The organism is Nocardia flavorosea NBRC 108225, assembly GCF_001613385.1.
Lineage (GTDB): Bacteria > Actinomycetota > Actinomycetes > Mycobacteriales > Mycobacteriaceae > Nocardia > Nocardia flavorosea.
This window is the reverse complement of the sequence record NZ_BDCG01000013.1, coordinates 111,487-167,725: the sequence shown is the minus strand read 5'-3', so window position 1 is coordinate 167,725 and position 56,239 is coordinate 111,487. Positions and strand designations below refer to the sequence as shown.

At 67.7% G+C, this 56,239-nt stretch carries 54 protein-coding genes and 1 tRNA gene (2 of these 55 running past the window's edge); 34 read left to right on the top strand and 21 right to left on the bottom strand.

The features are described 5' to 3' along the window. Positions 1-257 carry the 5' portion of an NAD-dependent epimerase/dehydratase family protein gene (locus tag NFL01S_RS16575; RefSeq protein WP_062976244.1) on the bottom strand. The gene continues 760 nt to the left of window position 1, outside the view, so 257 of the gene's 1,017 nt are visible here — the first part of the coding sequence; it begins with the start codon at positions 255-257; the stop codon falls past the left edge of the window. Between the two features lie 355 nt (positions 258-612). Between NFL01S_RS16575 and NFL01S_RS16570 the strand changes: the two genes are divergently transcribed. After that, complete coding sequence (locus tag NFL01S_RS16570) at positions 613-2,343, top strand: BCCT family transporter (protein WP_084492743.1); 1,731 nt, start codon at positions 613-615, stop codon at positions 2,341-2,343. 51 nt (positions 2,344-2,394) lie between these two features. On the opposite strand, the gene NFL01S_RS16565 is transcribed toward NFL01S_RS16570, so the two are convergent. Together NFL01S_RS16565 and NFL01S_RS16560 are read right to left on the bottom strand one after the other, a co-directional pair. Then, positions 2,395-2,634 (bottom strand): DUF6374 family protein, encoded by a 240-nt coding sequence (locus NFL01S_RS16565; protein ID WP_062976242.1) that lies wholly within the window; start codon positions 2,632-2,634, stop codon positions 2,395-2,397. Positions 2,635-2,750: 116 nt separating this feature from the next. Then, the gene (locus NFL01S_RS16560; protein ID WP_033244913.1) at positions 2,751-3,029 is read right to left on the bottom strand and encodes a hypothetical protein; all 279 of its coding nucleotides are present in this window, start codon (positions 3,027-3,029) and stop codon (positions 2,751-2,753) included. A gap of 221 nt (positions 3,030-3,250) precedes the next feature. Between NFL01S_RS16560 and NFL01S_RS16555 the strand changes: the two genes are divergently transcribed. Continuing rightward, a complete protein-coding gene (locus tag NFL01S_RS16555; RefSeq protein WP_062976240.1) occupies positions 3,251-3,544 on the top strand; it encodes a hypothetical protein in 294 nt (97 codons plus the stop codon). 97 nt (positions 3,545-3,641) lie between these two features. Then, entirely contained in the window at positions 3,642-5,090 is a 1,449-nt protein-coding gene (locus NFL01S_RS16550) for a DUF1254 domain-containing protein (RefSeq protein WP_245670725.1), read from the top strand. 16 nt (positions 5,091-5,106) lie between these two features. Here NFL01S_RS16550 and NFL01S_RS16545 read toward each other — a convergent pair whose 3' ends face one another. Further along, positions 5,107-7,203 (bottom strand): serine/threonine-protein kinase, encoded by a 2,097-nt coding sequence (locus NFL01S_RS16545; RefSeq protein ID WP_062976238.1) that lies wholly within the window; start codon positions 7,201-7,203, stop codon positions 5,107-5,109. Positions 7,204-7,393: 190 nt separating this feature from the next. Between NFL01S_RS16545 and NFL01S_RS16540 the strand changes: the two genes are divergently transcribed. Next, entirely contained in the window at positions 7,394-7,900 is a 507-nt protein-coding gene (locus tag NFL01S_RS16540) for an SgcJ/EcaC family oxidoreductase (protein WP_062976236.1), read from the top strand. A 25-nt stretch (positions 7,901-7,925) separates the two neighbouring features. Here the strand turns inward: NFL01S_RS16540 and NFL01S_RS16535 are convergent, their stop codons facing one another. Continuing rightward, positions 7,926-10,241 (bottom strand): TerD family protein, encoded by a 2,316-nt coding sequence (locus tag NFL01S_RS16535; protein ID WP_062976234.1) that lies wholly within the window; start codon positions 10,239-10,241, stop codon positions 7,926-7,928. A gap of 88 nt (positions 10,242-10,329) precedes the next feature. Between NFL01S_RS16535 and NFL01S_RS16530 the strand changes: the two genes are divergently transcribed. Continuing rightward, positions 10,330-10,830 carry a hypothetical protein gene (locus tag NFL01S_RS16530; protein ID WP_062976231.1) on the top strand — a complete coding sequence of 167 codons (501 nt, stop codon included), beginning with the start codon at positions 10,330-10,332 and terminating at the stop codon, positions 10,828-10,830. A gap of 15 nt (positions 10,831-10,845) precedes the next feature. On the opposite strand, the gene NFL01S_RS16525 is transcribed toward NFL01S_RS16530, so the two are convergent. Both NFL01S_RS16525 and pabB read right to left on the bottom strand, forming a co-directional pair. Continuing rightward, positions 10,846-11,229 carry a hypothetical protein gene (locus tag NFL01S_RS16525; protein WP_062976229.1) on the bottom strand — a complete coding sequence of 128 codons (384 nt, stop codon included), beginning with the start codon at positions 11,227-11,229 and terminating at the stop codon, positions 10,846-10,848. A gap of 66 nt (positions 11,230-11,295) precedes the next feature. Beyond that, positions 11,296-12,831 carry an aminodeoxychorismate synthase component I gene (gene pabB / locus NFL01S_RS16520; protein WP_062976227.1) on the bottom strand — a complete coding sequence of 512 codons (1,536 nt, stop codon included), beginning with the start codon at positions 12,829-12,831 and terminating at the stop codon, positions 11,296-11,298. Between the two features lie 78 nt (positions 12,832-12,909). Here pabB and NFL01S_RS16515 point away from each other — a divergent pair, with 78 nt between their 5' ends. The 4 genes from NFL01S_RS16515 to NFL01S_RS16500 all read left to right on the top strand — a co-directional run bounded on the left by NFL01S_RS16515 (position 12,910) and on the right by NFL01S_RS16500 (position 17,295). After that, the gene (locus tag NFL01S_RS16515) at positions 12,910-13,974 is read left to right on the top strand and encodes a phosphotransferase family protein (protein ID WP_084492741.1); all 1,065 of its coding nucleotides are present in this window, start codon (positions 12,910-12,912) and stop codon (positions 13,972-13,974) included. Between the two features lie 290 nt (positions 13,975-14,264). Next, positions 14,265-15,395, top strand: a complete 1,131-nt coding sequence (locus NFL01S_RS16510) for an NDMA-dependent alcohol dehydrogenase (RefSeq protein ID WP_062976225.1) — start codon at positions 14,265-14,267, stop codon at positions 15,393-15,395. A 440-nt stretch (positions 15,396-15,835) separates the two neighbouring features. After that, on the top strand, positions 15,836-16,666 hold the full coding sequence (locus NFL01S_RS16505; protein ID WP_062976223.1) for a serine hydrolase domain-containing protein: 831 nt from the start codon (positions 15,836-15,838) through the stop codon (positions 16,664-16,666). Between the two features lie 95 nt (positions 16,667-16,761). Then, on the top strand, positions 16,762-17,295 hold the full coding sequence (locus NFL01S_RS16500) for a DUF3145 domain-containing protein (protein ID WP_062976631.1): 534 nt from the start codon (positions 16,762-16,764) through the stop codon (positions 17,293-17,295). 118 nt (positions 17,296-17,413) lie between these two features. Here NFL01S_RS16500 and NFL01S_RS16495 read toward each other — a convergent pair whose 3' ends face one another. Continuing rightward, positions 17,414-17,878 carry an Rv1443c family protein gene (locus NFL01S_RS16495; protein ID WP_062976630.1) on the bottom strand — a complete coding sequence of 155 codons (465 nt, stop codon included), beginning with the start codon at positions 17,876-17,878 and terminating at the stop codon, positions 17,414-17,416. Positions 17,879-17,976: 98 nt separating this feature from the next. Here NFL01S_RS16495 and NFL01S_RS16490 point away from each other — a divergent pair, with 98 nt between their 5' ends. The 4 genes from NFL01S_RS16490 to NFL01S_RS16475 all read left to right on the top strand — a co-directional run bounded on the left by NFL01S_RS16490 (position 17,977) and on the right by NFL01S_RS16475 (position 22,151). Beyond that, positions 17,977-18,594 (top strand): TetR/AcrR family transcriptional regulator, encoded by a 618-nt coding sequence (locus NFL01S_RS16490; protein WP_062976221.1) that lies wholly within the window; start codon positions 17,977-17,979, stop codon positions 18,592-18,594. 335 nt (positions 18,595-18,929) lie between these two features. Next, positions 18,930-20,171 carry an MFS transporter gene (locus NFL01S_RS16485; protein WP_210744735.1) on the top strand — a complete coding sequence of 414 codons (1,242 nt, stop codon included), beginning with the start codon at positions 18,930-18,932 and terminating at the stop codon, positions 20,169-20,171. A gap of 174 nt (positions 20,172-20,345) precedes the next feature. Then, positions 20,346-20,825 (top strand): hypothetical protein, encoded by a 480-nt coding sequence (locus NFL01S_RS16480; RefSeq protein WP_157116594.1) that lies wholly within the window; start codon positions 20,346-20,348, stop codon positions 20,823-20,825. A 222-nt stretch (positions 20,826-21,047) separates the two neighbouring features. Then, a complete protein-coding gene (locus NFL01S_RS16475; RefSeq protein WP_062976217.1) occupies positions 21,048-22,151 on the top strand; it encodes a GGDEF domain-containing protein in 1,104 nt (367 codons plus the stop codon). A gap of 602 nt (positions 22,152-22,753) precedes the next feature. Here NFL01S_RS16475 and NFL01S_RS16465 read toward each other — a convergent pair. Then, complete coding sequence (locus tag NFL01S_RS16465; protein ID WP_062976213.1) at positions 22,754-23,746, bottom strand: zinc-binding dehydrogenase; 993 nt, start codon at positions 23,744-23,746, stop codon at positions 22,754-22,756. Between the two features lie 79 nt (positions 23,747-23,825). Between NFL01S_RS16465 and NFL01S_RS37645 the strand changes: the two genes are divergently transcribed. After that, the gene (locus NFL01S_RS37645) at positions 23,826-24,389 is read left to right on the top strand and encodes a transposase (RefSeq protein ID WP_084492808.1); all 564 of its coding nucleotides are present in this window, start codon (positions 23,826-23,828) and stop codon (positions 24,387-24,389) included. Here the strand turns inward: NFL01S_RS37645 and NFL01S_RS16460 are convergent. The 4 genes from NFL01S_RS16460 to NFL01S_RS16445 all read right to left on the bottom strand — a co-directional run bounded on the left by NFL01S_RS16460 (position 24,346) and on the right by NFL01S_RS16445 (position 26,088). Further along, positions 24,346-24,420 (bottom strand) — tRNA-Val (locus NFL01S_RS16460). The two genes, NFL01S_RS37645 and NFL01S_RS16460, sit on opposite strands and share 44 nt — an antisense overlap. 31 nt (positions 24,421-24,451) lie before the next feature. Next, positions 24,452-24,916: a peroxiredoxin gene (locus NFL01S_RS16455; RefSeq protein WP_062976211.1), complete on the bottom strand. Its 465-nt coding sequence runs from the start codon at positions 24,914-24,916 to the stop codon at positions 24,452-24,454. A gap of 64 nt (positions 24,917-24,980) precedes the next feature. Beyond that, positions 24,981-25,403 carry a DUF3052 domain-containing protein gene (locus NFL01S_RS16450; RefSeq protein ID WP_062976209.1) on the bottom strand — a complete coding sequence of 141 codons (423 nt, stop codon included), beginning with the start codon at positions 25,401-25,403 and terminating at the stop codon, positions 24,981-24,983. Positions 25,404-25,533: 130 nt separating this feature from the next. After that, positions 25,534-26,088 (bottom strand): Rv2240c family protein, encoded by a 555-nt coding sequence (locus NFL01S_RS16445; protein ID WP_062976207.1) that lies wholly within the window; start codon positions 26,086-26,088, stop codon positions 25,534-25,536. 211 nt (positions 26,089-26,299) lie between these two features. Here NFL01S_RS16445 and aceE point away from each other — a divergent pair, with 211 nt between their 5' ends. From aceE to NFL01S_RS36970, 7 genes are all read left to right on the top strand, one after another. After that, positions 26,300-29,143 (top strand): pyruvate dehydrogenase (acetyl-transferring), homodimeric type, encoded by a 2,844-nt coding sequence (aceE, locus tag NFL01S_RS16440; protein ID WP_443093700.1) that lies wholly within the window; start codon positions 26,300-26,302, stop codon positions 29,141-29,143. 10 nt (positions 29,144-29,153) lie between these two features. After that, positions 29,154-30,488 carry a PucR family transcriptional regulator gene (locus NFL01S_RS16435; RefSeq protein ID WP_245670746.1) on the top strand — a complete coding sequence of 445 codons (1,335 nt, stop codon included), beginning with the start codon at positions 29,154-29,156 and terminating at the stop codon, positions 30,486-30,488. 128 nt (positions 30,489-30,616) lie between these two features. Further along, complete coding sequence (locus NFL01S_RS16430; protein WP_062976203.1) at positions 30,617-31,531, top strand: ACP S-malonyltransferase; 915 nt, start codon at positions 30,617-30,619, stop codon at positions 31,529-31,531. Positions 31,532-31,666: 135 nt separating this feature from the next. Continuing rightward, positions 31,667-31,975 (top strand): meromycolate extension acyl carrier protein AcpM, encoded by a 309-nt coding sequence (gene acpM / locus NFL01S_RS16425; RefSeq protein WP_062976624.1) that lies wholly within the window; start codon positions 31,667-31,669, stop codon positions 31,973-31,975. 10 nt (positions 31,976-31,985) lie between these two features. Beyond that, positions 31,986-33,236, top strand: a complete 1,251-nt coding sequence (locus tag NFL01S_RS16420; RefSeq protein ID WP_062976201.1) for a KasA/KasB family beta-ketoacyl-ACP synthase — start codon at positions 31,986-31,988, stop codon at positions 33,234-33,236. 129 nt (positions 33,237-33,365) lie between these two features. After that, complete coding sequence (locus tag NFL01S_RS16415) at positions 33,366-34,799, top strand: acyl-CoA carboxylase subunit beta (protein ID WP_062976199.1); 1,434 nt, start codon at positions 33,366-33,368, stop codon at positions 34,797-34,799. Between the two features lie 424 nt (positions 34,800-35,223). After that, positions 35,224-37,215: an Eco57I restriction-modification methylase domain-containing protein gene (locus NFL01S_RS36970; RefSeq protein WP_245670724.1), complete on the top strand. Its 1,992-nt coding sequence runs from the start codon at positions 35,224-35,226 to the stop codon at positions 37,213-37,215. A 6-nt stretch (positions 37,216-37,221) separates the two neighbouring features. On the opposite strand, the gene NFL01S_RS16405 is transcribed toward NFL01S_RS36970, so the two are convergent. From NFL01S_RS16405 to sigJ, 4 genes are all read right to left on the bottom strand, one after another. Continuing rightward, on the bottom strand, positions 37,222-37,845 hold the full coding sequence (locus NFL01S_RS16405; protein ID WP_062976197.1) for a TetR/AcrR family transcriptional regulator: 624 nt from the start codon (positions 37,843-37,845) through the stop codon (positions 37,222-37,224). Positions 37,846-37,910: 65 nt separating this feature from the next. Then, entirely contained in the window at positions 37,911-38,096 is a 186-nt protein-coding gene (locus NFL01S_RS16400; RefSeq protein ID WP_062976195.1) for a hypothetical protein, read from the bottom strand. A 172-nt stretch (positions 38,097-38,268) separates the two neighbouring features. Further along, the gene (locus tag NFL01S_RS16395; protein WP_062976193.1) at positions 38,269-38,784 is read right to left on the bottom strand and encodes a gamma carbonic anhydrase family protein; all 516 of its coding nucleotides are present in this window, start codon (positions 38,782-38,784) and stop codon (positions 38,269-38,271) included. 162 nt (positions 38,785-38,946) lie between these two features. Then, entirely contained in the window at positions 38,947-39,897 is a 951-nt protein-coding gene (gene sigJ / locus NFL01S_RS16390) for an RNA polymerase sigma factor SigJ (RefSeq protein ID WP_062976191.1), read from the bottom strand. A 461-nt stretch (positions 39,898-40,358) separates the two neighbouring features. Between sigJ and NFL01S_RS16385 the strand changes: the two genes are divergently transcribed. After that, positions 40,359-41,291: a cobalamin biosynthesis protein gene (locus NFL01S_RS16385; protein WP_062976189.1), complete on the top strand. Its 933-nt coding sequence runs from the start codon at positions 40,359-40,361 to the stop codon at positions 41,289-41,291. Between the two features lie 214 nt (positions 41,292-41,505). Further along, positions 41,506-41,724 carry a LuxR C-terminal-related transcriptional regulator gene (locus NFL01S_RS37640; RefSeq protein ID WP_084492739.1) on the top strand — a complete coding sequence of 73 codons (219 nt, stop codon included), beginning with the start codon at positions 41,506-41,508 and terminating at the stop codon, positions 41,722-41,724. Here NFL01S_RS37640 and NFL01S_RS16380 read toward each other — a convergent pair. Together NFL01S_RS16380 and NFL01S_RS16375 are read right to left on the bottom strand one after the other, a co-directional pair. Next, a complete protein-coding gene (locus NFL01S_RS16380; protein ID WP_062976187.1) occupies positions 41,703-42,551 on the bottom strand; it encodes an SURF1 family cytochrome oxidase biogenesis protein in 849 nt (282 codons plus the stop codon). The two genes, NFL01S_RS37640 and NFL01S_RS16380, sit on opposite strands and share 22 nt — an antisense overlap. Next, positions 42,551-43,054, bottom strand: a complete 504-nt coding sequence (locus NFL01S_RS16375; RefSeq protein WP_062976185.1) for a low molecular weight protein-tyrosine-phosphatase — start codon at positions 43,052-43,054, stop codon at positions 42,551-42,553. Before NFL01S_RS16375 ends, NFL01S_RS16380 begins: the two co-directional genes overlap by 1 nt. A gap of 43 nt (positions 43,055-43,097) precedes the next feature. Here NFL01S_RS16375 and cobC point away from each other — a divergent pair, with 43 nt between their 5' ends. Next, a complete protein-coding gene (gene cobC / locus NFL01S_RS16370) occupies positions 43,098-44,141 on the top strand; it encodes an Rv2231c family histidinol phosphate aminotransferase CobC (RefSeq protein WP_062976183.1) in 1,044 nt (347 codons plus the stop codon). A gap of 143 nt (positions 44,142-44,284) precedes the next feature. Here the strand turns inward: cobC and NFL01S_RS16365 are convergent, their stop codons facing one another. Both NFL01S_RS16365 and NFL01S_RS16360 read right to left on the bottom strand, forming a co-directional pair. Further along, positions 44,285-45,637 (bottom strand): FAD-binding oxidoreductase, encoded by a 1,353-nt coding sequence (locus tag NFL01S_RS16365; RefSeq protein ID WP_062976181.1) that lies wholly within the window; start codon positions 45,635-45,637, stop codon positions 44,285-44,287. Continuing rightward, entirely contained in the window at positions 45,637-47,259 is a 1,623-nt protein-coding gene (locus NFL01S_RS16360; RefSeq protein WP_062976179.1) for a thiamine pyrophosphate-binding protein, read from the bottom strand. Before NFL01S_RS16360 ends, NFL01S_RS16365 begins: the two co-directional genes overlap by 1 nt. A gap of 161 nt (positions 47,260-47,420) precedes the next feature. Between NFL01S_RS16360 and NFL01S_RS16355 the strand changes: the two genes are divergently transcribed. The 10 genes in view from NFL01S_RS16355 to NFL01S_RS16310 are tightly spaced (at most 12 nt apart) and all read left to right on the top strand, a layout consistent with a single transcriptional unit that may run on beyond the window. Continuing rightward, entirely contained in the window at positions 47,421-48,506 is a 1,086-nt protein-coding gene (locus tag NFL01S_RS16355) for an ABC transporter substrate-binding protein (RefSeq protein ID WP_168433901.1), read from the top strand. Beyond that, positions 48,503-49,309, top strand: coding sequence for an IclR family transcriptional regulator (locus NFL01S_RS16350; RefSeq protein WP_062976175.1), 807 nt, complete (start codon positions 48,503-48,505; stop codon positions 49,307-49,309). The genes NFL01S_RS16355 and NFL01S_RS16350 overlap by 4 nt, the downstream gene beginning before the upstream one ends. Beyond that, entirely contained in the window at positions 49,306-50,130 is an 825-nt protein-coding gene (locus tag NFL01S_RS16345; RefSeq protein WP_084492736.1) for an ABC transporter ATP-binding protein, read from the top strand. The genes NFL01S_RS16350 and NFL01S_RS16345 overlap by 4 nt, the downstream gene beginning before the upstream one ends. Then, positions 50,127-50,978 (top strand): ABC transporter permease, encoded by an 852-nt coding sequence (locus NFL01S_RS16340; protein WP_062976173.1) that lies wholly within the window; start codon positions 50,127-50,129, stop codon positions 50,976-50,978. Before NFL01S_RS16345 ends, NFL01S_RS16340 begins: the two co-directional genes overlap by 4 nt. Then, on the top strand, positions 50,975-51,910 hold the full coding sequence (locus tag NFL01S_RS16335) for a CoA transferase (protein WP_062976171.1): 936 nt from the start codon (positions 50,975-50,977) through the stop codon (positions 51,908-51,910). The genes NFL01S_RS16340 and NFL01S_RS16335 overlap by 4 nt, the downstream gene beginning before the upstream one ends. Further along, positions 51,907-53,115 (top strand): CaiB/BaiF CoA transferase family protein, encoded by a 1,209-nt coding sequence (locus NFL01S_RS16330; protein ID WP_062976168.1) that lies wholly within the window; start codon positions 51,907-51,909, stop codon positions 53,113-53,115. The genes NFL01S_RS16335 and NFL01S_RS16330 overlap by 4 nt, the downstream gene beginning before the upstream one ends. Then, entirely contained in the window at positions 53,112-53,852 is a 741-nt protein-coding gene (locus NFL01S_RS16325; protein WP_062976167.1) for an enoyl-CoA hydratase/isomerase family protein, read from the top strand. Before NFL01S_RS16330 ends, NFL01S_RS16325 begins: the two co-directional genes overlap by 4 nt. Before the next feature lie 12 nt (positions 53,853-53,864). Beyond that, positions 53,865-55,040 carry a CaiB/BaiF CoA transferase family protein gene (locus tag NFL01S_RS16320; protein ID WP_062976164.1) on the top strand — a complete coding sequence of 392 codons (1,176 nt, stop codon included), beginning with the start codon at positions 53,865-53,867 and terminating at the stop codon, positions 55,038-55,040. After that, a complete protein-coding gene (locus tag NFL01S_RS16315) occupies positions 55,028-55,798 on the top strand; it encodes an enoyl-CoA hydratase/isomerase family protein (protein ID WP_062976162.1) in 771 nt (256 codons plus the stop codon). The genes NFL01S_RS16320 and NFL01S_RS16315 overlap by 13 nt, the downstream gene beginning before the upstream one ends. Further along, positions 55,795-56,239: the 5' portion of a cysteine dioxygenase family protein gene (locus NFL01S_RS16310; RefSeq protein WP_062976160.1), read on the top strand. Its footprint extends 152 nt past the window's final position; the window shows 445 of its 597 coding nt (coding positions 1-445); it begins with the start codon at positions 55,795-55,797; its stop codon lies beyond the right edge, outside the window. Before NFL01S_RS16315 ends, NFL01S_RS16310 begins: the two co-directional genes overlap by 4 nt.

Here is a 56,239-nt window from a genome sequence, read left to right as displayed (position 1 = left end):
CCGGGATCGCGTAACCAGGCGCGGGTGTCCACCGCGCAGTGGTAGACCACATCGCAGCCGTACATCGCGGTCCGGAGCGCATCGTCGTCGAACAGATCGCCGTAGTGGATATCGAGGGGGAGGCCGGAGATCGGCCGGAGGTCGCTGGTGGGCCGGACCAGAATGCGGACGGGGGCGCCGGTGGCGGCCAGCCGGCGGGTCACCTCCGACCCGAGGAACCCGCTCGCGCCGATGACCAGTTTCACGGGATCCGTCATCCTGGCCGGCCTCCTCTGCCCTCATGTGTATCCACCGCTGTGTTCAGAGTCTCGCAAGGCCGCTGGTTCGCCGTACACAGAACCGGAGAACGGAACGGAAAGTTATTCGGACACTTGTCCGTACAGCGCGCGGTAGGTTCGCTTGTCGTCTGCTCGGCGCGGTCCGGTGGACGGCACGAATCGGTCCCAGGACGTGTTCGGTGCGTCGTCCGTGCGCCGGGGCGGTACGGTTTTTCCCGGTACATCCGTTCGGCGGCGCGGTCGCGGACGTGGGCGGGGACCGAAAAACGGCTGGTCCCCGTCGTGCGTGCGGCTGCAATGCGGAGCGCACAGTGCGATTTGAAAGGACTGGTCCATGGTGATCGACACCGGTAAGGACCCCGCGGCGCCCGAGGGCGGTTTGCCGGGATCCCCGGAAGGCAGACCCGCTTTGCGGCGGCGCGGGGTGGACTGGCTAATCTTCGGCATCACGTCCGTCGGCGCGATGGCCTTCGTACTGTGGGGGATCATCGACCAGGACAGCCTCGCGCGGGTGGCCTCCAATGCGCAGTCCTGGGTGATCACCAACACGGGGTGGCTCTTCGTTCTCGTTGCCACCTCGTTCGTCGTCTACGTGATCTGGCTCGCCCTCAGCCGGTACGGCAAGATCCCGCTCGGCGCCGACGACGAAACACCCGAATTCCGGACGGTTTCCTGGATCGCGATGATGTTCAGCGCCGGTATGGGAATCGGCCTGATGTTCTGGGGCGTCGCCGAACCGCTGACCCATTTCACCTCCCCGCCGCCGGGCACCGCCGAGCCGGGAAGCCCCCAGGCGAGCGAGGTCGCCTTGGCGACAACCCTGTTCCACTGGACCCTGCACCCGTGGGCGATCTATGCGGTCGCCGGGCTCGCCATCGCCTACGCCACCTTCCGCCGTGGCCGCTCGCAGTTGATCTCCGCGGTGTTCCGGCCGTTGCTCGGCCGGCACTCGGACGGCCTGGGCGGTAAGGCCATCGACATGATGGCGATTTTCGCGACCCTGTTCGGTTCGGCCGCCTCGCTCGGGCTCGGTGCCCTGCAGATCGGCGCGGGACTCGAATTCAACGGCTATGTCGACGCCCTTTCCAAATTGGGTCTGGTACTGGTGATCACCGGGCTCACCGCGGCCTTCATCCTGTCCGCGGTCTCCGGTATCGCGCGCGGTATCCAGTGGCTGTCGAATATCAACATGGTGCTGGCGTTGGTGCTGGCGTTGTTCGTCTTCATCGCCGGACCCACCCTGTTCATGCTGAACTTCCTGCCCACCGCCATCGGCGACTACATCGCCGATCTGCCGACCATGGCCTCGCGGACCGGTATCGCCGGTGGTGAGGAGATGGAGGCATGGCTGTCGAGCTGGACCATCTTCTACTGGGCGTGGTGGGTCTCCTGGACCCCCTTCGTCGGAATGTTCATCGCGCGGATCAGCCGTGGCCGCACCATCCGTCAGTTCGTGGCCGGGGTGCTGCTGGTGCCCAGCCTGGTGAGCCTGGTGTGGTTCGCCGTCTTCGGCGGCGCCGCGATCCGGCAGCAGACCGATACCGGCAACCTGGACGAGGCGGACGGTAGTGTGAACCCCGATTTCGCCCTCTTCCATCTGCTCGACGAGTATCCGATCACGGCGATCACCACGGTGCTGGTGATGATTCTGGTGGGCATCTTCTTCGTCTCCGGTGCGGACGCGGCGTCGATCGTGATGGGCACACTGTCCGAACGCGGCAGTATCGAACCCTCCCGGCTGACGGTCATCTTCTGGGGTACGGCCACCGGCGCGGTTGCTGCGATCATGCTGGTGATCGCCGATTCGGACGATTTAGGTGGCGCGCTGACCGGGTTGCAAGCGATCACGACCGTGGTCGCCCTGCCGTTCATGCTCGTGATGGTGATGATGTGTATCTCGCTGTATCGCGATGTGCGTACCGATCCGATCATCGTGCGGGCGAACCTGGGTGTGGAACTCGTGGAGGGCGCGGTCGCGCAGGGTGTGGTCAAGCACGAAGGCGAATTCGAGCTGGTCACGACGCCGATCGAAACGGCCGACGACGAACAGGCCACCCGCGACTAGCGCTGCGGGCTGCCCGACGAACCCCGGTCCGCGTTCGCCGCGGGCCGGGGTTCAGCGTCGATGCCCGCGGAAGTCGAGGCAGGCTCGCCCGGTGGGGAGCGGGTGCGGCAGTCGTGGCGAGCTGTTCTGGGTGGCCTCGATGTAGATGCTGAGGCCGGCGCTGACCTTGCCGGCCAAGGCCTCGAGCTGATCGGGCGAAAGGGTCTCGCCGAAGGCGGCCGCGGCGAGGAGTCGTTCCCGTACCTGTTCGAGGTTGAGCCGGGCGAACGGGATGGGGGCGAGTTCGGGCATGCCGGCTACCGTACCCGAGTTCGAACATACTTTCGATAGCCGGTTGTGTGGCGTTGCCGGAACGGCGCCGGGTTACCCCGCGGTCGGGTGCCGCCGCGGGGTGCCGCTGGAACTGCTCAGCCGATGACGGCGTTCATGATGGTGCCCGCGCTGGTGGCGACCACCCCGCCGATCATGGCTCCGGCCACCATCTTCGGTGATTCCATCGAACCGCCCGACCACTTCTCCCAGGCGAATTTGCCGCCCGCGTAGATGATCGCGGTGATGCCGGCGAGCAAGACGAACCAGGTCAGGTACTGGACCATCTGCGTGATCTTGTCGGCCAGCGGGGGTGCTTCGGGCGTGGGGTTTCCGATTTGCGCCAGTAGCGTATCGGTGACGGCGGCCAATATCATCTCGCAGCTCACTCTGTGTTCGGGGTGGGCGGGAACGCACACGCATCGTAACCGCTCGCCGGGGGTGATCGCAGTAATCCCGGTTCCCGGTAAGGATTCGGGGGTACCAGCGGTTATAGCGTGAAAGGCGCTGAGCGGCAAGAAGTTGCGCCGAGCCCGGCATCGTCTGGATGATGGAGGCGGGGCCGCAGTGCCCCGAACTCTAGGCGAGGGAGCAGACGGTGAGCATCATCGCGGCGTCGGCAGTCGACGCGATATCGGTATACGCACAGGTCAGCGACCCCACTCCGGAGGCTCCACCGCTGGCGGACAAGATCATGCAGTTCGTGCAGTACGCGACTTGGCTGGCCATCCTGTCCGGCACGGTGAGTATCGTCTTCGCCGGCGGTAGATTCGCCTGGGAGAAATGGTCCGGCGGGTCGCTGCAATCTCCGAAGATGGTGGCCGGAGCCATGATCGGCGGGGTGGTCGCCACCAGCGCCGGTACCATCATGAATACGGTGCTCGCCATCTGAGAACCGGCCGCGCCGACCGTGGCGGCAACCGTTCGGCAATTCCTGGGCGTATCCTGCGTAGCAGTCCATCCGACAGCGATGAGCAGGGAGAATGCCCATGGGCGACGGCCCGGCAGCGGTACCCGGTAACTCGCGGCGCCCGCCGGCGACCGATCGGTTCCGATTGTCCAGGCGTTCGCTGCTGGGTCTGGTCGCGGTCACCGGACTGGCGGCGTGCGGCGGCGAGAACGACGACACCGCGATCGAGCCGTCGGGAACGCCCGCCGAGCGGCGTGAAGTGGCCACCGATGCCTATGTTTTCGGTTTTCCGCTGGTGCTGATCGATACGATCCGCCGCCGGGCCCTGGAATATACGTCGGTCAACCGGTTCCAGCACACCTCCTCACTTCCCGCGTCGAGCCAGCGCACCGTCGTCCGGATCGACCTGGACAACCTGTACTCGGTGGCCTGGCTGGACCTGCGCGAGGAACCGGTGCTGTTCGAAGTACCGCAGATCGAGGACCGCTACTGGGTGATGCAGGTCCTCGACGCCTGGTCCAACACCGCCTTCACTCCGACCAGCGTGCAACCCCATGCCGAACCCGGTGCCGCCGCACCGTTCGTCTACGCCGTCACCGGACCCGGCTGGTCGGGAACACTTCCGCCCGGCGCGGTCCAGCTGCCTGTGCCCACCGCGGATGCCTGGCTGTACGGACGGATCGAGGTACGCGGCCCGGACGATGTTGCCGCCGTCCGCGATATCCAGTCCCGATTGCGGCTCGCCCCGCTGAGCGCCTGGACCACACCCGCAGCCGCCGAAGCCGATTCGATTCCGGAAAACCAGGACTGGTCGGAATCGGCCGGGCTGGACAGGCTCGACGAGATGCCGGTCCGCGATTTCTTCGACCGCATGTGTGAGCTCATGGAGAAGAATCCGCCCGCCGCCGAGGACGAACGCGCGATGGCGCGCTTCGCCACCATCGGGATCCGGCCCGGTGGTTCGCCGGAAGGTGTGAGCACGGGGGAACTCTCCGCCGGGGTCGACGCCGCCAAACGCAAGATCGCCGCGTATGTGGACCCGGGCAGCATCCTCCGCAACGGCTGGGTGCTGGACCTGAACGTCGGCCGCTACGGCACCAACTACCTGCTGCGGGCCGCGACGGCCCGCAGGGGCGTCGGTGCGAACCTCGCTGCGGTGGTGGTGTACCCGGCGATGTTCGACCAGGCCGACGACGACGGCACTCCGATCGAGTTCAGCCTGCGGTTCGAGCCCGGCGAGGCACCGCCGGTGGCAGCATTCTGGTCGCTCACCGCCTACGGTAGCGACGGTTTCCTGGTGCCGAACGAGGCGGATCTGCATACGGTGGGTCATCCGGTACCACCGGACTTCGCGCCCGATGGTTCCCTCGAATTCACCGTGCAGGCCGCCGATCCGGGCCCGGCAGTGCCGCGATCGAACTGGCTGCCGATCCCGGAGCATGGCCAATTCTCCCTGGTCATGCGGCTGTACGAACCGGAACGGCGGGTGCTGAACGGCGAGTGGTTCCCACCCCCGCTGATGCCCTGACACACCGGTCACGGGTTCAGCCGCGTAGAACCTCGGCCAGGGCCGGATCGAGCACATCGGCGAGTGCGCGCCACGGGACGGTGATACTGACCAGCCCCTTGTCCGGCGGGGCCACACTGTCTTCCTCGAAATGGATGGCCATACCTTGACCGGTGGCCACCCAATGGTGGAAGTTCTTGGTCCGCGGCTGGATTTCCCGGCGGTCGAAATCCGGGCCCGCCGGCGTCCCGGGCAGGCGCCGTTCCGCCTCGCCGGACAACCGGGCCAGCCCGGCATCCAGGTCCGGAAAAAGGTCACGCAGCGTGATCGGTTCGGCGTCGCCCGCGTTGATCGTGATGGTGGCGAGCAGTTTCTTCGGTTCGGCGGACGCGGAATCGCTCTTGCGGACCGTCGTCAGCAGAGCGCTCAGCACCTTCGGCCCGATATGCAGTTCGTCAGGCGGCCCGCTGGTCAGCTCGGACGATGCGGGGGCGTTGTCGATCTGATCCTGCAGCGCGGCGCGTACCGAATTGTTGAACCGATCCACCACGGCTGCCGTACCGCCACTCACCTGCGGTATCCGGACATTCCAGCTGACCTCGCCGTTATCGCCCCGAACCTGGGCCGACGTCTCGGTGTAGCCGCTTCCGGCAGGCGCGGTGCTCGTGGCGGAGACCGGCGTGGACGTGCCGGGCGCGGAGGACACGGGAGTACCGGCGGCGCTGCCGGGCGCCGTGGCGTCCGCCGTGCCCGGTACCTCCGATCCGGCGTTATCGGTGGCGAACACCGCGGTGGTTGCCAGCGCTGCGGCGAGCAGTGCGGCGACGGCGCCGACGATAACGGGTCGCTTTCGTACCCGTCGTCGACCGGTGTCTGCGGCCGCGGCCGGGACCGAGCCCGCGGAGGTGAGCGACCGCGTGGCCGCAGACAGACCCGGTGGCGGCGGGTCGTGGCGTGATCGCGAGGCGGGGCCACCGGAATGCCCTGGGCGCGCGCCCGGGTGCGCGGGTGGGCCGGTGGCGGAGCGCGGTGGGTGTGGATCCGAATGCGGCAGGCCTGGATATGAGGGCAGGCGGTCGGGGTTCGGGCCGCGCGGTGGGTAGCCGGACTGCCCGAGAGGCGTGCCGGCTGCGGAAGAGCCGGGGGGCCCGGCCGGTGGCGTGGCGGAGTCGAGGTGCGGAGGTTGCGGGTCGGGAGCGGAGACCCTGGTCTCGGTTGTCGCAACGGCCGGTGTCGAAGCGGCCGGCAGGACAACCGGTTCCGGGCTGCCCGCACCGCAGTCCTCGGCCGGATACGGTGATTCGAGTGCGCGCAACGCCTCTCGGCTGAAGGCGCGACACGAGTCGTAGCGGTCCGCGGGGTTCTTCGCCAGCGCCCGGTACAGCACCGCGTCGATGGCCGGCGACAGACCGGGCGCGCGCCGGGAGGCCGCCGGGGGTGGCGTGTTCAGGTGGGCGTTGACGATTGCGGCGGTACTGCCCACAGGGAACGGTTTCTCGCCGGTGAGCAGCACGAAAAGGGCGCAGCCCAAGGCATACACATCGGCACGGTGATCGACCGGGCCGGCGCTGAACTGTTCGGGTGCCGCGTAGGACACGGTGGCGATCACATCGCCGGTGCGGGTCAGGTCCGTACCTTCGCGGGCGAGTCGGGCGATTCCGAAATCGGTGAGCAGCGCCCGTTCTCCGAATTCGCGGTCCGGATCAGCGGTGACCAGGATATTCGCCGGTTTCACATCCCGGTGCAGCATCCCGTTGCGGTGGGCGTGGTCCAATCCGCGGGCGGCGTCGTCGATGATATGCGCCGCCCGGCGCGGCCCGAGCTGCGGCGAACCGGCCAGCGCGGCGGCATCGGTGCCCGGAACGTATTCCATGGCGATCCAGGGCTGACCGCCGGTGACACCGCGATCGTGGACGGTGACGATATTCGGATGCCGCAACCGGGCCGCGAGTTCGGCCTCCCGATCGAACCGGCCACGGAACCCGGCGTCGGCCAGATGGTCGGCCGGTAGCAGTTTCAGCACATCCTGCCGGGGCAGCCTGGGATGTTCGGCGAGATAGACGATACCCATCCCACCGGCACCGATCCGGCGCACGATCCGGTAGCCGGCGAATCTCGCCCCGGGTTGCAGCATTGCCCGAGACTATCGCGGATCCTGTGGGCGCCGCGGGCCGGAGGGAGCAGTCCGGTGCGCGCATATCACACCGCTGGACGGGGCAGCTCCGGGCGAATCTCCTGGTCGATTCCGGGTATTCCCCGATACCGCAGCGCGGACCCTCGGCGCAGCATCGGACTATCGGATCCGACGAATGGGGATGTGGACGATGACCGAGCAAGATATGGATACCAGGACCGAGGCGGAACAGCAGGTCCGGGAAGTGCTGAGCCGAGCCACAATGGCGTGGGCCGATAACGATGCGGTGGCCTATGCCGCGGAATTCGCCGCCGACAGCGACTATGTGGCTTTCGACGGCACCCACCTGCACGGGCGCGAGGCGAATCGCGCGCTACACGCCGGACTGTTCGAGGGGCCGCTGTACGGCACCCGCATAGAGGGGGAGATCGAATCGGTCCGCTTCCTCACCGAGGAGGTGGCCGTTGCGCATATGACCGGATCGGTGGTGTTCGCCTGGCAGGCCGGGATTCCGCGGGGCCGGTTGTCACGCAACACCTGGGTGCTGCACCGCGACGGCGGCGAATGGAAGATCGCAGCCTTCCACAACACCCGGGTCCGTCCCGCGCCCGCCGACAGCAGCCCGTTCGTCCGCTTGTTCGCCCGCTACGTCCGCCGGCGTACCGACCGTGTCCGGGCGCTGACCGGCCAGAGCTGAGACCTCGTGCGACCCGGTGCGACGCTCAGATATTCGCACCTTTCGCCCGATTGCAGCCGCGGCACAGGATCTGGAGATTCGAGGCGCTGGTGGCGCCGCCGCGGCTGAGCGGGATGATGTGGTCGAATTCGAGGTAGTGGCTTTCCCCGCATTCCACGCACTTTCCGCCGTCGCGCTGCCACACCTCGGCCTTGACCTCCTGCGGGATACTGCGCGAATCACGCTGCCCCGGGGCCAGTACGAGCCGTTTGGCGATGCGCAGCGCGCCTTCCAGAGCGGCCGCGAGGTACTCCGGATCGGCCACCGCGAAACTCGCCCCGCCCCGGGCCGAGGTGGCCGCGACGACGACCGTATCGAGTTCGGCCGCCACCGACACGATCCGCGACCACGGGATCTCCACACCGGTTCCGGGCCCGACGAACCGTAGTTTCTTGGTGCTGACGATCAACCGGCCGTCGGTGTGCTTCGGCCCGCGGGCCAGTTCCCGGATATGGGTCGCGCCGATATCCAGGTAGACCAGTTCCTCGGCGTCCAGGTGCAGGTCCGGGGTGCGGACGGTGGGCAGATCACCTTCGCGTAGCCGGGACAGCGCCCGGCCGCGGCCCATACGTGCACGTAGATCGTCGATCAGCCGGCCTGCCAGAGACAGTTCGGTGATGGCGTGCTCGACATCGTCGTATTCGTCGGCCGAGATCTGGCCGTCGGCGAAGGCGAACGCGACCCGCCGTTCCACATACTGGAGTGCCGCCGGTTCCAGTGCGTCCCGGGCGGCGGATTCGTCGATCCGCTGATAGCGCAGCGACGCCCACAGCGCGTCCCATTCCGCGCCGCGGGGCCCCGAGGCGGCCAGTACCCGTGTGGCCCGGGTATGCCAGTGGATCAGGAACTCCTCGGTCTCCGCCGCGCACGTGGCACACGGGTGGTGCCCGCCGAAGACCCGGCGGCGGCGCCGGGCGCCGCAGCGCGTGCAGTCGTGCGGATGGGGCCGGGCCGCCGGCCGGGTGTCGGCGGTCCACTGCTCGCCGTCCCACCAGCGCAGCACGGTCGGCTCGGTGGGGTCGCGATACCAGTCGGCGCGCCCCGAACCGGGCGGCGGCTCGACGGGGATGGGTTCCGCCACGGTGAGCCGGCGCAGGGTGACGGTTCCCGGTGTCCGGCGCGCGGACTGCGCGGCCTCGAAGCGGTCCCACGGTGCGGTGGCCGCGGTGCCGGAACCTGTCCGCTCGTCGAGCCGATAATGCGCATTACCCGGATGAGCCTCCGCGACCGAGCGGGGCCCGGCACTGTGCGTTCCGGGGCCTTCCCGGTCCGCTGTGACCGATCCAGCGCCGCGGGCCGTGGCGCTCGGCCGATCCCGCCGGGCGTCTCCGGTGGCCGGCGCGGCGCAGCGCGGAGGTTCCACGGTGCGTGGTGCCGGAGGGATCTCCGTCGTGTCCGGTCCGTCGTTCCGTGCGCCGGCCCGTGGCCGGTGGTCACTCCGAGGTGGTGGCGTGTTGTCGAGTGCCGAGCGGGCTGCGGAAGGCGCCGGGTGCTCCCGGGTCGCGGCCGGTCGGTGTCCTTGTCCGGCGGCGCCGGAGGCCGATCGCTGAGTGCTCGGCGCTTCGCGTGCGGACTCCTCGGACGCGCTGGGCCGGCCGGACAGTATGCGGTCGCCGTGGCGCGGTGTGTCGTCCGGGGAGCTGTGCGCCCTGGTGAGCACCGCAGTGCCCGAATCTCCGGTCGGGTCGTTCGCACGCTCGGTACCGGGCGTGCGGCCGGTGGACCTGCCTGCCGGTGCCGTCCCGGCGGGCCGGCCACTCCGGGACGCGGGCAGTGCGCTGTTCGGGTCCGGTACGGAAGGGTCGTCGACCTGGATACCGAATTCGGTCACCAGGCCTTCCATTCCCGTGGCCCAGCCCTGGCCGACCGCGCGGAACCGCCACCCTCCGTCGCGGCGGTAGAACTCCCCGAACATCATGGCCGTCACCGCTTCCGAAGCGGTGACGGCGAATTCGGCGACCGGCCCGTCCACCGCGTACACCGTGACACGCAGATCCTCGATCTGAGTGAATTCGGTGTCCTCCAGCGACCCCGACACCACGATGCGATCCACATCGGCCTCGGTACGCGGCAGCGACACACTGAGCCGGGCGGTCCCGGGGGCGGGGTCCTGGTCGAGCGTGACCGCCTGGGACATGTGCCGGGGCGCGTTGTAGAAGACCAGGTCTTTGTCGTCGCGGACCGTTCCGTCGCTGTTCAGCAGCAGGGCGTGGGCGTCCACCATATGCTCGGACCGCCAGGAAATCACCACGGCCAGAAGAGATGTCGGTATCGGCGTATTGGCGCCCTTGCTGAGTTCCATCGTCGTCGCACTATGCCATGTGGTGCCGACACGCCCGCAGGCGCGCAGGTCATGGCATTGTCCGGGGTGGATGCGGCAGAGTTGTCGCATGGCCGATCCGGGACAGCCGGGGAGCGGGAAGGCGGCGAACCGGCCGGGAGCGCGCCGGGTGCCCTCACCCGCCGATGTGCTGGCCGCCGCGCAGTCGGCGGTCGATGCGGCCCAGTCCGCGGCCGGGCAGGCCCTGGAGGCCGCGCAGCTCACCGCCGGTCAGGCGTTCGATACGGCGGTGCGGTTACCGCCGGCCTCGGCGCAACTGGCTGCGCAACTCCCCGATCTGCTGGACAACTTGTCCAGCGCCATAGACCGTCTCAATGCCACGGTCGACCGGCTCGACCGCACGCTCGCCCTCGCCGACCCCGCCTTCGCGGCCTACGACCGGCTGCTGCCACGGCTCGAGGCGTTGATCGCGCTGGGCGAGGATCTGTTCGGCGCACTGTCACGGTTGCCCGGGGCCGGCCGTATCGGCCGGATGGCCGGTCTCGGCGCGCCTCCGGAACCCGAGCCAGAACCCGAAACGCCGCGGAAGCGGCCGCGACGGAAATCCTGATCGGCGGCCGGTACGTCAGCGGCGGTCGAGAGCCCGGCCGTTGTAGGGGGTGTCGAATGTGGTGCGATCGTGTACCGGCCGGACCAGCACATCATCGTCTTCGAAGGTGATCTGTGCGTTGCGTTCGGCGCTGAGCAGGGTCAGCACCAGCCGATCCGCGACCCGCTGTGCGGCCTCTCCGTCCGGATAGCGGCCCAGCACCCGGGAGCTCGGCCCGACGGTGCCGTTGCCCCGGTCATAGTCCCAGTTCCCGCTACCGGTGGCCACCGCGAGCCGGGCGATGACTTCCGTCGCGCCCGGACTGTCGTTCGGTGCGCGCACCGTTTCGACACCGATTTCGATGATCTGATCGGCCCGAAGCCAGTCCCCACCATGCGTTTTCACCCAGAGCTGTGCCATCGCTCCATTGTTGCGCTGTTCGCGCGATCGAGCCGGGTGTTCTTCCGGACCCGGCCGCGGGATTCCTCAGATACTCGCCGGGAGGTCGCGCGACGGCCGGTGCCGCCCGGTTTCGACCGCGGATACGGCCCGGTACACCGCCCGGGCTTTGAGCAGCATCTCGTCGTATTCGTCGGCGGCGACCGAGTCCAGGACGATCGCTCCGCCCGCACCGATCTGCCAGCTGCCGCCGTGGCGGACGGCAGTGCGGATAACGATATTCAGATCGGCGGTCCCGCCCAGCCCCAGGAACCCGATGGTGCCCGAATAGATCCCGCGTGCACGGGTTTCCAGACCGTCGATGATCTCCATGGTGCGGATCTTCGGCGCGCCGGTCATCGAACCTCCGGGGAAACACGCGCGCAGGCAATCGATGACATGAAGATCGGCGCGCAGTTTTCCGCGTACCGTCGAAACCAGTTGGTGCAGAGTCGAATAGGTTTCGGTGACCAGCAGGTCCCGCACCCTGACGCTGCCGATCTCGCAGACCCGGCCCAGGTCGTTGCGCAGTAGATCGACGATCATCACGTTCTCCGCGCGGGTTTTCGGATCCTCGGTGAGGGCGTGACGCAGCCTTTCGTCCACGGCCGGGTCGGGATCGCGGCGGGCGGTGCCCTTGATCGGTTTCGTCTCGACCGTGCGGGTGCGGTCGACCTTGAGGAAACGCTCGGGGGAGGAGCATGCGATTTCCAGATCGTCGAATCGCAGGTAGGCAGAATACGGTGCGGGGTTGGCGCGGCGCAGGAGCCGATAGGTGTCGAGACCGCCGGCCGTGGCGGGCAGGTCGAGCTGGTCGGTCAGGGTGACCTCGTATGATTCCCCGGCCCGCAGCGCGGCCTGGCAGGCGGCGATATCCCGCAGGTACTGCCCGCGGCCGCGGACGAGGAGATCTTCGGCCGCGGATCCGGCAGTATCGGAGTCGGCTACGGAGTCTATGGGGTGGGCACCGTGGTCGCCGATCCCGGCAACGGCGGGCTCGAGGGGTTCGGGATTGGTCCATGTGGGCAACTGCTCCAGCGCCGCGGCCGTACTGCCCAGCCAGCTCTCGGAAGCTTGCCGTGCCGCGTGTCCAAGGCCCGTGAGTGCCACCAGATGAGTCCGGCCGGCGAGATGATCGACGACAACCAGCCGGTCCGCGAAGATCCACTGGGCATCGGGAGAGGGGGCGCGGTGTACGGCCGTGCCGCCGCAATCGGCTTTGACCTCGTAGCCCAGGTAACCGACGTAGCCCCCGGCAAAATCGAACGGCAGGTGCGCGGGCAGCGGCAAGAACCGGCGGCGCAGCGTAGCGGCCAGGTAGTCCAGGACGGTGCCCGGTTCGCGCCGGACCCGGCCGCCGGGCCCGGTGACGGTGACGAACCCGCTGCCGACCCGGTACCGCACCACTTCGGCCAGTGGTCCAGTGGCGTCGCCGAGGAACGAGAACCGGTCCAGGCCTGGTTCCACGTGTTCGCTGTCCAGCCAGAAAGCGGTGGCCGAGCCGCCGTAGAGGCGCAGGAACGCCGCCTCGGTGTCGACGGCGCGTTCGAGCACCCGGTGCTGGACGGTCACGGGATCGGGCATGGTGGTCCGAATCTACGCCGGGCGGGTGTCCCGAACTGTTGTCGGTTGCCTGCAGTTGTGCGGGCGAGGTGGGGCACAATGTCGGACATGTCTGTTGCGCAGCCGGTAGGCGTGGATCGGGAACACGTCGACTTCACCGTGGTCGGGAACTGGATGGATGAGCGCGGGCTCACCGGTGGAGAGTTCCGGGAGGTGAAGGCCCTGGGTGGGGGCACCCAGAACATCATGCTGCGGTTCACCCGCGGTGATCGCGACTATGTGCTGCGCCGCGGGCCGGCCCATCTGCGCCCCAAGAGCAACGAGGTCATCCGGCGGGAGGCGCGACTGCTCGGCGCGCTTTCCGGTACCGATGTGCGGGCGCCCCGGGTGATCGCGGCCGAACTCGACGAATCGGTCCTGGGCGCGGTGTTCTATCTGATGGAGCCGATCGAGGGATACAACCCGCAGACCGAACTACCGGCCGAATTCGCCGGCGACCCGGCCGCCCGGCACGCGATGGGGCTGTCCGCTGTGGAGGCCATCGCCCGCCTGGGCGCGCTCGATTACCAGGCGCTCGGGTTGTCCGACTACGGCAAACCGGACGGCTTCCTGGAACGGCAGGTCGGCCGGTGGATGCACGAACTCGACTCGTACTCGGCCAACGAGGGTTACCCCGGCCCGCAGATCCCCGGCCTGAACGACGTGGCCGACTGGCTCGAGCGCCACCGTCCCACCACCTGGACGCCGGGCATCCTGCACGGCGACTGCCATCTCGCCAATATCATGTTCTCCTACGAACGCCCCGAGGTGGCGGCGCTGGTGGACTGGGAGATGTCGACCATCGGTGATCCGCTGCTGGATCTCGGCTGGCAGATCGCCACCCGGCCGGAACCGGGTACGTCCGGCGCCGCGCTCATCGGCAAACTGGGGGAGGCTGGTGGACTGCCGTCGAGCGCGGAGATGATCGCGCACTACGGCACATTCTCCGACCGGGACCTGAGCGCGGTCACCTGGTACACCGTGCTGGCCTGTTTCAAACTCGGCATCGTGCTGGAGGGCACCTACGCGCGCGCCTTCGCCGGTAAGGCACCCAAGAAGGTCGGTGATTTCCTGCACGCGAACACCCTGGAGCTGTTCGCGCGGGCGCGCAGCCTCCTGGAGTAGGAACAAGTTTCACTCTCAGGCATGGATGGCGGCTCCCGGTTGTGTCCGGGGGTCGCCGTCGTGTTTCCGGCCGCGGTGCTGTGCGGACCGTCGGCTCTGGCGTATCGACGGTGGAAGCGGACGATTCGGGTGTAGTCTCCGCCGCGTATGCCGCCTCGGCGGGGGTCATGTGGTCGATCGACCAATTGTTCGCGGAAATTCTTTGCCAACCCACTAGAACGTGTTCCAGTTCGTATCGTAGTGTGGAGACTGTCACATGAAAGCCCGCGCATGCGAGAGGTCGGACACGAATGAAGACGAAGGGCGCGATCCTGTGGGGGATCGACGAGCCGTGGTCCGTCGAGGAAATCGAACTCGGCGACCCCCGTGGCGGCGAGGTGCAGATCCGGATGGAAACCGCCGGTATGTGCCATTCGGACCACCATATGGTCACCGGTGCCACCCCGATGCCGTCGTTCCCGGCGATGGGCGGCCACGAAGGCGCGGGCGTCATCACCAAACTGGGCCCCAACACGCCACCCGATCTCGCCGTCGGCGATCACGTGGTGCTGTCGTTCATCCCGGCCTGTGGACGCTGCCCGGCCTGCGTATCCGGGAACATGGCCCTGTGCGATCTGGGTATGGGTCTGCTCTCCGGGCAGTCGGTCAGCGACGGTAGCTACCGCATCCAGGCCCGCGGCAAGGACGTCATCCCGATGTGCCTGCTCGGGACCTTCTCCCCGTACATGACGGTGCACCACACCTCGGTGGTCAAGATCGACCCCGAGATCCCGTTCGAGGTCGCCTGCCTCGTCGGCTGCGGTGTGCCCACCGGTTTCGGATCCTCCACCCACGTCGCCAACGTCATGCCGGGGGAGACCGCGGCCATCGTCGGTGTCGGCGGTGTCGGGATGAGCGCGCTGCAGGGCGCGGTGCTGTCCGGGGCCCGCAAGGTCGTCGCCATCGACCCGAACCCGTGGAAACGGGAACAGGCCATCAAGTTCGGCGCCACCCACGCCTACGCCAGCATGACCGAGGCCATCGCACCGCTGATGGAGGTCACCGAAGGCCGGATGGCGGACAAGGTCATCCTCACCATGGGTGAGATGGAAGGCTCCTACATCGAAGAGGGCCTGATCCTCACCGCGAAGGCCGGCACCCTGGTGGTCACCTCCATGGGCCGCATGGATGCCTTCGACGTGAAGATGAACAACTTCCTGCTCTGCATGCTGCAGAAGACGGTCAAGGGCTGCATCTTCGGCGGCGGCAACGCCCGCCAGGATGTTCCGAAGCTGCTCTCGCTGTACAAGTCGGGTCAGCTGAACCTGGACGATATGGTCACCCGCAGCTACGCGCTGGAGGATATCAACCAGGGCTACAAGGACATGCTGGACGGCAAGAACATTCGCGGCATCATCAAGTACACCGACGCCGATCGCTGATCCGGTGCCGGGGTAACCGGACGGATCCTCCGCGGATATCGCGTTTTCCGGGACTGCCGGGCCGGTCGAGTACCCGCCCGGCAGTCCCGGATTCGGGTCCGGGCGGCCTATGGATGCTTAGTATGCGATCGTGCCCGGCCGTGCCGGTGCCCATCGGCGCGACCGGCGTCGACTCCGCGTTCGGCCGCCGGGCAGTTGGCCGCGAACTTCTCGCGGTGAGGCCTCGTCGCCCGCCCGGCGATCGTCGCCTGGCCTGTTCCACATGGTCGTGTTCGGTCGGGGAACCGCAGTGGCGCCTGCACGAGCCTGCCGGTATCCGCCTACGAAGTCCTGGACGTGCTCCGGGCCTCGCCCTGCACCGCGTGGTGCGCGGGGTGTCCATCTCGACGAGGGCTCGGGTGAGTTCGATGTCGGCGGCACGGTCTCGTAACCTCGGTGATGTGCGCACACTCGAGCAGATCAAGCAATGGCCGGTCCGGCATGCGGCGGCCGGTGTGGTCACCCGGGATGGCCAGTGGTCGGCCGGTGACGCCGACCGGGTCTTCCGCCTCGCCTCGGTCACCAAACCCCTGGCGGCGTATGCGGCGCTCATCGCGGTGGAGGAAGGGGCGATCGAACTCGACCAGCCTGCCGGGCCGCCCGGTTCGACCGTCCGCCATCTGCTGGCACACACCTCCGGCGTCGCCTTCGATACCACCGATATCCTCGCCCGGCCCGGCGCCAAGCGGATCTACTCCAGTGCCGGTTTCGAATTGCTGGCCGATTTCGTCGCCGAGCACACCGGTATCCCGTTCCCGCAGTATCTGCGCGAGGCCGTGTTCGAGCCGCTGGGCATGCAGGCCTCCGAATTGACGGGTTCGGCCGGGCACGGGGCACATTCCACGCTGGCCGACCTCCTGCGGTTCGCCGCCGAACTCCTCGAGCCGCGGTTGATTTCGGCGCAGACCCATGCCGCCGCGATCACCGTCCAGTTTCCCGGTAGCAACGGGGTGCTGCCCGGATTCGGTTCGCAGCGACCCAACGATTGGGGGCTGGGTTTCGAAATCCGCGACGGTAAATCACCGCATTGGACCGGTACCGCGAACTCGCCACGGACATACGGTCATTTCGGGCAGTCGGGTACGTTCCTCTGGGTCGATCCGCAGCTCGACCTCGCCTGTGTGGCGTTGAGCGACGAGAATTTCGGGGATTGGTCGCGTGAAGTATGGCCTCCGTTCAGTGATTCGGTGATCGATGCGGCCACACTCGCCCGCAACACAGCTGCGCAGTAACACATGTAACACCGGGCACTCGAGTACACTCGGGCAACGCCTTTTCGACGGACCGTTGGGGAAGACGAGCATCGTCGAAACCGGAGGTGTACGTGGTGCGCGCATCGACCCGATACGCGGAGGCAACGGCGGGTGTGGTCTACATCCACTCGTCGCCCACCGCGCTGTGCCCACATATCGAATGGGCGCTCGCGGCCGCACTCGGTAGCCCTGCGGGACTGCGCTGGACCGCGCAGCCGGCGGCGCCGGGGCAACTCCGCGCCACCACCGAATGGATCGGCCCGGCCGGTACCGCCGCCCGGATCGCGCAGTCCCTGCGTTCGTGGCCGGTGCTGCGCTTCGAGGTCACCGAGGATCCCAGCGAGGGAGTCGACGGCGAACGCTACAGCTTCGTCCCGAACCTGGGCCTGTGGCACGGCGCAACCAGCGCCAACGGGGATGTGATGGTGAGTGAGATGCGTTTGCGGGTGATGCTCCAGGCCGCCCGCGAACTCGGCCGGCATTCGGCCTACGACCTTTCCGCCGAGATCGACCGCGCGCTGGGCACCGCCTGGGACGAGGATCTGGAGGTCTATCGCACCGGTAGTGAAGGGGCCGAGATCACCTGGTTGCGTCGCGACGTCGGCTGAGTACCGCGCCCTGTGCCCTCGCTTGCGCACGAGGCGTCCCGTTGCGCGAACCTGCAGCGAGACGTTCCCATGGTGCCCTCGCCGGCCCGCGGGCGCCCGTCCGCCGGCAGTGACGTCATCAGTGTTCGCCGCGCACCCAGCCGCCGGCCGCGAGCACATGCGTCAGTTCGCGCCAGCGGCGCTGTCGGTGGCGGAATATCAGCTCGGCGAAGAGCCGGACGCCGATACCGCGCCAGCCGTCCTCGACCTCGATTTCGTCGGTGTAGCGGCACCTGTTCGCATCGATCGGAGTGAAGGTGAGGCGATGATTCCAGACACGGACAGGCCCGCCGCTCTCGTTGGTGTAGATCTCGGTCGGGCCGAGGTGTATCAGCGTCAGCCGATGGGTCCAGCTCGGTAGTACGCCGAACCACCACAGTCGCGCCGAACCCGAGACGCCCGGCGCGATCGGGTCCGGGAAATCGAGATCCGGGGTACGGAGCAGGGGTGCGACAACGTATTCGAACAGTTCCGGACGTTGTGCCAGCAGGCAGGCGTCCCGTGCGGGGATGGGCAGTTCGGTCGAGAGCCGGACCATGCTCATCTGTTCATCATTGCGAATGCCCGCTGCCCGGGCAATGCCCGGCCGGATCCGGGCCATAGTTATAGACAGTTCGTTACAAAATTGGTTAGGGTGCGGGTATGGCAAGACCACGGAGCTTCGACCGCGAACAGGTCATCGAGGCCGCCACGCGTCAGTTCCGGCAGTCCGGGCTGCACGCCACCAGCGCGGAAGACCTCTGTCGCGCAACGGGTCTCGGGCGAAGCAGTCTCTACAATGCGTTCGGCAGTAAGGATGAACTGTTCGCACAGTGTCTCGATGCCTATCTGGACCGGACGCTGGCGCATGCCGAGGAGGTCATCGGCGATACCGGGCGGGGGATGGTCGACCGGATCGAGACGCTGCTCCGCAGGGTTGCGGCCGAGGAGGCCGAACGTGCCGGCTCGGGTGTGCCGCGGGGCTGCCTGGCGGTGAACACGGTGACCGAACTCGCCGATGACCCGGCCTATGCGGCGTGTGTCGAACGTATCGGCCGCGATACCACTGCCCGTCTGGAGCTGCTCGCTGCCGTGTTGCGGGCAGGTCAGGCGGCGGGGGAGGTGACGACGAGTATCTCCGCCGAGGGGCTCGCCGCCTTCGTGAACTCGGCGGTCGCCGGTTTGCGGGTGGCTTCACAGGGCAGGGTCGCGGCGGTGTGGTCGGACGAGATCATCGCGGCGACGCTGCGGAGCCTGCGGCCGCAGCAGTCGGACGGCTGAACCGATATGGGTGGACAGGTCCCGTGGTGTCCGTTTGTTTTTGGACACTTTGTTACAGAATGCTCGTCCACGGCGACGCCGCTGCAATGGTGAGCTACCGACCGGAGGGATAACGGTCGCGTCACGGGCTCCACCCCGTGGTGTTCGAATGTGTGTATCGATCTCCCGGCGGCCCTTGTGGCCGGGGTTGTGATCGGCCATTTCCGCTCTTGCATGCTCTGCGGCCGGTGGTGGCGGACGAGATCGGCGGTGTGGCCTCGTCACGGCGAGATCTCCGCGCCTGCAGCGGTTCCAATTATAGAACGTTCATTTCAAAACTAGCCAGGAGAGTTCTGTTGACACCGACCCGGTCCGGTAGCCGCGCACCCGCGATACCTGCCGCTGTGTACGTCCTCGCTGCAGGCGTATTCGCCATGGTCACGAGCGAGTTCGCCGTCGCCGGCCTGATGCCGCAGCTGGCCGAGAGCCTGGATACCGATATCGCACAGATCGGTTATCTGGTCACGATATTCGCCCTCGCCATGGCCTTCGGCGGGCCACTGCTCATCCTGGCCCTCCTGCGCCTACCGCCGAAAACCGCGATCATGGTGGTCTTCGCGATTTTCTTCGCCGGTAACCTGCTCGCCGCGCTGGCTTCCTCGTACGCCGTCATGGTGGTGGCCCGGATCGTGACCGGGATTGCCGCGCAAGCGTTCTTCGGACTGGCGGTGTCGGTGTGCATGGGTATCGTCGACGCGAGCGGCCGCGGCCGCGCGGTGAGTGTCGCCATGAGTGGCCTGATGCTCGGCACCCTCCTCGGTCTGCCGCTGGCCACCTTCATCGGCGGCCGGCTCGGCTGGCAGGCCGCCTTCTGGGCAGTCGGCGTCCTCACCGTCGTGGCGGCGGCGCTCACCCTGGCCCTGGTCCGCAACCCGGGGGATCCGGAGGACTCCAGGGCCGAAAACGGAACCTTCACAGAGCAGCTGCGCGCATTCCGTAGTCCCCGACTCCTGCTCGCACTGGTCACCAGCACCTTGATCATCGGCGCGACATTCTCCGTCTTCAGTTTCCTCGCGCCGATCCTCACCCGCGTCAGCGGCTTCACCGAAGGTTCGGTACCGCTGCTCCTGCTCGCCTATGGCGCAGCAACCCTGGTGGGCAATTTTGTCGTCGGCAGGCTCGCCGATCGTCACACCGTGCCCACACTCCTCGCCGGCACGCTGCTCAATATCGTTTTCCTCCTCGGCTTCGCACTCGGCACCGGCTCCCAGCCGCTCGCGATACTGTTCATGCTCGGTATCGGCCTCGTCGGTGTGACGATGAACCCGGCCATGGCCGTGCGTGTCCAACGCGCCGGCGGCACCGGAGTCCTCGTGAACACCGTGCACACCTCGTTCATCACTTTCGGCGTAGTAGTCGGTTCCGCACTCGGTTCCCGCCTCCTCGCGGAATACGGCCTGCGGGCCCCGATCGTTCTCGGTGCGGTTCTCGCCGTCCTGGCGGTCGCCGCGATCCTTCCGGCCGCACGCGATCCACGCCTGCGCAGCGGAAGCACGACCGGTCCCCAGCACGCCACCCAGGAGGAGCAGCCCGTGTAAGTCGGCTGACGCTCATCGCCGCGGAATCGCCGGGCCGGTGCTCGGGTCGGGTGCAGAAATCGGCACCAGGTCGGTGGTGCACGATCCCGAGCGCGGGTCGGTGGCCCGCGGCGCACCGCTCCGCAACTGAGAAACGCTGTGCTGGGTGGTATCTCGTGCACGGAATGGGCAGCGGTGAGATACGAGGCCTCCCTCGAGGGCATCCGGGCGTGGCCGGTGCGCCGGCTCCGGGCAAAGGAGCGCGGCGGAGGGGATCTACCGCCGCACCGGCATCCGAATGGCAAACGATGGGGGACGGTCGCCTATCCGGCGGGAGCTTGCCCGGCGCGTGGAGAGCCGCCCGATCCGGCACGGGAACTCGCCGGCGGGCTCACCCAGCGCCCGTCCGACGTGCCGCTGCAGCGTTTAGCCACCGATCTCGAGCCCTATCCCGTGGCGGACGGGTGGTTCAATCCGATCGCCGGCGCGCTCCCGGCGGGGCAAACGAACGAGTGGCGCCGGATGCACCGTGGTCTGGACCGGGTCACCCGGCTCACCGTGCTGACCGATCTCGCCGAGCTACAGCGATGGCTTCCGCTGGTCCGGCGGTTCTCCTACGTACTGCCACCGCCCGGCGGATGGCCGGGCCGGAGACGGGTTACTTCTTCTACCTGATCCGGCGGGCGCGGGGCAGTAAAGCTGTCGAAAACATATCCGCTGTTCACCGGGGCTGTGTCATGAACTCGGAGGGACGGTCGTGGGGTGCAACACATACTCGCCGTTCGGTTATGAATGTGTTCGGTCTAGACTGCTCCGCACGAGCCGGTGAGATACCCCGGAACTCGCATTCGGTACGAGCGGTGGTGGGCTGACGCGGCCGGGACCAAAGGTGAGTCGATGAACAACGTCAAGACGTTGCGGGCCTGGTGGAACGACCCGGTCGACTACCGCTGGCTGGTGGCCACCCTGAATGCCCGGTCGGCTCTGCTGCCGTTGAAGATACTGATCGGTGTCGCGGGCGCGCTGATAGCCATGATGGGCGCCGTGATCACGGGGACGCCGGTGGGGCCGCCCGGCAGTCCGGGGATTTTTTCGGCGTTCGGGGTGCTGTCCGGGATCTTGTGGGCGTTGCGCTGGTGGCTGCTGCCCTGGCCGAGTAAGAACGAGTCCCTGGCGCTGATGGCCTTCGCCGACGTGTTGTTCATCGTGGAGTTCCTCCAGGTGCCGGACCGCCTGTTCGGGGCGATGGGCACGGCGCTGCTCGTGGTCAGCGGCAGTTATCTGGGCGGTTTCCACAGTGCGCGTGTCCTCGCGGCTCATTCGGTATGGGCTTTCCTTGCGGTGATCATGTTCTCGGTGCGCATAGTCACCGGTGGCGGGGATATTCGCCTGGCCGTCGCGGTCGCGCTGCTGCTGTTCGTCTCGGTGGTCAGTGCGGTACCCGCATTGCAGATTCTCTACTGGCTGCTGCGTAACGAATCGCTGTCGGACCCGCTCACCGAACTGCTCAACCGGCGCGGCCTGGAGATCCGGCTACCGCGGCTCGTGGAGCGGTACCCCGCGATCTGCGTCATGACCTTAGACCTCGACCGGTTCAAGACCATCAACGACACGTGGGGGCATCGCGTCGGCGATACCGTCCTGGTGCGGACCGCCGGGCGGCTGGCCGACGCCGCAGGGGGGCAGGCGGTGGTGGCGCGCACGGGCGGGGAGGAGTTCGTGGTCGCCGCTCCGATCCCCGCCGCCGATGCACACGCCGAAGCCGAACGCCTGCGCCTCGCTGTCGCCGAGCCGCCGGCGACAGCGGTGGAGGTCACCGCGAGCGTCGGTGTCGCTGTCTTCGATGCCCTGGTGTGCCCCCAGTGTCCGCGCCCGACCCCGGATCGGCTGCTGCACTTCGCTGACGCCGCCATGTATCGGGCGAAACAGTCCGGCGGGAATCTGGTGGTAGTCGATGAGCTCACCCCACCGCAGGATCACCGCCATCCAGTATCCGGCTGACGGGGAGCCGCGGTATTCGTTGGACGCCGGTGCATCACTGTGCAACCGGGACCGAGCTCTATTACGGAATGTTCCAGACGAACGAGCCGGCCGGAGGAAATCGCCGGCCACGACGGCACTGGCCGCGATGAACACGGTGGTGATCAGATCGCGTCGCGGTCACCGAACCGGTGCCCGCGCCTGCTTCCAGAACCTCGAGAGGCCGGCCGGACTGTGGCTGCACAGGTTCGGCCGGCCGCAGGGCAAGAGCTTGTCCGCTCGGTGCCACGGCGCCGATTGTGCGCGGATCACGCGCGGCTTCCCGCAGAAACACATCAGGGCGCCCGCCTTCGCCGCCGCCCAGGCGACCCGTTCACCGAGTAGCGCGCGCCCGCCGGGCGGTGCATCGGCCGATCCACCGCGCAGCGCGGACCGGGCGAGCCATCGACTACTTCGAATCGGTGAGCCGTGACCGCACTCGGCTTCCTGGTCGCGATCGGGTTGCCGCTGGGCGTCCTGCTCTGGACGGTGTTGTATCCGCCGCGCTGATCGGCTGTATCGGCGGCTCGGGTCACATCGGTGGTTTCGCTACCTCTTCCGACCCGAGGACCCGACCCGTCAGGCTACCGGTCCAGAGGATGCACAGCGATGGCGATCTTGCCGCGAGGACGCCTGCGACCATCGCTGGTAGTGCCACCTTCCAGCAGTGTGTGCGCCTGCGCGACATCGGCCAGCGGCAACACAGCGCCGATCACCGGTCGGAGCTTGCCCTGGTCGACCAGTCGGCCGAGGGCTTCGAGCTTCGCCCGGCCGGGACTGACGAAGACGAAGTGGTAGGCCGCGTTCACGCCCCACGCGGCGAGCAGGTTCTGGGGTTCGGAGATGTCCACGATGGACACCACACGGCCTCGGTCGGCGAGGACCTCCGGACTGCGGGAGAGGGTGTCCCCGCCCACGGTGTCCAGGACGACGTCCACCCCGCCCATCTCCCGGACCTGCGGCACGTAGTCACCGGTCGAGAAGTCGATCGCGGTGTCGGCACCGAGTTCGGTGACGAACTCGTGATCCCGGACCCGCGCGGTGGTGACCACCTCGGCTCCCAGCGCCCTGGCGAGCTGGATGGCGGCCGAACCGACCCCGCCGGCTCCACCGTGCACCAAAACCCGCTCCCCGACCCGCAGCCCCGCACGCTCGACCAGGGCCTCCCACACGGTCACGCCCACGAGCGCGAGACCGGCGGCCTCGATATGCGACAGCCCCGCGGGCTTGCGGGCGACCAGCGCCTGGTCGACCACATGGAACTCGGCATAGGTCCCCTGCCCGGCGAACACCGGCGCCAGATACCAGACCTCGTCACCCGCCTGGAACTCGTCCGCCCCAGGGCCGGTCTCGACCACCACGCCGGACACGTCGTTACCGATCACCGCAGGCAACGCGACCTCGTCACGGTAGTCACCACGCCGAGTCTGCAGATCGAGAGGGTTCACCGACGTGGCCATCACCCGCACCAGTACCTGGCCGGGCCCCGGGACAGGCCGCGGCAGCTCCCGGGACACGAACGCCTCGTCCGCACCACCGAAGTGGACGAGCTCCATCACTCGCATTGAGGTAGACATTCGACAACCCTAAACTGAGGTTCCCCACTTCCGTGGAGGGCTCTGAGCATGGTCCGACAGGACCAGGAAGGAGCCCCGCGTGGCAGCACCGAAGCAATACCCGGACGAGTTGAAGGCTCGAGCGGTCCGGTTGTGTCCGGACTCGGGCCCGAATCCCACGATCCGCAAGCTCGCCCAGCAGTTGGGCGTGCATCATGAGGCGCTGCGGAACTGGATCCGCCGAGCCGATGCCGACAGCGACCGGAACCAGCAGACGCCGATCTGGCCGAGGAGAACAAGCGGCTGCGTGAACAGGTCGCCGAGTTGGAGCGGGTCAACGACGTTCTGCGTTCGGCGAGTGCGTTTTTCGCCTCGGCGCTCGCCCAGACCCGGAGGTGATCGCGGGAGTTCGTCAAGGACAGCCGGCACCCGGTCGAGCTCGTATTGCGGGTGCTCGGGATTGCCTCGTCGCCCTTTTACTCGTCGAACTCTCGTAGCCCCGTGCTTATGGCGCGTCTCTTCCGACGCGCGAGCAATCGTCTGGCCCCATGAATGCCCCACGAACTCGGCGCGGGGTAGCCATGTAGGGGGTCGGTCTGCTCTCTTACCTGGCATTTTTCTGGTGGGCGCAGACGGGTTCGAACCGCCGACCGCTGGTGTGTAAAACCAGAGCTCTACCGCTGAGCTATACGCCCGGATCCCCCGGAGCGGATCCGGGGGAACGGTCTATGAATCTAGCGCGGCGAGCGCTTTCTCCCAAGCCGCCTGGTCACGGGGCTCTCCGGGACCGTTCATCTCCGAAAATCGGATGATTCCCTCGCGGTCCACGACGAAGGTGCCGCGGTTGGCGAAGCCGGTGGTGTCGTTGAAGACGCCGTAGTCCTGTGCGATCTTTCCGTGCGGCCAGAAGTCCGACAGCAGCGGGAAGGTGTAGCCCTGTTCGGCGGCCCAGATCTTGTGGGTCGGCGGGGGGCCCACCGAGATCGCGATGATCTCGGCGTTGTCGTTCTGGAAGCGCGGCAGTTCGTCGCGGACCTTGCACAGCTCGCCCTGGCAGATGCCGGTGAAAGCGAGCGGGTAGAACACGATCAGGACGTTCTTCTTGCCGCGGTAATCCGACAGCGAGACTTCCTGATTGTTCTGGTCCTTGAGGGTGAACTCCGGCGCCTGGGTGCCTACCTCGAGGGGCATGGGTATCCTCCGAATCTCCCGCCGCGCACCCGTGTTCCGGGCGCGCGGCACAGCTGTGGGCGGCTCAGCGCTGTTTGGTCGGTGCCTTGGGCTGCACCAGCCGGCTGGCCGACCATTCACCGAGTTTTATCGCCGAGGTCTGGGTGAGCCCCGCCGTCGGTGCGGATTCGGCGATCTCACTGGGATCGACGTGCCCGTCGTTACCGGTTTTCGGGGTCAGCACCCAGATGAAGCCGTCGTCGGCCAGTGGGCCGATCGCCTCCATCAGCTCGTCGACCAGGTCGCCGTCGCCGTCCCGCCACCACAGCAGGACGACATCGATGACCTCGTCGGAATCCTCGTCCAGCAGTTCACTGCCGGAGGTCTCCTCGACGTCGGCCCGGAGGTCGTCGTTGGTGTCCTCGTCCCAGCCCAGCTCCTGGACAACCATTCCGTGGGTGATGCCAAGCTTCTGAGCGAAATTCTGATCGTCCGCCGCGGCGACCACGGTGGCGTCCTCCTCAACTCCCGACTACAAGATATCTGCAAGCGAACATGGTTATCGGCCCTAACGCAAGCCGATCGGGTAGATCGAATTTCTGATGTCGTGACAAAAGCCTGGTGACGGGCCTTCGAGATCATCCGGGGCAGGCATCGCGTACCGCGTTGCGCGCGTCGTTCACGCGCTTGCTCGCATCGTTGAGCGGTCCGACGGGGGAGGTGTAGGTCATCTCCCGGGTCGCTTGTGACAGGGCGCGGGCCGCGTTGACGTAGTCGGTGAATTTCGCCTTCAGCTCGTCGGGCAGATTCGCGCCGGCGGCGTTCACTCCACCCTCGACCTGATTCGCGGCGTCGTCGAGCGCGGTGACCGCGGCGTCACGTTTGGCGTCGTAGTCGGGCGCGTTGCTGTCGTGCGCGTCGACGAACTCGTTGTACTTGGTGACACCGATGCCGGTGGTGCCCGGGAACAGACCGCAGTTGTCGGCGATCGCCTTGTCGCGGGCGGCCGCGATCTGCGACGACGTAGCCGCCGCGGACGAGGAGGAGGCGAAACTGCGGTAGGCGGTGGCTTCGGCGGCGTTGGGTGTCGCGACGCCTTCGATCTGGTTCGCGCAACCCGCCAGGGTCGCGCCGGTGACCAGTGCCGCCGCTGCGCAAACAAGCCCGAATCGGCGCGGGTCCAGCCCTTGCATCGTCCTCCGACTCCTCGGTTACCACTGCGTAGCCCTGCCTGTCGAACGGTACTGGATGGGCGGCTGACATGATGATGTGGGACGCGCCACGCAAGGACGCGGGCGCGCCCGGAACTAGTCGTCACGGGTGACCTGCACACCAGCGGGCCACCCGGGGTCACCGCAGCCATCAGCTCGACCACCCCCTGTACGAGGAGCAGTTTTGACCGATCTGATCCACTCTGGCGTCCCGGCGGAATCCGCTGAGCCGGGTTCCGCGCCCACCCCCGGCACTGCTAACGGTGTACCGCCCGGTGGCCGAGTCCGTGTGATTCGTGAAGGAGTGGCCTCTTACCTACCGGATATAGATCCGGAGGAGACCAGCGAATGGCTCGAATCATTCGATGAGATGCTCGACCGCGAAGGTCCCGGCCGCGCCCGCTACCTGATGCTCCGGATGCTCGAACGTGCCGGTGAGCGCCGGGTATCGATTCCTTCGCTGACGTCCACCGATTACGTCAACACCATTCCGACCGAGAACGAGCCCTGGTTCCCCGGCGACGAGGAGACCGAGCGGCGCTTTCGGGCCTGGATCCGCTGGAACGCGGCCATCATGGTGCACCGGGCTCAGCGACCGGGTATCGGCGTCGGCGGGCATATCTCGACCTATGCGTCGTCGGCGGCGCTGTACGAAGTCGGGTTCAACCATTTCTTCCGCGGTAAGGACCATCCCGGCGGCGGCGATTCGATCTTCATCCAGGGTCATGCCTCGCCCGGTATCTATGCCCGCGCTTTCCTCGAGGGCCGGCTCAGCACCGATCAGCTCGACGGTTTCCGCCAGGAGTACAGCCACGGCGGTCTCGGTAAGGGCCTGCCGTCGTATCCGCATCCGCGGTTGCTGAGCGATTTCTGGGAATTCCCGACGGTGTCGATGGGCCTGGGCCCGATGAACGCCATCTACCAGGCCCGGTTCAACCACTACCTGCACGATCGCGGGATCTCCGACACCTCGGATCAGCACGTGTGGGCGTTCCTGGGCGACGGCGAGATGGACGAACCCGAATCGCGCGGTCTCGCCCATGTGGCGGCCATGGAGGGCCTGGACAATCTGACCTTCGTGGTGAACTGCAACCTGCAGCGCCTCGACGGACCGGTCCGCGGTAACGGCAAGATCATCCAGGAGCTGGAATCGTTCTTCCGCGGCGCCGGCTGGAATGTGATCAAGGTGATCTGGGGCCGCGAATGGGATGCGCTGCTGGGCGCGGACCGCGACGGCGCGCTGGTGAATCTGATGAACACCACACCCGACGGCGACTACCAGACCTACAAGGCCAACGACGGCGCCTACGTCCGCGACCATTTCTTCGGCCGTGACCCGCGCACCAAGGCCCTGGTGCAGGATCTGTCGGATCAGGAGATCTGGAACCTCAAGCGCGGCGGTCACGACTACCGCAAGGTGTACGCGGCGTACGCGGCGGCGCTGGCGCACAAGGGCCAGCCCACGGTGATCCTGGCGAAGACGATCAAGGGCTACACCCTCGGTAAGCATTTCGAGGGCCGTAACGCCACGCACCAGATGAAGAAGCTGACGCTGCAGGATCTGAAGGATTTTCGCGATCTGCAGCGCATCCCGATCAGCGATGCCGAGCTGGAGAAGGATCCGTACCTGCCCCCGTACTACCATCCGGGCGCGGAGACCAAGGAGATCCAGTACATGCTGGATCGCCGTAAGGCGCTCGGTGGTTATCTGCCGGAGCGGCGGACGAACGTGGCCCCGCTGAAACTGCCGGGCGACGAGGCGTACAAATCGGTGCGCAAGGGGTCCGGGAAGCAGAATGTGGCCACCACCATGGCCCTGGTGCGGCTGATGAAGGAACTGCTGCGCGATAAGGAGATCGGCAAGCGGATCGTGCCGATCATCCCGGACGAGGCCCGCACCTTCGGGATGGACTCGTGGTTCCCCTCGCTGAAGATCTACAACCGCAACGGCCAGCTCTACACCTCGGTCGACGCGGAACTGATGCTCGCCTACAAGGAGAGCACCGTCGGGCAGATCCTGCACGAGGGCATCAACGAGGCCGGGTCCACCGCATCGTTCACCGCGGTCGGCACGTCGTATGCCACCCACGGCGAGCCGATGATCCCGCTCTACATCTTCTATTCGATGTTCGGGTTCCAGCGCACCGGCGACGGGCTGTGGGCCGCGGCCGATCAGCTGGCCCGCGGGTTCGTGCTCGGCGCGACCGCGGGGCGGACCACGCTCACCGGTGAGGGCCTGCAGCACAACGACGGGCATTCGCTGCTGCTGGCGGCCACCAATCCCGCCGTGGTGTCCTACGATCCGGCGTTCTCCTTCGAGATCGCCCATATCGTGCGCGACGGCCTGCGCCGGATGTACGGCGGCACTCCGGGTGTGGACGGGTTCGGCGGGGAGAACATCTTCTACTACCTCACCCTGTACAACGAGCCCTACCAGCAGCCGGCCGAGCCCGAGGACCTGGACGTCGACGGTCTGCTCAAGGGCATCTACCTGTACCGCAAGGGCGGTGCGGGAGATGTGCGCGCGCAGATCCTGGTCTCCGGTGTCACCGTGCCCGACGGTCTGCGGGCCCAGCAGCTACTGGCCGACCACTGGGGTGTGGCCGCCGACGTCTGGTCGGTCACCTCGTACGGTCAGCTGCGCCGCGAGGCCCTCGAACTGGAGATCGAGGCGCTGCACCATCCGGGTGAGGATCCGGGGCAGCCCTATGTCGCCCGTGCGCTGGCCGGGGCCGAGGGCCCGTTCGTTGCGGCCTCGGACTGGGTGCGTGCGGTACCGGACCAGATCCGCAAATGGGTGCCGGGCGATTTCACCACCCTCGGTACCGACGGGTTCGGGTTCTCCGATACCCGCCCGGCCGCGCGCCGGGTGTTCAACGTGGACGCCGAATCCATCACCGTCGCCGCGTTGGCGGGACTGGCCCGGATGGGCAAACTCGACTCGGCCAAGGCCGCCGAGGCCGCGGCCCGGTATCGGATCGACGATGTATCCGCCGCGGAGAAGTTCACCGCCGGCGGGGCAGGAGATGCGGAGTGACGACAACTCGATGATCGAACGCAGACCACCGCGACCCCGCCGGGTCACCGAAGGATCCGCTGCGAACGAGGTGTACCTGCCGACCGGCGCGCTGTCGCCGAACCGGCAGACCCGCGACCCCTTACCGGACACGCTGCTGCGACGCGTCAAGCAGTTCTCCGGCCGGCTGTCCACCGAAGCCGTGGGGTCGATGCAGGACCGGTTGCCGTTCTTCGCCGATCTGGACGCCGCGCAGCGCGCGGGTGTGCAGATGCTGGTGCAGACCGCGGTGGTCAACTTCCTGGAATGGCTCCAGGACCCGGACAGCGATATCCGGTTCAGTCTGGACGCCTTCCAGGTGATCCCGCAGGATCTGGCGCGGCGGCTGACGCTGCGCCAGACCGTGGACATGGTGCGGGTGGCCATGGAGTTCTTCGAACAGTGGCTGCCCGCGCTGGCACGTAACGATCGCCAGCTGGTGGCGCTCACCGAGGCGGTACTGCGATACGGGCGTGAGCTCGGATTCGCGGCCGCCTCGGTGTACGCCAGTGCCGCCGAATCCCGGGGCGCCTGGGACACCCGGCTGGAGGCACTGGTGGTCGACGCGGTGGTGCGTGGGGACACCGGCCCGGACATGCTTTCCCGGGCCGCCACGTTGAACTGGGACGCCACTGCGCCGGCCACAGTGCTGGTGGGCACCCCGCCGCTGGATCAGGGCATCTCGGTAGTCGGGGCGGTGCACACCATCGCGGCCCGGCACGGCCGGGCTGCGCTCGCGGTGGTGCAGGGGTCGCGGCTGGTGATGGTGGTGAGCGGCCATCTCGGTGACGCTCCGCACTCCTCGCCGTTCATGGACGATCTGCTCACCGAGGCGTTCTCCGACGGTCCCGTGGTGATCGGGCCGACCACCCGCACCCTGGGCGCGGCGCACAGCAGCGCGCTCGAGGCGCTGGCCGGGATGGAGGCCGTCATCGGATGGCGGGACGCGCCGCGACCCGTGCACGCGATGGAACTGTTGCCCGAACGGGCGCTGCTCGGTGATCGAGCTGCGCTCGACGCACTTGTCGAGTACCTTGTGCTTCCGTTGGCAAGGGCGGGTTCCGCGCTCGCGGACACTCTCGATGCCTACCTGGAATGCGGCGGCGCGGTCGAGATGTGTGCTCGGCAACTGTACGTTCATCCAAATACTGTGCGTTATCGGCTGAAGCGGATCAGCGAGGTCACCGGCCGCGATCCGCTCAACCCGCGGGACTTCTACGTGCTGCGAATTGCCGCCACGGTGGGTCGGCTGACACGAACACGTAACGATTCGTCAACACCAGCCTCAGAGGAATCTTTTGTCCCGATGGACAAAGATGGGCTGTAACGGTTGGGAACTGTCCTCCGATCCGGGCACCCCACGCGGGCTTTTGTGGGGACCATACAAAAGCTGTCCGCAAGCTCTATTCACGTCGACATCTCGCGAAGGCACCTTCACAGTGTTTTCTTAGGTACGTGATCGCGTTGTTCGCCCCTGGACAGGGCTCTCAGACACCCGGCATGCTCGCGCCTTGGCTCAACCTGCCGGGCGCGCATGACCGCCTCGCACTGTGGTCGAAGGAATCGGGTCTGGATCTGGTCCGGCTCGGAACCGAGGCGACCGCCGAAGAGATCACCGACACCGCGGTGACCCAGCCGCTCGTGGTCGCGGCCGCGCTGCTCGCCTACGCCGAGATCGGCGAGGGCCGGGTACCGGCCGGCACCATCGTGGCCGGCCATTCGGTGGGTGAACTCGCGGCCGCCGCCGTCGCCGGAGTGATCTCCGCCGACCAAGCGGTTACGCTGGCGGCTATCCGCGGTGCCGAAATGGCGAAGGCGTGCGCGCTGGAGCCCACCGGTATGTCCGCGGTGCTCGGCGGCGACGAGGCCGCCGTGCTGGCCCGGCTCGAGGAATTGGAGCTGGTGCCCGCCAACCGCAATGCCACCGGCCAGATCGTCGCGGCCGGCCGGCTCGACGCCCTCGCCGAACTGGCGGCGAATCCGCCGGAGAAGGCGCGAGTGCGGGCACTGCCGGTGGCGGGTGCGTTCCACACCGAGTTCATGGCTCCGGCCCAGCAGGCGGTAGCGGCGGCGATCGCGGAGATCACCCCGCACGAACCCACCCGGACACTGTTGTCCAACGCAGACGGTAAGCCGGTCGAATCCGGCGCCGACGCAGTGGCTAAGCTCGCCGCGCAGGTCACCCGGCCCGTCCGGTGGGACCTGTGCACCGAAACCGTCCGGCAGGCCGGCGTTTCGGCGGTGGCGGAGCTGCCACCGGCGGGAACCCTCGTCGGCATTGCCAAACGGGAGCTCAAGGGCACCCCCAACCTGGCGCTGAAGACGCCCGAGGACATCCCCGCGCTGGCCGGGCTCGCGAGCTCCGGCTAGCGTGCCTGCGGCCGAGTTTCCACCGATTCCCGGCGGGAACCCGGCACCGGGCGGCGTAACCGTTCGCCGTCCCGGCCCGAAGAACCAAGTAAGCCCTACAGAGAAAACCGAGAGAGGAGCCACGAAGTGGCTGATCTGGAGAATGCACCCCTCACCCAGGAACAGATCGTCGAGGAACTCGGCAAGATCATCGAAGAGGTGACCGGTATCGAGCCCTCCGAGGTGACCCTCGAGAAGTCCTTCGTCGACGACCTGGACATCGATTCGCTGTCCATGGTCGAGATCGCGGTGCAGATGGAGGACAAGTACGGCGTCAAGATCCCCGACGAGGATCTCGCCAGCCTGAAGACCGTCGGCGATTCCGTCGCCTACGTCCAGAAGCTCGAGGCCGAGAACTCCGAGATGGCCGCCGAGCTCAAGGCCAAGCTCGGCAACGCCGAGTAGGGCCGACACCGTGACCACTCCTTCCACCTTGAACGGGAACTTCCCCAACGTCGTCGTCACCAGCCTGGCGGCGTCCACGTCCATCGCGGGAGATGTCGATGCGACGTGGAAGGGACTCCTCAACGGCGAGAGCGGAATCGATGTTCTCGAGGACTCCTTCGTCGAGGAATACGACCTCCCGGTTCGTATCGGCGGCCACCTGAAGGTGTCGCCGGATACCCTGCTGAGCCGGGTCGAGATCCGGCGGATGGCCTACGTCGAGCGGCTCGCCACCGTGCTGGGCCGTGAGGTCTGGCGCAACGCGGGCAGCCCGGAGGTCGATCCGGACCGGCTGGGTGTGGCCATCGGCACTGGACTAGGTGGCGGTGACGCGCTCATCGATTCGGTCGACAAACTGAAGAACGGCGGCTATCGCAAGATCTCGCCGCTCGCTGTTCAGATGGTCATGCCGAACGGGCCGTCCGCCGTCGTCGGTCTCGAGCTGCAGGCCCGGGCAGGAGTGGTCACTCCGGTCTCGGCATGCTCGTCCGGTTCGGAGGGCATTGCGAACGCGTGGCGGATGATCGTCATGGGTGACGCCGATATGGTCGTCACCGGCGGCGTCGAGGGTTTCATCGACGCGGTGCCGATCGCGGCGTTCACCATGATGCGTGCCATGAGCACCCGCAACGACGACCCGAAGGCCGCCTCGCGTCCGTTCGACAAGGACCGGGACGGTTTCGTCTTCGGCGAGGCCGGCGCGCTCATGGTCATCGAAACCGAGGAGCATGCCAAGGCACGCGGAGCGACCATCCACGCCCGTCTGCTCGGCGCCGGAATCACCTCCGACGGTTTCCACCTGGTAGCCCCCGACCCCGAGGGCACGGGCGCCGCGCGCGCCATGACCCGGGCCATGCAGACCGCGGGTCTGTCCAAGCAGGACATCACCCATATCAACGCGCACGCCACCGCCACCCCGATCGGCGATACCGCCGAGGCCAACGCGATCAACAAGGCCGTCGGTAACCACGCCTCGGTCTATGCGCCCAAATCGGCGCTCGGGCATTCGATCGGCGCCGTCGGTGCGCTGGAATCGGTGCTCACCGTGATGGCCATCCGGGACGGTATCGTGCCGCCCACCCTGAACCTGGACAACCAGGATCCCGAGATCGACCTCGATGTGGTGCACGGGGAAGCCCGCCGCCAGGAAATCGAGTACGCGATCAACAATTCGTTCGGTTTCGGTGGGCACAATGTCGCGCTCGCCTTCGGCCGGGCCTGACGGCCTTCGGACCTGACCGAATAAGTTCGACGACCCGTTGCGGGGCCGCCGGCGATACCGGCGGCCCCGCTTCGTGCTTCGACACCTGTGGCCCGTGCCTCGGCCACACATCATCGAGGAGAGAACGCGATGACAACCATGGCTCCGGCCCGCCACCAGGAAACCGCGACAGACCCGCGCGATCCACTCGGTCGGCTGCAACGCTTCTTCGATCCCGGCACGGCGCTACCCCTCCATCCGCGGGACAAGTCGGGGGTGCTCGCCGCGATCGGTGAGGTGGACGGTGTGCGGACCGTCGCCTACTGCTCGGATGCCACCGTGATGGGCGGCGCCATGGGAGTCGAGGGCTGCAAGCACATCGTCGGCGCCATCGATACCGCCATCGACTCCGGTGTGCCGGTGGTCGGCCTGTGGCATTCCGGCGGGGCCCGCCTCGCCGAAGGCGTCGAGGCCTTGCATGCCGTCGGCCTGGTTTTCGAGGCCATGGTCCGCGCTTCCGGCCTGGTACCGCAGATTTCGGTGGTGCTCGGTTTCGCCGCCGGCGGTGCCGCCTACGGGCCCGCCCTCACCGATATCGTGATCATGGCGCCCGAGGGGCGCGTTTTCGTCACCGGCCCCGATGTGGTGCGTAGCGTCACCGGTGAGCAGGTCGATATGGCTACCCTCGGTGGTCCCGAAACCCACGGCAAGAAGTCCGGCGTCACCCATATCGTCGCCGACGACGAAGCCGATGCCGTGCACCGGGCGCGCCGCCTGGTCTCGATGTTTGCCGAACAGGGCGAATTCGACCCGGTAGCCGCCGAACACGGCAACGTCGACCTGCAGGCCATGCTGCCGGCCTCGGCCAAACGCGCCTACGACGTGAAACCGATCGTGCACGAACTGCTCGACAACGTCGACGGCGAATCCAGCTTCGAAGAACTGCAGGGCGGTTACGCCCGCTCCATGGTCACCGGCCTCGGCCGGCTCGCCGGACGCACCGTCGGTGTGCTGGCGAACAACCCGTTGCGGCTGGGTGGCTGCCTCGATTCCAAGAGCGCGGAGAAGGCGGCCCGGTTCGTCCGGCTGTGCGATGCGTTCGGCATCCCGCTGGTCGTGATCACCGACGTCCCCGGCTACCTGCCCGGCGTGGGACAGGAATGGGACGGCGTGGTGCGCCGCGGTGCGAAACTTCTGCACGCCTTCGCCGAGGCCCGGGTGCCGCGGGTCACGCTGGTCACCCGCAAGATCTACGGCGGCGCCTATATCGCGATGAACGCCCGCTCGCTCGGCGCGACCGCGGTCTACGCCTGGCCCGGGTCGGAGGTCGCGGTGATGGGCGCCAAGGCCGCCGTCGGCATCCTGCACAAGAAGGCCCTGGCCGCCGCGCCGGAGGAGGAGCGTGAAGCTCTGCACGAACGGCTCACCGCCGAACACGAGGCCATCGCCGGCGGTGTGGAGCGGGCGCTGTCCATCGGCGTCGTGGACAAGGTGATCGATCCGGCCGAGACCCGCAGCGTGATCGCCGCGGCGCTGGCCTCCGTTCCCTCGAGGCCCAGCCATCACAAGAACATTCCGCTGTGACGCGGTAGGCGCTGCCTCGTGGAGGGCCCCGGAGCGAGTTGCTCCGGGGCCCTCGCTACGTTGGTATGGGCATTCGAAACCCCGCAGCACCTCGGTGCTCGGCCGATCGGGCGGCGCCGATGCCGGCACGCTGTGACGCGATACGAAACCGGGCTCTCGGTGGCCCTGCGCCGCGTTACTCCGGGGGCACGCCGCATTCGAAGGCGCCCGCAGCCGAGATTCCCGTGAGGCATTCGGACGCCCCACCCCGAACCTGAACGCAACCACGGCGGCGCCGAGTCTTACGAGGCCCTGCAAGGTTTTGGCCCGTCCCTGCTGTCAGTGCTCGATGCGATGCGGCGCAGCTGCGAGTGTCGAGTGCTGACAGCAGCGACCTTGGTGGGCCAAAACCCGCGCCGCCGGAGGCGGCGCCAAAAACACAGAAATGCCCAGGTTCACGGCGTACGTGGACAAGAATGCGCGCATGGGACGCGATGGTGCGGGGGCTCGCGAGCGTAAGAGACATGGTCGGCACTACACACCTACCGCGTTGGCGGAGTTCCTCGCCGGGAGAGTGGCGGCGTGGGTGCCGGCGCCGGGGTCGGGACTGCGGGTGCTGGATCCCGCGTGCGGAGGTGGGGAATTGTTGTTCGCGATTCGGGCCGCCCTCTCCGAGCGACTGCCGGAGGTGCCCGTCGAGCTGGTGGGATACGACCTGGACCCGGAAGGCCTGGCGGTAGCGCGAGACCGGGCTGCTCGGGCCGGTGTGGTGGTCGACTGGCGGCAGGCCGATTTCCTGGCCGAATGCGCCACATTGCCGGCGGCGTCCTTTCATGTGGTGATCGCTAACCCGCCGTATGTGCGGACCCAGCAGTTGGGCGGCGAGGCAGCGCAGGCGTTGCGTGGGCAGTTCGGATTGCGTGGACGGTTCGACCTCACCCATCCGTTCGTCGCCGCGGTACCGCGGCTGCTGGTCCCCGGCGGGATGTTCGGGCTTTTGTGCGCCAATCGGTTCCTGACCACGAAGGCGGGCGCGAATCTGCGTGCGGTGCTGCTGGGGGAACTGGTGCCGGTGGAACTGTACGACCTGGGTGATACGAGATTGTTCGAGGCGGCGGTGCTACCGGCGGTGACCATCGCCGTGCGGGGGCGGGTCCGTGAACGGTGCCGGTATGTCTCGGTCTACCAGGAGAGTCCCGCTGGGCCGGCGAGAGACACGGACGAGGAACGCGGTGTGGACCAGGCCGGTTCCGCGCGGGAGATCGTCACGCCGGAGGGAGTGACGCCGGACCTGCCCCGGCCCGCTGTGGAACCAGCGGTCGACAACCGGTGGCAGCCGGACGAACATGCAGGTGGCAGCGATGCTGCCACGCGACCGGTCGGCGGACTCAGGCCCGTACCGGGAGCCGGGGACCGTCTTCCCGGCGGCCGCGCCGAGAGCGACGGACCGAAGACGTCGGCTGATCCGGGTCTCGACGACGGCGAGGACGTGCCGGATCGTGGGCCGTTCGTGGAGGGGGCGGACCTGTTCGAAGTGCTGGGTGCCGGCGCCGACGCAACGATCAGGTGGCAGGGGCGGCGGTTCGCGGTGACGGTGGGGGAGCTGGCGATTCCGCCCGGCTCGGCGTCGGTGGGGTGGCGGATGGCGCGAGTGGGGCACGACGACTGGCTGGATGCGGTATCGGCGCGGATGTGGCGGACATTCGGCGACCTCGCGCGTATCCGGGTGGGGATCAAGACCAATGCGGACCGCGTCTTCATCGCCGAGCACTGGGGTGACCCGGATACCGAACCGGAGCTGCTGTGTGATCTCATCACCCACCACGACCTGCGTCCCTGGCGGGTCGAGGGCAGTCGCAGAGCTCGGGTCCTGTACCCGTACGACCTGGACCATCCGCGCCGCATACCAGTGGATCTGGCGCGCTATCCGCGTACCGCCGCCTATCTCGAGCAGCATCGGGAGGTGCTGAGTGCACGGGGTTATCTCACCGAGGCCGGCCGGAAGTGGTTCGAGCACTGGGTTCCGCAGCGGCCGCATATGTGGCGGACACCCAAGGTGGTCTTCCCGGATATCAGTGATCGGCCGCGGTTCGCGCTGGACCGGTCGGGCGCTGTGGTCAACGGTGACTGCTACTGGATTTCGCTGTCCGAGCTGGATGCTGATCTCCCGGCCGAGGAACTGGCCTGCTTGATGATGGGTATCGCGAACTCCGCGCTGGGGGTGCGCTTCTACGACGCCGTATGCGGTAACCGGTTGTATTCCGGCCGCCGCCGCTGGATCACCCAGTACGTCTCCCGGCTGCCGCTACCGGATCCGGCCGGCGCCCCGGGAGTCGCGATCGTCGGCCTGGTCCGTGAGCTGGTCCAGGAACCGGAACTCGCGCCGGCGGCACAGCCCGAACTGGACGACCTGGTGAACCGTGCCTTCGCGTTGTGAGGGCGCTCAGCTCACGGTGGGGCCGGAAACCATCGGCAGCAGCGTGCGGCGGGCGAATTCGCGTCCGGCCGCTTCGTCTTCGATGGGGATGAGCCCGTCGGGGGTGAGGGCCAGCGAGAGCGCCAGCCGGGCCATGATCTCGGCGACCAGGTCGGGGTCGAAGTCGGCGTTGTCACCGTAGTCGCCGAGTTCCCGTAGTTTCGCGGCCAGGTAGGTGCGGCCGACGGCGAGGATCGGTCCGGCCTCGGTGGTGAGGCGGGGCAGTACCAGGTCCGGTTCGGTGCGTAGCAGCCGCGACAGCAGCGGGTTGCCCGCGATGGCGGAGATGAATGCGACGAAGATCTCCACCAGCTGATCTTCGGAGCCGGCTACCGTGCGGACCCGATCGTCGATCTGGGCGACGAAACGCTGCGCTTCCCGAACCGTCACCGCTTCGACGAGGTCGTTCTTCGATTCGAAGCGGCGGTAGAGGGTGGCGGGGCTGATCCCGGAACGTCGCGCGATCTCGCCCATGCTCGTGCGTTTGATCCCGAAGTCCAGGAACGCCGAGAGCGCGCTGTCGAGGACCTTCACGCTGTCGGTGGGTGCTTCGGACAGGATGCGCTGCAGAATAGGTGGTACGGGTGGCATGGTTTCCCCACTGTATCGGACCCTGTGTCCACCACATGACCTGCGCGTTGGTTTCGTGCCGGGCGTCACTCCGCGGACAGGTCGAGTTCGGCCATCTCCCGTTCTATCGCATTGGCCGCGAAATCTTCTCCGCTGCAGCGGAGTTCGTGGACGCGACGCCGTAGCGCCTCGATACCCCCCGGTTGCGCGGCGATATCGGCCACACTGATCCGCCTGTTCGGCCGGCGCGCCTCGGAATGCTCACACGCCACCCGTCATACCTCCTGCCGGCACCTGGGGTGCCTACACGCTCGGGCTCGCCCGAAACGCCGGCGTCTTGCAGGACAGCGGGTTTCGAGCTCGCCCGTCTCCCCGGATACGTCTTTCCCATCGTATCAGCCACCAATTGGACGCTTGTCCATAAAGCTGTCCGGGGGAGGTGTGTCACAGTTCCTTGGCGGTCTGGTGCTCGGACATATGGTGCAGGTAGACCATGGCATTGAGTTCGAGCCCGCGCTGCTGTTCGGCAGTGAGTTCCCGGCGCACCTTGCCGGGAACACCGGCCACCAGCGAGCCCGGCGGAATCTGCGCGCCCTCGGGGATCAGCGCATTCGCCGCGACCAGGCTCCCGCGCCCGATCACTGCGCCGTTGAGCACTGTCGCGCCCATACCGATAAGGCAATCATCCTCGATCGTGCAACCGTGCAGGATCGCGTTGTGTCCCACCGACACACCGGCGCCGACCGTGGTCGGAAAACCCGGGTCGGCGTGCAGTACGCAACCGTCCTGGATATTGCTGCGCTCACCCACGGTGATCAGTTCGGTATCACCGCGCAGTACGGCGTTGTACCAGATACTGGCCTGCGCTTCCAGCTTCACTCTGCCGATTACGCACGCAGTCGGCGCGATCCACGCGGAGTCGTGGATCTCGGGCTGATGTCCGCTGACTTCGATCTTCATCACGCCAACCTAGCGCGGAGCCTCCCGGATTCATCCGCGGGGAGCAAGCGCCGCGGTGCGCGCCCGGCCGCCTGCTCGTCCTGCTTGTCTCCGTCCCGGGGCAGGACGAGGGCCCGCGGCCACGGAGCATGGGAGATACAGCGCGGTGACTGTCGCGCCGCCTCACTTCTCGCCCGGATCGGGGTCCGCAGAGGATTCGTTGAGGAACCATTCCGCGCCGGCATCCTCCGGCAGGTTGCGCAGTTTGTCGGGGTTGCGGACGGCGTGGATGGCGGTGATCCGGCCCGTATCGACGGTGAAGGAGAAAACCCCCGGATACCGGCCGTCGAAAACGAGCAGCCCCGGCGAGCCGTTGACCTCGATCGACCGGCCCCAGCCGCCGGGCGCCGACGGTGCGTGATACCAGCCGAGCAGCATCTTGGCGATGAGTTCGGCGCCCTGCACCGGCTTGCGGATCGCGGGTACCTTCCCGCCCCCGTCCGCGGTGAGCGTCACCCGATCGTCGAGCACGCCGAGCAGGGCGTTCACATCCCCGGACCGCCAGGCCAGCGCGAACGCCGACACCACCTTCCGGTGTTCGTCCGGCGATGCGGGGAAACGCGGTGTCCCGTCCTCCACCCGCTTCCGGGCCCGCGAAGCCAGCTGCCGGACGGCGGCCGGGGTGCGGCCCACCACCTCGGCGACCTCCGGGCCGGCCATACCGAACACATCCTGCAGAACGAAGGCGGTCCGCTCGGCCGGGGACAGCGATTCCAGCACCACCAGCAGCGCCATCGTGACCCGTTCGTCCTGCGAGATCCGGTCCGCCGGATCCTCCCAGTCCGCCACCGCGGGCTCGGGCAGCCATTCGCCCACATACTGTTCCCGCCGAACCCGTGCCGACCCGAGCTGGTCCAGCGCCAGCCGCCCGACAACCGTGCTGAGCCAGGCCTGCAAGTTGTCGATCGCCGCGCCGCCGGTTTCGTGATGCCGCTGCAGCCGCAGCCACGCCTCCTGCACCACATCGTCGGCGTCGGCCAGGCTGCCGAGTGTGCTGTAGGCGAGCCGGCGCAGGTAGGGGCGCAGTTCCTCGAAACGAGTGGCCAGGTCGGTGGGGGCGTGTCCGTCGCTCACTGCGGTTCCTTGTCCTCGGGCCCGTGGGCCGGGCGAAACGGTGTCGTCGCGATGACGAAACCGGCATTCGATCTGTGACAACCGCGCCGCTCACCAGGATATTGCGGCGGTACCGGCGCTGGAATCGCGCAGCGAACGGCTGCGGCCGTGCACCCGCCCGGCCGTGCCGATCCGATGCCGCGCCCGGGGCAGCAAACTATGGCGAAGCCCCCGGTCCAGGGGGGCTTCTCGCCGGCGGGCGGTGAGATCCGCGGGTAACCAAAGCAAGCGGGTGGCCGGGATCCCGTTGGGGGCGCTGAACGCTCACGGTGTAGCCGATGGCCGTGGTCTCGGCATGGTCCGGCGTCGATCTCCGGCGACACTTCCGGCTGCCCCCGTCGTTCCCGGTGCGGACGGGTTCACACACCGGCCGGGCCGATCCCCACGCAGCCACCGTATGCGGTGGTGGTTAGGCTCGGCCGGTGCGTAGCGGTGTTTCGACAGCGGTCGGTCTGCTGGCCGGATTCGCGTTGGACCGGATACTCGGCGACCCGCGGCGCGGGCATCCGGTGGCCGGGTTCGGCATGCTCGCGGCAGCGGTGGAAACCATGACCTACGCGGATCGGCGCCGGGCCGGGATCGTGCACGAAGCGCTACTGGTCGGCGCGGTGGTCGGTGCGGGTGTCATGGTGCGCCGCGGTGGCGCGTTGCCGATGGCCCTGGCGACCTGGACCGTGCTGGGCGGGCGGAGTCTCGAGCGCACCGGAGAGGCGATGGTGCGGCGACTGGAACGCGGGGATGTGGCCGGGGCGCGCGAGCTCCTGCCCGCATTGTGCGGCCGGGATCCCGAAGTGCTCGACGCCGACGGGCTGGCGCGCGCGGCACTGGAATCGATCGCCGAGAACACCTCCGACGCGGCGGTGGCACCACTGCTGTGGGGGGCGGTGGCCGGGGTTCCGGGGCTGCTGGGCTATCGGGCGGTGAACACGCTGGACGCGATGATCGGGTACCGCAACGTACGGTACCGGCGGTTCGGCTGGGCGGCGGCGCGCGCCGACGATATCGCCAACCTCCTGCCCGCCCGCGTGACCGGACTGCTGACGGCGGTGGTGGCGCCGGCGGTCGGCGGCCGACCACGTGAAGTCGTGCGGATATGGCGCCGGGATGCCGGCCGGCACCCGAGCCCGAACGCGGGCGTGGTGGAGGCATCGGCGGCCGGCGCACTCGGCATCCGGCTGGGCGGACGCACCGAGTACCGGCACGGGATCGAACAGCGACCGGAACTCGGCGACGGACCGCCCCCGGCCGTCGCCGATCTGCGACGTGCGGTGCAGTTGTCGAAACTGGTCCAGTATGCGGCGCTCGCCCCGGCTGTGGCGCTGGCCGTGGCCCGGTGCAGGCCGCGTCGCGCCTGAGTCCGGGCAAGGATCGGGAGGCGTTGGCCGGTCACCGGGCGCGACGCCGGAAACGAAACGAGCTGGACAGTCCACAGCCCCGGCTCGGTCGGGTGTCCGGTGCAGCCGCTCGCAGGGTAGGTGGCACAACACTGCATGGTGATTCGGTGGTCGGCGCCACGGAATCCGGTCACTTCTGTTCCGGGATGCTGATCGATGCGCACTGCGGGACTCCATGCGTTGCGGCCGCGGTAATTGCATATCCCACGTCTCGTGGCGGCGGGCGCACACGTCGAAGGAAGTCGCGGCGCGGTTGTTCATCAGCCCGCGGACTGTCGACGCACCTCTGCGGAATATCTTCCGCAGGCTCGGTCTCACCTCGCGCCGGGCAGCTTCGCGGTCTGCCCGGACTGCCCGCGTGACGAGGTGTCCTCAGCGCGGAGTGCGACCGTAGCGGTCGGCCAGACGTGCTTCCTTGGTGACCGGTTCGGATTCGGGTGCGGCCGGTTCGGGGGGCGCCGAGACCCGCGACTTGCGGCGTTCCCGGATCTCGGCCCAGGCGAAGTAACCGAGGCCGAGTGGGGCCATGATGCCGAATGCCAGCCATTGCAGGCCGTAGGAGAGGTAGGGGCCGGAATCGAGCTGGGGGAGCGGGACGGGGGTGAAGGCGCCCGGCTGATCGTCGGCGAGCTGGAGGTAGGCGCCGCGCTCACCCACGGGTACCGGGGTCAACGGTAATCCGAGGACGGTGGTTTCCTGCGGGACGTCGATCGAGTAGACGTGCGGGATGCCGTTCTGCACGGCCGGGGCCCGCTCCGGGTCGATGTTCTCCGAGACCCGCACCCGTGCCTCGACCCGCTGGGTACCGGTGGGTGCCGGTTCGATCGGGGGCGGCTGGGATCCGTCCACCGCGGCGACCAGCCCGCGATCGACCAGCAGCATGCGGCCGTCGGTGAGAGTGAACGCCGACAGCACCCCATACGCGGGTGCGCCGTCGAGATGCCGCAGGCGGACCAGCACGGTCGAATCCGGGACATAGCTGCCCTCGGCGTACACCTTCCGCCATTCGGTTGCCGCTTCGCGGTCGCCGTCGAGTAGATCGGTGACGGCGACCGGGGCCGCGTCCACCGAATCCTCGATCAACTGGTTGCGTTCGGAGGTGGCATCGTTCTTGCCCAGCTGCCAGGGCGCAAGCACCGTGAAACACATGTAGGCGAACCCGGCCACCACCGCGGCCAGGATCAGCCAGCCCGGGCGCAGCAGGAAGGCCAGGCGGCGCATCAGGCCGGCTCCGGTTCACCGGCGCGGGCGGCGAGCGTGGCGCGGACCCAGTCCACAATGCCCGGGACCGCGGCCTCGATCTGGTCGCGGACCAGGTCGAACTCGGCAGTCGAGCCGTAGTAGGGGTCGGGCACATCCGTGCCGTCGGCGTCCGGATCGAAACTGCGCAACAGGCGCCGGCGCTGCGCCGGCACCCCGCGGACGGCGAGATTGCGGTCGTGGTCGGTGGTCATCACGACCACCAGATCCGCGTCCTCGTGCTCCGCGCCGAACTGGGCGGCGCGATGACCGACGGGGTAGCCGTGGCGGCGCAGGGTTTCGGTGGTGCGCGGATCGGCGTCGGCGCCGGTATGCCAGCCGTGGGTGCCCGCACTGCTCACCCGGACCCGATCGGTCAGGCCGGCGCGCGACAGATGCCCGGCCAGGATCTTCTCCGCCATCGGGGACCGGCAGATGTTGCCGGTACAGACGAACGATATGTGCAGCTCACCCACGACAGCCATTCTGGCGGGTCGCACCCGGTGCGCGCCACGTAGGGTGCGTCTCATGCTCGCCGACCACGTCGATCTCGCCGGTTTACGTCATCACGGTGATGTGGAAGCCCTCCCCGGGCTGCTCGATTTCGCGGTGAACGTCCAGGGCAGCGGGCCGCCGGAATGGTTGCGGGAGCGGCTGGCCGCGGCCCTGGATTCGCTCGGGCGGTATCCGTCGGCCGAGGAAGACCGGCTGGCCCGCGAGGCGGTCGGCGCCCGGCACGGGATCGATCCCGGCCATGTGCTGCCCCTGGCCGGTGGTGCGGAGGGGTTCGCCTTGTTGCCGCGCCTGCGCCCGCGGCTGGCGGCGGTGGTGCACCCGTCGTTCACCGAACCGGAGCTCGCGCTGCGGGAGGCAGGGGTCCCGGTGACGCGGGTCGTGCTGGAACCGCCCTACACCCTGGACCCGGCGCGAGTGCCCGTGGAAGCCGACCTGGTGGTCGTCGGCAACCCCACCAACCCCACTTCTGTGCTGCACCCGGCGCGAACCCTGCGCGCGCTGCAGCGCCCGGGGCGGATCGTGGTGGTGGACGAGGCGTTCATGGACGCAGTGCCCGGGGAAGCGGAATCGCTCGCCGCGGAGGCCGGCGACGAGTTGCTGGTCTTGCGCAGCCTCACCAAGACCTGGGCGCTGGCGGGGTTGCGATGCGGCTATCTCCTCGGCGCGCCCGCGGTGCTGCAGCGACTGGTGCACGGGCGCGCGCACTGGCCGCTGGGCACACTCCAACTGGCGGCGATCACTGCGACAGCTTCGCCGCGAGCGGTGGCGGAAACAGCGGAGCGAGCCCGGCGGATCGCGCGCGATCGGGCAGTAATGGCCGATCGGCTGACTGTGGCCGGAGTCCGGGTCGGCTCACCGGCGGCCGCGCCTTTTCTGCTGCTGGAGTTCCCGGATGGGGGCCTGGTGCGGAAACAGCTGCGGCAGCAAGGCATCGCGGTGCGGCGCTGCGATACCTTCCCGGGTCTGGGGCCGGATCATCTGCGTGTCGCGGTGCGCTCGGGTGCGGAGGTCGATCGGCTGGTCGAGGGATTGTATGCCGCTGGGTTCCCGGGTTGACGGTTTCGCAAGCCACTGATGACCTCGCGGCCGCGTTCGAATTTTCGCGGCCCCTACGCCGGCGCACAGACCGATCAGGTCCTGACACGTTTCGGTGATATCGCCCGGAAACTGCTGGACGGGGGGCATAGAACGACAATTCTTCAGATAGCCACCCCGGGGTTGAGAAGACCGCCGGGGTCCAGGGCGTTCTTGATCAGCGCGGTCAAGTTCATCACATCGTCTCCGAGTTGTTGCCGCAGCAGTGGGCGTTTGGTGCGGCCGATACCGTGCTCACCGGTGATCGTGCCGTCCAGTGACAGGGCGATCTCCGCGATGCGCCGGAACGCACTGTGTGCGCGGGCTGTGCTGGACCGGTCTGCGGGGCGATACATGATGGCGGGATGGAGATTGCCGTCGCCGGCATGCGCGACGACCGGGATATCGAGAGAGAGTTCGGCGGCCAGATCTTCGATTCGCCGCAGGGCGTCGGGTAGCGCTTCGATCGGCACGGCGATATCTTCCGCGAGGAAGGGGCCGAGTCGTTCGACCGCCGGGCCCGTGGCTCTCCGTATTTCGACGAACATCTCGCCTTCGGCCGGATCGTCGGTCCGGTGGACTTCGATCCCCTCGCTGGCCCGTGCCACCGTCTCGAACGCGGCAGCCTCGGCCGAGTTGTCGAATTGTGCGATGAGCATGGCGGCGGCCGATCTGTCCAGGCCGGCCCGGCGGAAGTCTTCGACGAGATTGATGGTGCGGTTATCCAGTAACTCCATCATCGACGGCCGCGAGGTGCTGCCGGAACCGACGACCGCACGCCCCGCGGCAGACACGGTGGGGAAGGTCGCCACCACCGTGCTCGGATCCGGGGGCGGCACGATGAGGCGCAGGGTCGCCCCGACGATGATTCCCAGGACGCCTTCGCTGCCGACGAAGAGCTGGGTGAGTGGCAGGCCGGCGACATTCTTCACTGTCGGCCCCCCGAGCCGGACCAGCCGGCCGTCGGCCAGCACGACGGACAGACCGAGAACGTAGTTCGATGTGACGCCGTACTTCACACAGCACAGTCCGCCGGCGTTGGTGGCGATATTTCCGCCGATGGACGATATCCGGTAGGAACCGGGGTCCGGCGGATAGAAAAGCCCCGCCGCGGCGGCGGCTTGTTTGACTTCACCGTTGAGAGCGCCGGGCTCGACGTGGGCCACCCGGGATCGGCTGTCGATCGTGACGGCCTTCATCTTCTCGGTCGACAGGACAAGGCAGCCGTCGACCGCGCGGGCACCGCCGGCGAGCCCGGTTCCCGCCCCCCGCGTCACGATCGGCGTCGCATGCCGGGCGGCCCAGCGCACGCAGGTTTGTACCTGTTCGATGTTCTGCGGTCTGGCGGCGGCCACCGGCCGACCGGCTGCCGGGTCGAATATGTGGTCGTTACGGTACTTCTCGAGAGTCTCCCGGTGGCTGGTGACAACACCTGCCGGAAGCGATGCCGTGAGCTGCCGGAGTGCGCTGTCCATCATCAGTATCCCGGGGTCGGTACGTTGTCCGGGTCGACGCGGAGGTCGATCAGCACCGGCCGGTCTCGCTCGGCGACCATGCGCAGGGCGTGGTCGAGCCCGCGATGATCGACGACTTCGATACCGATGGCACCGACGGCCTCGGCGATCGCCGCAAACGACGGCCAGTCGAAGGTGGAGATCGCCGGGTCCATACTCCGGGTCCGGAACTGCATGTACTCGGCGCCGTAGGCGTTGTCGTTCACCACGACCACCACCATGTCCACGCCGTGCCGTACCGCCGTGCTGAGTTCGTTGATTCCGGCGCTCATGAACCCGCCGTCGCCGCAGACGACAAGCACCGGCCGCTGAGGCCGGCCGATCTGGGCGCCGACTGCCGAAGCCACCGCGAGGCCGATCGAGGCGAAACTGCAGGTGTGGACGTACGCGGCCGGGTCGGGGGCCGAGAGTTCCCGGAAGCCGGTGATGATGAACCGGCCGTCGTCGATGACCAGGGTGCGCTCGCGATCGAACTCGTCGTCGATGGTGCGCAGCGCGCAGACGAGGTCGATACCGGTCACCGGCGGTGTCTGCCGCTGCCGGGCGGCGCGGTCGCGCAGCGCCTGCCCGAGCTCTGCAGAGGCGAAACCGGTCGGTGCGGTTCCCGTCTCTCCCAGTGCGGCTGTCAGAGCGCGTGCCACCGTGGCCGCATCGCCCCATACGGATACATCGACGGCTGGTCGGAATGCCAAATTCGCGGGATCGGTATCGACGCGCACGACGCGCCGGTTCTCGAGCAGCGCGCCCTTGTCGGTGGTCCACGCGGTCAAACCTGCGCCGAAGGCGATCACGGTATCGGCTCGCTGGATCACCTCCAGCGCCACATCATGGGACAGGGTCCCGAAGATTCCGATGTCGTGCGGGTTTCCGCGAAACAGCCCTTTGCCCCGCAAGGTCGTGGCGACGGGCGCGCCCAGCACCGCGGCCAGGTGTTCGAGTTCGGCACGAGCGCCGAGCGCGCCGCGGCCCGCGAGGACGATGGGACGGCGCGCGGCGGCGAGGAGACCGGCCGCCGCGTCGATCGATTCGATCGGGACACCTGTCGCGGCAGGCCGATAGTCCGTCAGTGCTCCGAGTGACCGGGGCGGCGTCGCGAGGTCGGCCCACTGGAAGCCGACCGGGATGTCGAGTACCACGGGGCGTCGTTCTGCGAGCGCTCGCCGGGCTGCCCGCTCGAGATCCTCGGCGACCGTTTCGGGCCGCCGGGCCGGTTCCCAGCCCGCACCGGTCGGGGCGACGACGGCGTGCTGGTCGATGTTCTGCAGGTTCTCCTGGTCGGCCGGATCGGTATCACCCGCGATCAGCAGCAGCGGCGTTCTGCTGCGCGCGGCGTCGACGAGGGCGGTGACGGTGTTGGTCAGGGCCGGGCCGTGGGTCACCGTGGCGACTCCCAGTCCCGGCGAGGTCGCGCTGTAACCCGCCGCCGCCAGGACCGCGCCGCCCTCGTGGGACATGGAGACGAAGCGGCCACCGAACTCCCGGCGGAAACTGTCGATCGCGAAGAGATTGGCGTCCCCGAGGACCCCGAACACGGTGTTGGTACCCGATTCCCACAGCGCGCGGGCGAGGGCGTGGTGATAGAGCATGCGCGGCCTTTCCTCCGGGTCTGTCCGCAATCCGGTGCCTGCTCAGATTCAGATGACCCCTTGACGCTTTGTGATCAGCACCATACCGTAAATCCAGAATGTGGCTAGGCCGCATCAATATATGAACTTTAGGAGGGTCCGAGGTGCGAAACGAGCGCAAGGTGAGACGGCGGCGATCGCTGCTCTGTCTGGCGGTGGTCGCGACCTTCGTCGCTGTGACGACCGCCTGCGGAGGTGGTTCCGCGTCCGGTGAGCTGACGTCCATCACGCTGGCCGACGGTGCCCAGAATTTATCGGCTTTCAACGCGCCCTATGACGTGTTCGCGAAGGACAGGTACTGGAAGGAATCCGGGTTCGAGGTCACCCCTCAGTTCACTCAGGGTGGGACACAGTCGGTCCAGCTCGTGGCCTCGGGCAAAGCGGATGTCAGCGTAGTGGGACTCAGTTCCGCACTACAGGTCGCCGCGCAAAGCCCGAGTGTCAAGATCATCGCGATCACCGGGGGCAATATCTGGCAGATGGCGGTCCCGGAGCAGAGCGCTATCCGCGAGCTCGCCGATCTGAAAGGCAAGACCATCGGCGTCCAGGCGCTCAACACCGGCCAGTACCTGTACAACCGGGCTGCTTTGGAAGCATCCGGGGTGGATCCCGACAGCGATGTCGAGTGGTTGCCCATCGGCACCGGCGCGCAGGCCGCCGCGGCACTCGATAACGGTGAGGTGGACGCCCTCGCTTCCTACTTCGGGCCGCTCGAAGTGGTCGGCGGATTGACTCGATCCCCGTTGCGAGTTCTGCCGACCCCGCTGGACGATCTCGACGGTTCCGGAGCGTGGATCGTCAACGCCCGGGTTCTCGAACAACACCGCGACGAGATCGTGGAGTTCATGCGCGGGATGTCGAAGACCTCGATCTGGGCGCAGCAGAACCCGCAGGCGATCATCCAGTCGCTGTGGGACACCGATCCGGCCACCAAACCGCGCGATGTCTCCGACGCCGACGCGATGGCGTCGACGGTCGCGCTGGTTTCGGCGTACTGGAGCAAGGTGATCAATTTCGGTCCGGAGGGCATGTACGGGGTCCTGTCCGACGAGGCGGTCGAGAAAGCCGTGCACTTTCACTTTGACAAAGGCATCGTCGAGGGCGAACTCGATATCGCCGAATCGATCGATCTGAGCGTCGCACGCGACGCCGCCGACTACGACGTCGAGGGGATCCGGGCCGCGGCAGGACAGGGAAACGCTCCATGACCGATTCGACGGATACACCCGGAGGCACCGGCGACGGACCCGTGCTCTCCACCCTCGCCAACGGCCTATATGTGCTCGAATGCCTGGCCGCGGGCCGATCCAGTGTCCGGCACCTGAGCGCCGAACTCGATATGCCGCGGCAAACGGTGTACCGCGTACTGAAAACTCTGGCGAGCCTCGGCTGGGTCGAGCTCGATCGCGGTGACGACACCTACTGCCTGACCTCCAAGGTGTGGTCGATCGCGAGCCGGTCCTTCCGGTTGTCCGATGTACGCGACACCCTGGCCCCGGTCGTTCGCCGCCTGGCCGATATGCACGGCGAGACAGTGCATCTCGCAACCTACGAGCAGGGCCAAGTGACCTATATCGACAAAGCCGACGGCTGGCATCCCATCCGCAGCTATACCGAGTTGGGTGGTACCGCCCCGGCGTACTGTGTGGCCACCGGAAAGATGCTGCTGGCCGTCCAGCCTCAGGGAGAGATCGAACGCGTGCTCCGGGCCCCGCTCGAGGCCCACACGCCCGAAACCGTGGTCGACAGCGCGGAACTGCGGCGTCAGCTTGCCGAGGCCCGCGATCAGGGCTACGCCGTCAACCGCGGCGAATGGCGCGAAGGGGTCGCCGGTATCGCGGTCCCGATCGTCAGCGGACCCACCGGCGATCACGTCGCCATTGGTTTCTCCGGCCCCCGCGATCGCATTCTCGGCCGGATCGACGAACTCCTCGCCGCGCTCCAGGACGCCGTCGCCGCGTCCCCGTTCATGCAGCACAACCACGACCCCGCTGGAAAGGAAGCGCGATGAGCGTCTCCACCACTCCTCTTTCGACCGGCGCGGGGGCCACCGGTCACAAAATCGTCATCGACTCCGTGTCGAAGGTCTACGAGACCGGCGGACGGGGCGGTTCCGTCACCGCGCTGACCTCCGTGGATCTCACCTTGCGACCCGGCGAGTTCTTTTCGCTCGTCGGTCCGAGTGGATGCGGTAAATCGACCCTCCTCAATGTCATCGCCGGCCTGCTCAGCGCCTCCACAGGCCATGTGGACATCGGCAGCCGGCGTATCGACGGACCCGACAGTTCGACCGGCATCGTCTTCCAGAAACCGACCCTGCTGCGCTGGCTCACCGTCGAGGAGAATGTCCACCTCCCTTCGAAACTGCGCGGCGCTCTGGACGCCGGCGCCCGGGCCCGCGCGCACCATCTCTTCGACCTTGCCGGGCTCGCGGACTTCCGTCATCGATACCCCGACGAACTCTCCGGAGGTATGCAGCAGCGGGCATCGATCGTGCGGGCTCTCGTCGCCGACCCGCCGGTTCTGCTGATGGACGAACCGTTCAGCGCGCTGGACGAATTCACCCGCGAGGGATTGCAGGACGAACTGATGCGTCTGTGGACCGACCGGCCGAAAACGGTCGTGTTCATCACCCACAACATCGCCGAGGCGGTGTACCTGTCGGACCGGGTCGGCGTGATGACCGCGCGCCCCGGCACCCTGCGCGAGGTCGTCGATATCGGGCTTCCGCGCCCGCGTACCGCCGATTTGCGCACCCAGAGCCGTTTCTACGATCTCGTCGGTCATATCCGCGGGTTGATCGGACACCAGCACGAAGGAGTGCGGGCATGAGCACGCCGACAGTCACCGAACCGGCCGTGACCGCCGCGGGACCGGGCCCGAACGTGCCGGAGCCCGGCAAGGCACGCAACGAGAAGGGGCGGGCGCTGGCCGTGCGTATCGGCCTGCCGCTGGCGGTCGGGATCGTCCTGCTGGCTGCCTGGCAGATACTCACGACCCGTGAGCTCGTCTCACCGCTGTTGCTGCCCGAGCCGTCCGATGTGTGGTCGGCGCTGGACGCCGGCATCATCCAGGGCGCGTGGTGGGAGGATGTCCGCGTCACCCTGGCAGAAATGATCATCGGCTTCGCCATCGGTGTGGTCAGCGGCCTGCTGCTGGGAGCGCTGTTCGCCTACAGCTCGCTGAGCCGGATCGCGCTCTATCCCTATGTCATCGCATTGCAGTCGTTTCCCAAGATCGCGGTGGCGCCGTTGCTGGTCGTCGCGCTGGGTTACGGGATGTCGCCGAAAATCGCCGTCGCCGCGTCCCTGGCCTATTTCCCGGTGATGACCGCCGCGATCGCCGGATTCACCGAGATCGACAAGGACGAACACAATTTCATGCGGTCCATCGGCGCGACCAGATGGCAGGAGATGCGTTACCTGCGGCTGCCGAACGCCATGTCCTACCTGTTCCCGTCGTTCGATGTCGCCCTGATCGTGGCACTACTCGGCGCTGTTGCCGCCGAACTCGTCGGTTCCAACGCCGGCCTCGGTTATATCCTCGTCGAGCGGCAGGCATTCGGCGATACCGCGGCTATTTTCGCCGCCCTGATCGTGCTGGCCGTAATCGGCGTGGTGCTCCAGGCACTGGTCGTGGTCATCCGCCGACTGCTGCCCCGCAGCATCGTGCCGCGATGAGCGGCGTCGCCTGGCTGTCACACCTGCGCGTGCTCGACGCCGGAACCACACCCGCCACCCGGTACTGCGGATGGATGTTCGTCCAGAACGGCGCCACCGTCGTCGATGCCGGATCGACCGGTCCCGAGGTCACCGCGGAGGCGGCCGACTTCCTTGACACAGGTAAGCAGACCGGACCGCCGGAGGGCTCGTTCGACGTCATCCTGGTCGACGACGGCAGTGCTGCCGACCTCTCCGGTACCACATTGGTCGGCCGCATCGAACGCTTCGGGGAGCGTGGGCCTCGCGCACAATGGGTCAGCGACGAACTCGTCCTCGCCGCGCTCGGCGGCGCCGCGGAGTACACCCGCAGCCGCGACGGCCGCCCCGTCTACGGATTCGGTCTGCGCTACCAGTATCTGGCCGGGCTCTACCTGTACGTGGGGCTCGCCGCGGCGCTCACCGAACCCGGTACCACGCGCGAAGTCGCGGTCTCGGAGTTCGAAACGGTGGTGAGCCTGCTGCCGTACGCGACCACCCAGTACGCCTACAACGGGTCGGAGTCGCTGCTCGAGCAGTCGGGTCCTCGATTCGTCGTGGGCTGTCGCGACGGCTGGATTGTCGTCTACGCCGGACTCGCCTGGCCGGCGCTGGTGGGGTTGCTGGGGCGCGACGACCTGATCGAGGATGTGCGATTCGTCGACCTGGACAACCGATTCCGGAATGTCGATGTGCTGGCTGCCTTGTTCGACGAGTGGGGTGCCCGCTCGACAGTCGCGGCCGCGCTACAGGCCGCGGCCGAACACGATGTCGCCGCCACCGCGGTGCGGTCACCGGCGGAGGTACTCGCCGATCCGGACCTGGCGGCCCGCGATACCTGGCATCACGTACGCGGCGGTGGCCTGGCCCCCTCACTTCCCTATCTCGTGACCTCCGAAGGGATTACCTCATGACCGGCGACACTGCGGCACGACCCTTGGCCGGGGTGCGTATCTTCGATCTGACCCATGTCTGGTCGGGCCCGATGTCGACCCGAGTGCTCGCCGCGCTCGGTGCGGAGGTGCTCAAAATCGAGAACTTCACCCGTCCGGACATTCTCCGCGGCACGGGCGCGGATCTGCGCCTGCGCTATCCCGACGCCGACTACGGTACGGACCCGCTCAATCGCAATGCGTGGTTCAACACGCAGAACGTCGGCAAGCACAGCGTCGCCCTCGACCTCAAATCCGACGAGGGGCGAGCCGCGGCGAGGGAATTGGTGGCGACCTGCGATGTCGTGGTCTCCAACTATCGCGCCGGTGTGCTTTCCCGGATGGGATTCGGATACCGGGAACTCGCCGATATCAACCCGGCCGTGATCGTCGTCGAGATGACCGCGTTCCCCTCGACCTCCCCGCAGGCGTCTGCCGCCGGTTTCGGCGCCCAGTTCGACGCCGCCAGCGGCAACACCTGGCTGTCCGGCGACGAACACGGGCCGGTGCTCACGGGATTCGCCATCGGCGATCCCGTCGGTGGGCTGTTCGCGGCCAGTGCCGTGGTCACGGCACTGGTGCGCCGGCGCGAGACCGGACGCGGGTGCCATATCGAGATTCCGCAGTCCGAGGCGATGATGCCGCTGTTCGGGGAGGCTTTCGTGGCCGAATCCCGGGGGACGGCGCAGACCTCGCGTCTCAACGGTGACCCCACCGGCGTTCCGCACGGCTTGTACCGGACGGGTGACGGCCAACGGCTGGCGGTCGGCATCCACGACGACGACCAGTGGTCTGCACTCGCGCAGCGCATACGCCTCGACGGTTTCGAGGTCACGGCGGACTGGGCCGTGAAGGCGCGGCGCCGGACCGATATCGAGCAGGTCGAGGCGCTGGTCACCGAGTGGGCCGCTACCGTCACGGATTCCGGTGCCGTGGTCGATGCGCTCCAGTGCGCCGGGGTCCCGGCCGGAATATCGGCCGGGCCCGCCGAACTGTCGAACGATCCGCAATTGGCCGCGACCGGGTTCTTCACCACGCTCGACCATCCCAGCGCAGGCCGGCACCCCTATCCCGGTCTGCCCCTGCGGATCGACGGCCGGCATACACGCCCGGACCGGCCCGCTCCGCTGCTCGGCGAACACACCGCACACTACCTGCCGGTCACCTCCGAGGCGGCGACGGCATGAGTGGAACGGTCGACTACGAAGTCCGCGGCAATATCGCGGTGATCACGCTGCGAAATCCCGGGAAGCTAAATGTCCTGTCGCCGGAGATGATCACCGGCCTGGAAGTGGCCTGGCACCGCCTCGAGCACGCCGACGAACAGGCGGCCGTGCTGACCGCCGAAGGAGACCGTGCGTTCTGCGCCGGGATCGATCTCGATGCCGTGAGTCTCGATATGTGGCGGTGTGTGCCCGGATTGAATGTCGAGGTGCAGAAACCGGTCGTCGCGGCCGTCGCCGGGCACTGTATCGGCGCCGGCTGGGTGCTGGTGCAGTACTGCGATCTGATCGTCGCGACCGACGACGCGCGGTTCAGTTATCCGGAGGGCAAAGTCGGCGCCTTCGGCGGCCTGGCGTCCGGGATCGTCACCCGGGTGCCCCATAAGATCGCCGCCGAATTCCTGATGCTCGGCAATCCGATCGCCGCGGCCCGCGCCCATGACGTCGGAATGATCAACGCCGTCGTCGGCACCGGCGAACATATCGCGCTCGCCGAAGAGTGGGCGAAAAAGCTCGCCGACTCGGCACCGCTTGTCGTTCGTGCCGCGAAGGATCTCATCGACGAGCACGTAGGCCAGGGCAGGGTCGAGCAGCACGTGCGGACCGGGCGTGCTCTCGGCCGCATCTCGTCCAGTTCCGATATGCAGGAAGGCATTGCTGCCTTCCGCGAGAAGAGGCCCCCCGTGTTCCGGGGGCGGTAAGGACTGATAGGCATGAAATCCGCTGATACACCGGACTACCTCCCGCTGAAGGGAAAACGTGTCGTCGAATTCGGCCACGTGGCCGCGGGGCCGTTCGCCGGCATGTTGCTGGCCGACCTGGGCGCCGACGTGGTCAAAGTCGAACCACCCGCCGGCGACCAGATGCGTAACTGGCCACCGATCGGGTCGGACGAACATGGTGACCGCTTCAGTTACAACTTCACCTCGCTCAACCGCAACAAACGGTCGGTGGTGGCCGATCTCAAGGATCCCGAACAGAACGCGATGGTGCGCAGGCTGATGCTCTCCGCGGATGCCGTCGTGCAGAACTACCGTCCCGGGGTCCTCGATCGCCTGGGCCTGGGCTACGAATCCATCGAGGCCGAGCACCGCGGAGTCGTTTTCTGCTCGATCTCGGGATACGGGCTCACCAGCCCCTATCGCGACAGAGGGGCCTTCGACGTCGTCATCCAGGGCATGAGCGGGTTGATGAGCGTCACCGGCGCCGACGGGGGCGAACCGGTCAAATCCGGTGTACCCGTCGCGGATTTCATCACCGGGCTCTACGCCGCGATGACCGTCAGCGCGCTGCTCGCCGCACCGGACGCCGGGACACGGTCCCATCATGTGGATGTCCCGATGCTCGATTGCCTCCTGGCCACCTCCGCCCTGCAGGTCAGCGAGTTCTGGGGAACCGGCCGTGCGCCCAAGGCATTGGGCAGTGCCCATCCCCGGAACGCGCCGTACCAGGCCTTCCGGGCCAGCGACCGCTGGTTCACGCTGGCCGCCGGCAACGATCGGCTGTGGCATGCGGTGTGCGCGGCGGCCGAGCGCCCCGAATTGCTCGACGATCCCCGCTTCGCGAGCCAGGCCGACCGGGTCGCGCACCAGACCGTGCTCGCCGGGTTGCTCGAGGAAACCTTCACCACCCGGACAGCCGATCACTGGGTGAAGGTGCTCAGCACGCACGGCGTACCCTGCGGCCCCATCAACACCTTCGCGGAAATCCTCGCGGATCCGCATGTCGTGCAGACCGGACTGCTGACCACGGTCGAGGTCCCGGTCCTCGGTGAGGTTTCGGATCTGGCATTCCCCGCGCGTATTTCGAATGCCGCGCCGCACACCTCCCGGAGGCCACCACGGTTGGGTGAGCACACCACGGAGGTGGCCGTCGAATGGGCGAGCTGACAACGGTTCCGGCGGCGGTCGAGCTCACTGTCGTCGACGACCTCGCCACCGTCACCCTCGAACGTGTCGACCGGGCGAACGCGCTCGATGCCGATACGGTCGATGCGCTGACCCGAGCGGTGGACGATGCCGAAGCACAGGCCTGCCGGGCGCTGGTGATCCGCTCGGCGGCCGGGACCTTCTGCGCCGGTTTCGATCTCGACGACGTACCGGATGCGTCCACCTCGGAGCTGGTCTGGCGATTCCTGCGTATCGGCGGTCTGCTGGAGCGCCTGCAATCCAGCGCAATGCTGACGATTGCGGTGCTGGAAGGGGCCGCGGTCGGGGCCGGCGCCGACCTCGCGCTGGCCTGCGATATGCGGATCGGCACCGACCAGGCGTCCCTGCGCTTCCCGGGGTCGGCTTTCGGCGTGGTCCTCGGCACCCGGCGTCTGGCCGCGGTCATCGGCGATGCGGCCGCTGTACGACTGGCCGCCACGGGTGACCGGGTCGATGCCGCGGAAGCCCACCGGCTCGGACTGCTCGATCAACTCACCGAACCGCCCCGGATCGACGCCGAGCTCGGCCGCCTCATCCGTTCCGCGGTCCGCCGGGAACCGGCCACCCTGCGCGCCCTGAAGGCCGCGACGGCCACCGGCGACCCGGCCGGTCTGGCGGATCTCACCCGGTCCCTGATCAACCGACCCGATCTCGCCGCCGCGATGACACAGTTCGCCCGGCGGGCACGTCCGACCACCCCACGAGAGGAACAGTCATGACCCCCGGGATCTCCGCCGAGGCCACCGATATCGACGGGTTCGACGCATTCGTCGAGTTCGTGGCGGCGGTCGAGTACGAAGTCGCGGCGAAGGGCACCGATGAGTACGCCGTGACCGCCGCGGTCGCCGAACATCTGCGGGCCTGGCTGGGCAGAGGTGTTGTCATTCCCGAACCGCTGCGCGCACCGAACCCGGATCACTACGTAATGTATCCACTGCACGTCGCTGCGGACCGTTCGTTCAGCATCGCCTCCGCGGTATGGAACGTCGGGCAGGAAACCCCCGTCCACGACCACGGAACCTGGGGAGTCATCGGCATCGTCGCCGGGCTGGAGAAGGAGCGGCGATACGCCCCCGACGCCGGGTCGCCGAACGGACTGAGCTTCTTGGGCGAGGATTTCCTGCGGCCCGGTGATGTCGAGGTCTGCTGCACCACCGATC

Bases quoted from the DNA above. Each gene is read 5' to 3' on its own strand.
- NFL01S_RS16570 (WP_084492743.1), top strand. From the start codon at position 613: ATGGTGATCGACACCGGTAAGGACCCCGCGGCGCCCGAGGGCGGTTTG.
- NFL01S_RS16565 (WP_062976242.1), bottom strand. From the start codon at position 2,634: ATGCCCGAACTCGCCCCCATCCCGTTCGCCCGGCTCAACCTCGAACAG.
- NFL01S_RS16560 (WP_033244913.1), bottom strand. From the start codon at position 3,029: ATGATATTGGCCGCCGTCACCGATACGCTACTGGCGCAAATCGGAAAC.
- NFL01S_RS16550 (WP_245670725.1), top strand. From the start codon at position 3,642: ATGGGCGACGGCCCGGCAGCGGTACCCGGTAACTCGCGGCGCCCGCCG.
- NFL01S_RS16545 (WP_062976238.1), bottom strand. From the start codon at position 7,203: ATGCTGCAACCCGGGGCGAGATTCGCCGGCTACCGGATCGTGCGCCGG.
- NFL01S_RS16540 (WP_062976236.1), top strand. From the start codon at position 7,394: ATGACCGAGCAAGATATGGATACCAGGACCGAGGCGGAACAGCAGGTC.
- NFL01S_RS16535 (WP_062976234.1), bottom strand. From the start codon at position 10,241: ATGGAACTCAGCAAGGGCGCCAATACGCCGATACCGACATCTCTTCTG.
- NFL01S_RS16530 (WP_062976231.1), top strand. From the start codon at position 10,330: ATGGCCGATCCGGGACAGCCGGGGAGCGGGAAGGCGGCGAACCGGCCG.
- NFL01S_RS16525 (WP_062976229.1), bottom strand. From the start codon at position 11,229: ATGGCACAGCTCTGGGTGAAAACGCATGGTGGGGACTGGCTTCGGGCC.
- pabB (WP_062976227.1), bottom strand. From the start codon at position 12,831: ATGCCCGATCCCGTGACCGTCCAGCACCGGGTGCTCGAACGCGCCGTC.
- NFL01S_RS16515 (WP_084492741.1), top strand. From the start codon at position 12,910: ATGTCGGACATGTCTGTTGCGCAGCCGGTAGGCGTGGATCGGGAACAC.
- NFL01S_RS16510 (WP_062976225.1), top strand. From the start codon at position 14,265: ATGAAGACGAAGGGCGCGATCCTGTGGGGGATCGACGAGCCGTGGTCC.
- NFL01S_RS16495 (WP_062976630.1), bottom strand. From the start codon at position 17,878: ATGAGCATGGTCCGGCTCTCGACCGAACTGCCCATCCCCGCACGGGAC.
- NFL01S_RS16490 (WP_062976221.1), top strand. From the start codon at position 17,977: ATGGCAAGACCACGGAGCTTCGACCGCGAACAGGTCATCGAGGCCGCC.
- NFL01S_RS16475 (WP_062976217.1), top strand. From the start codon at position 21,048: ATGAACAACGTCAAGACGTTGCGGGCCTGGTGGAACGACCCGGTCGAC.
- NFL01S_RS16465 (WP_062976213.1), bottom strand. From the start codon at position 23,746: ATGTCTACCTCAATGCGAGTGATGGAGCTCGTCCACTTCGGTGGTGCG.
- NFL01S_RS16455 (WP_062976211.1), bottom strand. From the start codon at position 24,916: ATGCCCCTCGAGGTAGGCACCCAGGCGCCGGAGTTCACCCTCAAGGAC.
- NFL01S_RS16445 (WP_062976207.1), bottom strand. From the start codon at position 26,088: ATGCAAGGGCTGGACCCGCGCCGATTCGGGCTTGTTTGCGCAGCGGCG.
- NFL01S_RS16435 (WP_245670746.1), top strand. From the start codon at position 29,154: ATGATCGAACGCAGACCACCGCGACCCCGCCGGGTCACCGAAGGATCC.
- NFL01S_RS16415 (WP_062976199.1), top strand. From the start codon at position 33,366: ATGACAACCATGGCTCCGGCCCGCCACCAGGAAACCGCGACAGACCCG.
- NFL01S_RS36970 (WP_245670724.1), top strand. From the start codon at position 35,224: ATGCCCAGGTTCACGGCGTACGTGGACAAGAATGCGCGCATGGGACGC.
- NFL01S_RS16405 (WP_062976197.1), bottom strand. From the start codon at position 37,845: ATGCCACCCGTACCACCTATTCTGCAGCGCATCCTGTCCGAAGCACCC.
- NFL01S_RS16395 (WP_062976193.1), bottom strand. From the start codon at position 38,784: ATGAAGATCGAAGTCAGCGGACATCAGCCCGAGATCCACGACTCCGCG.
- NFL01S_RS37640 (WP_084492739.1), top strand. From the start codon at position 41,506: ATGCGTTGCGGCCGCGGTAATTGCATATCCCACGTCTCGTGGCGGCGG.
- NFL01S_RS16380 (WP_062976187.1), bottom strand. From the start codon at position 42,551: ATGCGCCGCCTGGCCTTCCTGCTGCGCCCGGGCTGGCTGATCCTGGCC.
- NFL01S_RS16375 (WP_062976185.1), bottom strand. From the start codon at position 43,054: ATGGCTGTCGTGGGTGAGCTGCACATATCGTTCGTCTGTACCGGCAAC.
- cobC (WP_062976183.1), top strand. From the start codon at position 43,098: ATGCTCGCCGACCACGTCGATCTCGCCGGTTTACGTCATCACGGTGAT.
- NFL01S_RS16365 (WP_062976181.1), bottom strand. From the start codon at position 45,637: ATGATGGACAGCGCACTCCGGCAGCTCACGGCATCGCTTCCGGCAGGT.
- NFL01S_RS16360 (WP_062976179.1), bottom strand. From the start codon at position 47,259: ATGCTCTATCACCACGCCCTCGCCCGCGCGCTGTGGGAATCGGGTACC.
- NFL01S_RS16350 (WP_062976175.1), top strand. From the start codon at position 48,503: ATGACCGATTCGACGGATACACCCGGAGGCACCGGCGACGGACCCGTG.
- NFL01S_RS16345 (WP_084492736.1), top strand. From the start codon at position 49,306: ATGAGCGTCTCCACCACTCCTCTTTCGACCGGCGCGGGGGCCACCGGT.
- NFL01S_RS16340 (WP_062976173.1), top strand. From the start codon at position 50,127: ATGAGCACGCCGACAGTCACCGAACCGGCCGTGACCGCCGCGGGACCG.
- NFL01S_RS16335 (WP_062976171.1), top strand. From the start codon at position 50,975: ATGAGCGGCGTCGCCTGGCTGTCACACCTGCGCGTGCTCGACGCCGGA.
- NFL01S_RS16330 (WP_062976168.1), top strand. From the start codon at position 51,907: ATGACCGGCGACACTGCGGCACGACCCTTGGCCGGGGTGCGTATCTTC.
- NFL01S_RS16325 (WP_062976167.1), top strand. From the start codon at position 53,112: ATGAGTGGAACGGTCGACTACGAAGTCCGCGGCAATATCGCGGTGATC.
- NFL01S_RS16320 (WP_062976164.1), top strand. From the start codon at position 53,865: ATGAAATCCGCTGATACACCGGACTACCTCCCGCTGAAGGGAAAACGT.
- NFL01S_RS16315 (WP_062976162.1), top strand. From the start codon at position 55,028: ATGGGCGAGCTGACAACGGTTCCGGCGGCGGTCGAGCTCACTGTCGTC.